General features: G+C 61.2%; 46 protein-coding genes, 1 tRNA gene and 2 pseudogenes. 33 read left to right on the top strand and 16 right to left on the bottom strand.

Going from position 1 to position 49,350, the window contains the following annotated elements; genetic code table 11:
- Positions 1-130 (top strand): annotated as a pseudogene (locus tag BLV27_RS16955) (IS3 family transposase); the annotation flags it as partial.
- Positions 131-293: 163 nt separating this feature from the next.
- On the opposite strand, the gene BLV27_RS16960 reads toward BLV27_RS16955, so the two are convergent.
- Complete coding sequence (locus tag BLV27_RS16960; RefSeq protein WP_092647690.1) at positions 294-917, bottom strand: TetR/AcrR family transcriptional regulator; 624 nt, start codon at positions 915-917, stop codon at positions 294-296.
- Positions 918-1,000: 83 nt separating this feature from the next.
- Here BLV27_RS16960 and BLV27_RS16965 point away from each other — a divergent pair, with 83 nt between their 5' ends.
- Both BLV27_RS16965 and BLV27_RS16970 read left to right on the top strand, forming a co-directional pair.
- A complete protein-coding gene (locus BLV27_RS16965; RefSeq protein WP_170831498.1) occupies positions 1,001-2,188 on the top strand; it encodes an efflux RND transporter periplasmic adaptor subunit in 1,188 nt (395 codons plus the stop codon).
- Positions 2,176-5,313, top strand: coding sequence for an efflux RND transporter permease subunit (locus tag BLV27_RS16970; RefSeq protein ID WP_092647692.1), 3,138 nt, complete (start codon positions 2,176-2,178; stop codon positions 5,311-5,313). The genes BLV27_RS16965 and BLV27_RS16970 overlap by 13 nt, the downstream gene beginning before the upstream one ends.
- A 139-nt stretch (positions 5,314-5,452) precedes the next feature.
- Here BLV27_RS16970 and BLV27_RS19870 read toward each other — a convergent pair whose 3' ends face one another.
- Positions 5,453-5,779, bottom strand: a complete 327-nt coding sequence (locus BLV27_RS19870; protein ID WP_244504727.1) for an alpha/beta fold hydrolase — start codon at positions 5,777-5,779, stop codon at positions 5,453-5,455.
- Positions 5,776-6,261, bottom strand: coding sequence for an alpha/beta fold hydrolase (locus tag BLV27_RS19875; RefSeq protein WP_244504728.1), 486 nt, complete (start codon positions 6,259-6,261; stop codon positions 5,776-5,778). The genes BLV27_RS19870 and BLV27_RS19875 overlap by 4 nt, the downstream gene beginning before the upstream one ends.
- 93 nt (positions 6,262-6,354) lie before the next feature.
- On the opposite strand from BLV27_RS19875, the gene BLV27_RS16980 reads away from it, so the two are divergent.
- From BLV27_RS16980 to BLV27_RS17050, 15 genes are all read left to right on the top strand, one after another.
- Positions 6,355-6,648 (top strand): ArsR/SmtB family transcription factor, encoded by a 294-nt coding sequence (locus BLV27_RS16980; protein WP_244504729.1) that lies wholly within the window; start codon positions 6,355-6,357, stop codon positions 6,646-6,648.
- 430 nt (positions 6,649-7,078) lie between these two features.
- A complete protein-coding gene (locus tag BLV27_RS16985; RefSeq protein ID WP_244504735.1) occupies positions 7,079-7,558 on the top strand; it encodes a histidine phosphatase family protein in 480 nt (159 codons plus the stop codon).
- A gap of 177 nt (positions 7,559-7,735) precedes the next feature.
- On the top strand, positions 7,736-8,530 hold the full coding sequence (locus tag BLV27_RS16990; RefSeq protein ID WP_244504730.1) for a DeoR/GlpR family DNA-binding transcription regulator: 795 nt from the start codon (positions 7,736-7,738) through the stop codon (positions 8,528-8,530).
- The gene (locus BLV27_RS16995) at positions 8,527-9,591 is read left to right on the top strand and encodes an ABC transporter ATP-binding protein (protein ID WP_092647695.1); all 1,065 of its coding nucleotides are present in this window, start codon (positions 8,527-8,529) and stop codon (positions 9,589-9,591) included. Before BLV27_RS16990 ends, BLV27_RS16995 begins: the two co-directional genes overlap by 4 nt.
- Before the next feature lie 49 nt (positions 9,592-9,640).
- Positions 9,641-10,927 carry an ABC transporter substrate-binding protein gene (locus tag BLV27_RS17000; RefSeq protein WP_092647696.1) on the top strand — a complete coding sequence of 429 codons (1,287 nt, stop codon included), beginning with the start codon at positions 9,641-9,643 and terminating at the stop codon, positions 10,925-10,927.
- Positions 10,928-11,024: 97 nt separating this feature from the next.
- Positions 11,025-11,900 (top strand): carbohydrate ABC transporter permease, encoded by an 876-nt coding sequence (locus tag BLV27_RS17005; RefSeq protein WP_092647697.1) that lies wholly within the window; start codon positions 11,025-11,027, stop codon positions 11,898-11,900.
- Positions 11,897-12,709 carry a carbohydrate ABC transporter permease gene (locus BLV27_RS17010; protein ID WP_092647698.1) on the top strand — a complete coding sequence of 271 codons (813 nt, stop codon included), beginning with the start codon at positions 11,897-11,899 and terminating at the stop codon, positions 12,707-12,709. The genes BLV27_RS17005 and BLV27_RS17010 overlap by 4 nt, the downstream gene beginning before the upstream one ends.
- Positions 12,710-12,754: 45 nt before the next feature.
- Entirely contained in the window at positions 12,755-13,558 is an 804-nt protein-coding gene (locus tag BLV27_RS17015; RefSeq protein WP_092647699.1) for a metallophosphoesterase family protein, read from the top strand.
- Complete coding sequence (locus BLV27_RS17020; RefSeq protein WP_092647700.1) at positions 13,555-14,385, top strand: inositol monophosphatase family protein; 831 nt, start codon at positions 13,555-13,557, stop codon at positions 14,383-14,385. The genes BLV27_RS17015 and BLV27_RS17020 overlap by 4 nt, the downstream gene beginning before the upstream one ends.
- A gap of 107 nt (positions 14,386-14,492) precedes the next feature.
- Positions 14,493-16,151, top strand: a complete 1,659-nt coding sequence (locus tag BLV27_RS17025; protein ID WP_092647701.1) for a Na/Pi cotransporter family protein — start codon at positions 14,493-14,495, stop codon at positions 16,149-16,151.
- Between the two features lie 63 nt (positions 16,152-16,214).
- The gene (locus BLV27_RS17030) at positions 16,215-17,276 is read left to right on the top strand and encodes a UDP-glucose--hexose-1-phosphate uridylyltransferase (protein ID WP_092647702.1); all 1,062 of its coding nucleotides are present in this window, start codon (positions 16,215-16,217) and stop codon (positions 17,274-17,276) included.
- A gap of 350 nt (positions 17,277-17,626) precedes the next feature.
- Positions 17,627-18,607, top strand: coding sequence for a sialic acid TRAP transporter substrate-binding protein SiaP (locus BLV27_RS17035; protein ID WP_092647703.1), 981 nt, complete (start codon positions 17,627-17,629; stop codon positions 18,605-18,607).
- Between the two features lie 89 nt (positions 18,608-18,696).
- The gene (locus BLV27_RS17040) at positions 18,697-19,236 is read left to right on the top strand and encodes a TRAP transporter small permease (protein ID WP_244504731.1); all 540 of its coding nucleotides are present in this window, start codon (positions 18,697-18,699) and stop codon (positions 19,234-19,236) included.
- Between the two features lie 10 nt (positions 19,237-19,246).
- Positions 19,247-20,527, top strand: a complete 1,281-nt coding sequence (locus BLV27_RS17045; RefSeq protein ID WP_139176721.1) for a TRAP transporter large permease — start codon at positions 19,247-19,249, stop codon at positions 20,525-20,527.
- Between the two features lie 24 nt (positions 20,528-20,551).
- Positions 20,552-21,598, top strand: coding sequence for an Ldh family oxidoreductase (locus tag BLV27_RS17050; protein WP_092647705.1), 1,047 nt, complete (start codon positions 20,552-20,554; stop codon positions 21,596-21,598).
- 249 nt (positions 21,599-21,847) lie between these two features.
- Here the strand turns inward: BLV27_RS17050 and BLV27_RS17055 are convergent, their stop codons facing one another.
- Complete coding sequence (locus BLV27_RS17055; RefSeq protein ID WP_092647706.1) at positions 21,848-22,717, bottom strand: LysR family transcriptional regulator; 870 nt, start codon at positions 22,715-22,717, stop codon at positions 21,848-21,850.
- Between the two features lie 90 nt (positions 22,718-22,807).
- Between BLV27_RS17055 and BLV27_RS17060 the strand changes: the two genes are divergently transcribed.
- Positions 22,808-23,191, top strand: a complete 384-nt coding sequence (locus BLV27_RS17060) for a DUF1330 domain-containing protein (RefSeq protein WP_092647707.1) — start codon at positions 22,808-22,810, stop codon at positions 23,189-23,191.
- Between the two features lie 87 nt (positions 23,192-23,278).
- On the top strand, positions 23,279-23,746 hold the full coding sequence (locus BLV27_RS17065) for an SRPBCC family protein (protein WP_092647708.1): 468 nt from the start codon (positions 23,279-23,281) through the stop codon (positions 23,744-23,746).
- A gap of 149 nt (positions 23,747-23,895) precedes the next feature.
- Here BLV27_RS17065 and BLV27_RS17070 read toward each other — a convergent pair whose 3' ends face one another.
- The 4 genes from BLV27_RS17070 to BLV27_RS17085 form a co-directional block, all read right to left on the bottom strand.
- Positions 23,896-24,537 (bottom strand): LysE family translocator, encoded by a 642-nt coding sequence (locus BLV27_RS17070; RefSeq protein ID WP_092647709.1) that lies wholly within the window; start codon positions 24,535-24,537, stop codon positions 23,896-23,898.
- A 3-nt stretch (positions 24,538-24,540) separates the two neighbouring features.
- Complete coding sequence (locus BLV27_RS17075) at positions 24,541-25,575, bottom strand: isopenicillin N synthase family dioxygenase (protein WP_092647710.1); 1,035 nt, start codon at positions 25,573-25,575, stop codon at positions 24,541-24,543.
- Between the two features lie 63 nt (positions 25,576-25,638).
- Positions 25,639-26,991, bottom strand: a complete 1,353-nt coding sequence (locus tag BLV27_RS17080; protein ID WP_092647711.1) for an ATP-binding protein — start codon at positions 26,989-26,991, stop codon at positions 25,639-25,641.
- A gap of 387 nt (positions 26,992-27,378) precedes the next feature.
- A complete protein-coding gene (locus tag BLV27_RS17085; RefSeq protein ID WP_092647712.1) occupies positions 27,379-28,011 on the bottom strand; it encodes a TetR/AcrR family transcriptional regulator in 633 nt (210 codons plus the stop codon).
- A 71-nt stretch (positions 28,012-28,082) separates the two neighbouring features.
- Here BLV27_RS17085 and BLV27_RS17090 point away from each other — a divergent pair, with 71 nt between their 5' ends.
- The 3 genes from BLV27_RS17090 (at position 28,083) to BLV27_RS19885 (ending at position 30,184) form a co-directional block, all read left to right on the top strand.
- Complete coding sequence (locus BLV27_RS17090) at positions 28,083-28,649, top strand: carboxymuconolactone decarboxylase family protein (RefSeq protein WP_092647713.1); 567 nt, start codon at positions 28,083-28,085, stop codon at positions 28,647-28,649.
- A 427-nt stretch (positions 28,650-29,076) separates the two neighbouring features.
- A complete protein-coding gene (locus BLV27_RS19880; RefSeq protein WP_244504732.1) occupies positions 29,077-29,628 on the top strand; it encodes an MFS transporter in 552 nt (183 codons plus the stop codon).
- Positions 29,519-30,184, top strand: a complete 666-nt coding sequence (locus BLV27_RS19885) for an MFS transporter (protein ID WP_244504733.1) — start codon at positions 29,519-29,521, stop codon at positions 30,182-30,184. Before BLV27_RS19880 ends, BLV27_RS19885 begins: the two co-directional genes overlap by 110 nt.
- Positions 30,185-30,335: 151 nt before the next feature.
- Here the strand turns inward: BLV27_RS19885 and BLV27_RS17100 are convergent, their stop codons facing one another.
- From BLV27_RS17100 to BLV27_RS17110, 3 genes are read right to left on the bottom strand one after another with little or no spacing between them, the layout of a single operon-like run.
- Positions 30,336-31,127, bottom strand: coding sequence for an iron chelate uptake ABC transporter family permease subunit (locus tag BLV27_RS17100; RefSeq protein WP_092647714.1), 792 nt, complete (start codon positions 31,125-31,127; stop codon positions 30,336-30,338).
- Positions 31,124-31,858 carry an ATP-binding cassette domain-containing protein gene (locus BLV27_RS17105; RefSeq protein WP_092647715.1) on the bottom strand — a complete coding sequence of 245 codons (735 nt, stop codon included), beginning with the start codon at positions 31,856-31,858 and terminating at the stop codon, positions 31,124-31,126. Before BLV27_RS17105 ends, BLV27_RS17100 begins: the two co-directional genes overlap by 4 nt.
- Entirely contained in the window at positions 31,855-32,331 is a 477-nt protein-coding gene (locus tag BLV27_RS17110) for a transcriptional repressor (RefSeq protein ID WP_092647716.1), read from the bottom strand. The genes BLV27_RS17105 and BLV27_RS17110 overlap by 4 nt, the downstream gene beginning before the upstream one ends.
- Positions 32,332-32,389: 58 nt before the next feature.
- Here BLV27_RS17110 and BLV27_RS17115 point away from each other — a divergent pair, with 58 nt between their 5' ends.
- The 4 genes from BLV27_RS17115 to BLV27_RS17125 all read left to right on the top strand — a co-directional run bounded on the left by BLV27_RS17115 (position 32,390) and on the right by BLV27_RS17125 (position 39,020).
- Positions 32,390-33,382 carry a zinc ABC transporter substrate-binding protein gene (locus tag BLV27_RS17115; RefSeq protein WP_092647717.1) on the top strand — a complete coding sequence of 331 codons (993 nt, stop codon included), beginning with the start codon at positions 32,390-32,392 and terminating at the stop codon, positions 33,380-33,382.
- Between the two features lie 92 nt (positions 33,383-33,474).
- Positions 33,475-34,164, top strand: a complete 690-nt coding sequence (locus BLV27_RS19175; RefSeq protein WP_139176724.1) for an ImuA family protein — start codon at positions 33,475-33,477, stop codon at positions 34,162-34,164.
- Positions 34,049-35,644 carry a Y-family DNA polymerase gene (locus BLV27_RS17120; protein ID WP_092647718.1) on the top strand — a complete coding sequence of 532 codons (1,596 nt, stop codon included), beginning with the start codon at positions 34,049-34,051 and terminating at the stop codon, positions 35,642-35,644. Before BLV27_RS19175 ends, BLV27_RS17120 begins: the two co-directional genes overlap by 116 nt.
- A 73-nt stretch (positions 35,645-35,717) precedes the next feature.
- Positions 35,718-39,020: an error-prone DNA polymerase gene (locus tag BLV27_RS17125; RefSeq protein ID WP_092647719.1), complete on the top strand. Its 3,303-nt coding sequence runs from the start codon at positions 35,718-35,720 to the stop codon at positions 39,018-39,020.
- Positions 39,021-39,327: 307 nt separating this feature from the next.
- Here BLV27_RS17125 and pncB read toward each other — a convergent pair whose 3' ends face one another.
- The 4 genes from pncB to pncA form a co-directional block, all read right to left on the bottom strand.
- Positions 39,328-40,620 carry a nicotinate phosphoribosyltransferase gene (gene pncB / locus BLV27_RS17130; protein WP_092647720.1) on the bottom strand — a complete coding sequence of 431 codons (1,293 nt, stop codon included), beginning with the start codon at positions 40,618-40,620 and terminating at the stop codon, positions 39,328-39,330.
- A 340-nt stretch (positions 40,621-40,960) separates the two neighbouring features.
- Positions 40,961-41,725, bottom strand: coding sequence for a YkgJ family cysteine cluster protein (locus tag BLV27_RS17135; protein WP_170831500.1), 765 nt, complete (start codon positions 41,723-41,725; stop codon positions 40,961-40,963).
- 109 nt (positions 41,726-41,834) lie between these two features.
- Positions 41,835-43,544 carry a BCCT family transporter gene (locus tag BLV27_RS17140; protein ID WP_092647722.1) on the bottom strand — a complete coding sequence of 570 codons (1,710 nt, stop codon included), beginning with the start codon at positions 43,542-43,544 and terminating at the stop codon, positions 41,835-41,837.
- A 226-nt stretch (positions 43,545-43,770) separates the two neighbouring features.
- On the bottom strand, positions 43,771-44,367 hold the full coding sequence (pncA, locus tag BLV27_RS17145; RefSeq protein ID WP_092647723.1) for a bifunctional nicotinamidase/pyrazinamidase: 597 nt from the start codon (positions 44,365-44,367) through the stop codon (positions 43,771-43,773).
- A gap of 67 nt (positions 44,368-44,434) precedes the next feature.
- On the opposite strand from pncA, the gene trhO reads away from it, so the two are divergent.
- The 3 genes from trhO to BLV27_RS17160 all read left to right on the top strand — a co-directional run bounded on the left by trhO (position 44,435) and on the right by BLV27_RS17160 (position 46,724).
- Complete coding sequence (gene trhO / locus BLV27_RS17150) at positions 44,435-45,334, top strand: oxygen-dependent tRNA uridine(34) hydroxylase TrhO (protein WP_092647724.1); 900 nt, start codon at positions 44,435-44,437, stop codon at positions 45,332-45,334.
- A 246-nt stretch (positions 45,335-45,580) separates the two neighbouring features.
- Complete coding sequence (locus BLV27_RS17155) at positions 45,581-46,285, top strand: alpha/beta fold hydrolase (RefSeq protein ID WP_092647725.1); 705 nt, start codon at positions 45,581-45,583, stop codon at positions 46,283-46,285.
- Positions 46,286-46,340: 55 nt separating this feature from the next.
- Entirely contained in the window at positions 46,341-46,724 is a 384-nt protein-coding gene (locus BLV27_RS17160; protein ID WP_244504734.1) for a DMT family transporter, read from the top strand.
- A gap of 6 nt (positions 46,725-46,730) precedes the next feature.
- Here the strand turns inward: BLV27_RS17160 and BLV27_RS17165 are convergent, their stop codons facing one another.
- Positions 46,731-48,137 (bottom strand): FAD-binding oxidoreductase, encoded by a 1,407-nt coding sequence (locus BLV27_RS17165; RefSeq protein WP_092647726.1) that lies wholly within the window; start codon positions 48,135-48,137, stop codon positions 46,731-46,733.
- A 102-nt stretch (positions 48,138-48,239) separates the two neighbouring features.
- Between BLV27_RS17165 and BLV27_RS17170 the strand changes: the two genes are divergently transcribed.
- The 3 genes and pseudogenes from BLV27_RS17170 to BLV27_RS17180 form a co-directional block, all read left to right on the top strand.
- Positions 48,240-48,316 (top strand) — tRNA-Met (locus tag BLV27_RS17170).
- A 477-nt stretch (positions 48,317-48,793) separates the two neighbouring features.
- Positions 48,794-48,979 carry an Arm DNA-binding domain-containing protein gene (locus BLV27_RS20250; RefSeq protein WP_092647727.1) on the top strand — a complete coding sequence of 62 codons (186 nt, stop codon included), beginning with the start codon at positions 48,794-48,796 and terminating at the stop codon, positions 48,977-48,979.
- Between the two features lie 173 nt (positions 48,980-49,152).
- Positions 49,153-49,350, top strand: a pseudogene (locus BLV27_RS17180) (transposase); the annotation flags it as partial.

Below are 49,350 nucleotides of genomic sequence, written 5' to 3' on the forward strand. Positions count from 1 at the left end.
ATATGGCTACCGTCGGGTTGCTGCCCTGCTGAGAGACGCAGGCTGGCAGGTGAATGACAAACGTGTCGAAAGGCTATGGCGACGTGAGGGGCTTAAAGTGCTGATGAAACAACCCAGGAAGGGCACTCTGACGGACTGGCAGAAGGCGCGTCTAGCCGGGCTACATAAGTTCGCCACGGATGTCCCCTACGGTCGGGTCGAGGGTATTGGCATCGATAGCTCAGATGCCGGTTTCAATCTGGCGTAGGGTGCATCTCAGTGCAGCTGGAGAACGTTGGTGCCCCCTGCAGGGATCATCCTTCTATCGCCGGCAGCATCGCGTCGCCGACTAGCCGCAAAAGCGCAGTCTCCTCGATCTTGGACATCTCGCCCGGAAGCTTGGAGTCGAGACATAGAAAGCTGTGCCCGTGGACGAAGCACCATAGCGCGTAGGCGCGAAGCTTGACCTGCGGATCGCCTTGGCGGGCGTCCAAGTGCTCGGCGACGACGCGCTCAACCAAGACGGTGGTGTCGTCGCCGGCCCGGGCGAGATCTGGGTCTCTGGCATGGCCTTCTGTCAGACCGAACATCATGCGGAAAATGCCGGGCTCCGCACGGGCGAAGTCCACGTAGGACTGACCGAACGCGACGATGCGGCGAGGGTCCTTGGCGAGATAGGCATCGGCAGCGGCCTGCATGGTTTCACGCAGACGCGTCATCGCCAGAAGCGCAACGCCGCGCAGGATGTCGTGACGATCCTTGAAGTGCTTGTAGGGCGCAGCGGTGCTTACCCCGGCCAGGCGACAGGCCTCGGCCATAGAGAACGCGTCCGCCCCGTGAGCCTCGACAAGCTGGCGGACAGCCTCGAGGAGCTGCTCGCGCAGATGGCCGTGATGGTAGTTCTTCCGGTCCGCGCGTGGCGTGGTGGCGGTCGTCATCGATCTCGGCTCCAACAAATTCTCCTTGCCTTGGTTAGCGGCGCTCACATATGTAAGCAATGCTAACTTGGAGAGGAGCGATCATGCCATTCCCCACGGGCAAGACGGTCCATCTGATCTGCCGCCGATTTGTCGCTACCACTGGACGGCTCGCACTAACTGCCGCGATCACGGTCTTCGCTGGCGGCATGGTCGTAGGCGGGCGCAGCATCCTTGCTGATCGGGCGCAATCCGCCCCGATCTCCATGCCCGCGCCTGCCAGCCCGGTAACGGTCGCACGTATCGCGATGCAGGGTCATCACGTCGCGCAGCGCCGCTTCTCAGGGCAATTCGAGGCACGGCAGCGGATCGGCATGGCGTTCGAGCGGGCTGGAACACTCGAGGCAGTGCTGGTGCGCGAGGGTGACGTAGTGGCCGAGGGAGAGGTCGTCGCCCGCCTAGACATGCGGCTCCTTCGAGCGGAGCGCGCCCGGCTCGGGGCGGCCCGTGCTGGCATGATGGCGGAGGCGGAGCTGGCGCGACGGACCAATGCGCGTCAGGCAGAGCTGCGCGACCGGGGCTTCGCGACCGAGCAGAGGCTCGACGATACCTCGCTCTCCCTGGCTCGGTTCGAGGCGGCGATCGCCGGGATCGACGCCGCTCGGGATGCCGTCGATATCGAGATGTCGAAGGCTGCTCTGATCGCGCCTTTCGCGGGCACCGTCGAGGACCGGGTTCTGGACGTCGGCGCGATCGCCGCCGCCGGATCGCCGGTCGTCGACCTGATTGAGGCCGCGCCGCCGCGTTTCCGGGTATCGCTCGACCCGCGCCTCGCCGAGGCGCTGCATGAAGACGTGGACGCGGTGATCGAGGTCGGCGGCCTGCGCCTGCCGGGCCGCCTGTCGCGTTTGGCACCGTCGCTTGATCCGGCCACGCGGGGGCGGACCGCTTGGTTCGATGTGGTGACCGACCTTACGCTGCCGGATCTCACCACCGGCGAGATCGCCTTCGCACAGTGGATTGAGGGTGCCGGGGCCTGGGTCCCCCTTTCTGCCCTGAGCGCGGGGCCGCAGGCGACGTGGACACTGCTGACGGTTGAGGACGGCGTTGTGGGCGTCGAGGCGGCCGAAGTCCTGTACATTGAGGGGGACCGCGCCTTCGTCCGCGGCACGTTTCGGGACGGGGACGCCTACCTTCCTAGCGGCACGCACCGCGTCGTTCCGGGCCAAACGGTCGACCCCGCGCCCGCCACGGTCGCCGACCAGCCGGAGACGATCGTATGGGAACGCTGACCTTCCGTCAGCCGCGGCTCGTCGCCCTCATACTCCTCGTGGTGATCGCAGCCGGGGCATCCGCCCTGCTTGCCATCGGCCGGCAGGAAGACCCGACGATCACCAGCACCTTCGCCTCCGTAACGACCGCTTATCCGGGGGCCGAACCTGCCCGCGTCGAGAGCCTCGTCACTGCGCGCGTCGAGGAGGCGCTTCGCGAAGTTCCCGAGGTGGACGTGCTGCAATCGGTCAGCGCGACCGGCATCTCCATCGTGCAGGTCGAACTGGACGAGACCATCAATCCTGCGCGGATTGAAGGTGTCTGGTCAGAGCTGCGCGACAAGCTCTCGGACGCCGAGGCCGCGTTCCCCGCCGGCGTTTCACCACCCGAGCTTGATGCCGCCGGGATCAACGCCTACGGCGCGATCGTGGCGCTTACGGCGGCGCACGACGGCGTACCGATGACGCTGGCCGCCCGCTATGGTGAAGCGTTGGCCGATCGGTTGCGCGGCGTGTCCGGCACCAAGCAGGTCGAGATCTTCGGCGCGCCCGACGAGGAGGTCACGGTTACGTTGGATGTCGCGCGCGTCGCTGGGCTGGGCCTGACGGCAGACGCCGTCGCTGCGGCCATCGCAGCCGCCGATGCCAAGGTGCGGGCAGGTCGGATCACCGGTGCGGGAGATGACCTCGTGCTTGAGGTGTCGGGAGAGATCGAGACGCTGGACCGACTGCGCGGCATCGTCCTGCGCGACGGGATGGGCGGCGCGATCCTGCGACTCGATGATGTGGCAAGCGTTGACCGTGGCCCGCGCCTGCCGGTGGCAGAGGCCGCGCTCTACGACGGTCGCCCCGCGGTCCTAGTCGCCGCCGCGCTGGAAGACGGGTTGCAGGTGGACGTCTGGGCGGCGTTCGTGCGCGAAGAGTTGGCCGATTTCGCGCCCGGCGTTCCGGGCGGCCTCGGCATGGAGCTGATCTTCGACCAGTCGACCTACTCCGCCGACCGGCTGGCCGAGGTGGGGGCGAACATGGCGATCGGCGTCGGCCTCGTTCTGGTTGTGCTGCTGGTGACTCTCGGCCTGCGCGCGGCGCTGATCGTGGCGACGGTCCTGCCGTTGGTCTCATTGGCGACGCTGTTCACCATGAACGTCATTGGCCTGCCGATCCACCAGATGTCGGTGACTGGCCTGATCGTGGCGCTCGGCCTGCTGGTGGACGCGGGCATCGTGATGACCGACGAGGTCGGTCGCCGGCTGCGCGCGGGGGGCGCGCGGATCGACGCCGTGGCGGCCTCCGTCTCGCGACTAGCAATGCCACTCTTCGCCTCGACCGCGACCACTGCGCTCAGCTTCACGCCGATGATCCTGTTGCCGGGAGCGGCTGGCGACTTCGTGGGCTCCATCGCGCTGGCCGTTGTCATTATGCTGCTCTGGTCCTTCGCCGTGGCCGTCACTGTGACTCCCGCGCTGGCTGGCTGGATCATGCCCGCGCGTTCGGTCGGCGGTTGGCTGGCGAACGGCGTGCCGGCCGGGCCGCTCGGGCGTGCTTTCGCCGCGAGCCTGCGCCTGTCGGCGCTTAATCCGGTCCGCTCGGTTGCGCTGGCCCTCGTGTTGCCCGTCCTCGGGTTCCTGTCGCTACCGCTGCTGACCGCGCAGTTCTTCCCCGGTGTCGACCGCGACCAGTTCCACGTCGAGGTCGACATGCCGCCGGGCACCGGCATCGACCGCACGACGGCGACGGTCGCCAAGCTCGACGCGGCCCTACGTGGCACAGATGGAATCGAGTCGGTCGCCTGGACGATCGGCCGCTCTGCCCCGGCGTTCTACTACAACATCACCGGCGGCCGGGACGCGGCCTCGGGCTACGCGCAGGCACTCGTCCGCACAGCCGCGGCCGACGCCACCGAGGCTGTCTTACCGGTGCTCCAGCGCGACCTTCCGGCCGTGGCACCCGAAGCGCAGGTGATGGTACGCGGCCTCGTACAAGGCCCGCCCGTCGGTGCGCCCGTCGAGCTGCGCCTCGTCGGCGACGATCTGGAGGTGTTGCGCACCACGGGGGAGGACCTGCGCCGCATCATAGACGCGGCTCCCATGGTCACGCTGACCCGCGCCTCCATCACGGCAGGCGCCCCCAAGCTCGGTGTGCGGGTGGACGAGGCCCGCGCGCGCCTCGTCGGCCTGAGCCCCGGCGACGTCGCGCGCCAGCTCGAAACGGCGCTGACCGGGGCCGTGGGCGGCAGCCTGATCGAGGGCGAGGAGGAACTCGCCGTTCGCGTCCGACTCGGAGATGCGCTTCGCGCCGATCCAGCCGCGATCCGGGACATGCCCCTAATCCTGTCCGGCATCGCGCCGGACGGTGTTCGGGCGACGCCGCTCTCGGCCGTGGCCGACCTCACGCTGGTTCCTGGGGAGGGCTCGATCACGCGGCGCAAAGGCGAACGGGCCAACACCGTGCAGGCCTTCGTGCAGCACGGCGTCCTGCCCGAGGAGGCGCTTATGGACGTTCGCGCCCGAATTGCCGCAGCCGGGTTCGCACTGCCCGAAGGCGTGCGGCTGGAGGTCGGCGGCGACGCCGATGCGCGCGCCTCGACGTTGAACAACCTGATCGCGTCGCTCGGCCTGATCGTGACGCTTTCCATCGCCGTGATCGTACTAACGTTCCGCAGCTTCCGCCTCGCCGGTGTGGCCCTCGTCGTCTCGGGGCTGTCGGCGGGTTTGTCGATACTTGCGCTTGCGGTATTCGCCTACCCGTTCGGGATCAATGCGATCATCGGACTGATCGGATCGATCGGCGTCTCGGTCAATGCCTCCCTCGTCATCATGACCGCCTTGCAGGAGGACGAGGCGGCGGCTTGGGGCGACCCGGTCGCGACGACCGATGTGGTCATGGCCTCTTCGCGGCACATCGTCTCCACCACGGTTACCACGGTCGGTGGCTTCCTCCCGCTGATCCTCGCCGGCGGGGGGTTCTGGCCCCCATTCGCCATGGCCATCGCAGGCGGCGTGGCGTTCTCCACGATCGTCAGCTTCTATTTCGTCCCTCCCGCGTTCCGGCTGGTCTATGCCGGGCGGATGAGAGGACGGGCTGAGGCGTTGAAGGAGGATGGGACGCAGGCCAGCCTTCCGCGTCTCGCCACGGCTGCAGAGTGACAGGAGATAAGTATGGACGCCGCGCCGACGTCTGATCCGTGATGCACAGGTATCGGCGTTTCACTCAGAAACGGCGCTAGGCCAGCTCGGGATCGCCGATCATCTGTTTGTCCTTCGCCAAACATCAACTCGATCCTGATCAGCTGGGTGTGCTGGTTTGAATTTGGTTCAGAATGGCTGCCACAATCGCCTCGGGCCGATCTTCTTGGACCAGATGACCCGCGCACTGAATATGAGTGCAGGAAGTGTTCGAGATCAGCGCGGCCAATGCGTCACCCTTTGCGGCAGGAATCCAATTGTCTTCCTGGCCCCACAGCACACGAACCGGGCAATCCAAGGGACGATACAAAGGTTCGACTTCATCCGTGTACATTTGGTCCATCTGAGCGATTTGCCGATAGAATGCGGGCTGCCCCGTGGTGCCGAGCCAAGGCGCGCTGTAAATCTCAATCGTCTCCGGGATCATTGTGTTGTGAGCGGCAGTCTGGAGATACGCGGCCAAAAGGGCGCGGTGCATATAATCCGGCATGCCTGCGAATGCAGCCTCGTGTTGGCGGACATGTTGCACGAATGGCGACCCCACGGGGCGAGGGCCACAGCATCAAAGATGGTTAAAGATGCAAACCGTAACCTCTCCAGAAAGTAGGCGCGTAGTGCAGTTGCGCCGCCAAAGTCGTGCGCCACGACATCTGGCCGATCCAAGCGCCACTCTTTGAACAAAGCGGCGAGCAAACGGTTTTGGACGCCAAGCGATACGTCTTGCTCAACTCTCTTCTCGGACTCTCCATAACCCAAAAGGTCGTAGAAATAGATGGACCGGTACTCTGTGAGGTGAGGCAAAACCCTGCGCCAGACCTGGGAGGGAAACGGCGTACCGTGAATGAGAACAAGCGGTGGACCAGCCCCAAGCTGACCCCACTTGATAGCGTGTCCTTCGAAGTCGAACATGTTTGGCAGGTCAAGCATATTGAGAATCAAATTGTCATTTAGCTATTTACCGATGTGATTGAAGGCATGGAGAGACCAATACAAATATAGGCGTTGGCCAGTGAGGTTCGCATGCAAGTTCTCCGGCTTCTGGCCGAGCCGGAAAGGCACTTTGGTCATCAATGGTCTGCTGACGCCGTTGAATTTGGGGTGTGTATGACAATGATCACGGAAGAGCTTGGCGTCGCGCAACCAACCGCAAGCAAGCACTTGGATATTCTTAAGCAGGCTGGCTTCATCACCGTTCGAAGGCATCAGAAGCGGTCTTATTGCAAACGCGATGAACAAGCGATCACCAACTATCTCAACTGGCTTCAACAAGAGCTTTCGCTTCAAAGCGAAAGTTGAGCTGAAACTAAGAACACATATTGTACCGCCCGCAGCATCTGGAACGGTGGGCACCAAGGTGTCGTTCGCTGCGGCACCCACCAACTTCCGCTGGGGCCGTTCACTGCAACCTAGGATCAGGCAGCACAGCCATACCCGACCACATCAGGCCCTCAACACGCGGCCACCGGTACTAAGACCTCTCATCAGAAATGGTACTGAAGTTACGGGCTAGACGCTGTCTCATGGCGGCACGGGGTACCGCCGCACCGGGAGGGAAGGCCGTCGCAGGACGCACGGCCCGCGAGGTTACGTCTAGGTGGCGTTTCGTGCGGCGATTTGAAATCATTCAAAGATGGCAAACCTGATTTTCATTACCCATCCGGAAGTCTCGGTGGTTCCGGGTACCGATGTCCGACAATGGCGGCTGACTCACGCAGGGATGGCGCGCATGGCCGTGTTTGCCAATCACCAGGTTGTCGCAGGAGTGACCTCGGTTTGGTCGAGCCGCGAGGTAAAGGCAATTGACGCCGCCGCGATTCTTACCGCTCGCCTTGTAGTGGGACATCAACACGAAATCGATCTTGGCGAGAACGACCGAAGCGCGACGGGATATCTCCCTCCCGATGAATTCGAGAGGACGGCCGATCGCTTTTTTTCCGAGCCAGAGTGCAGCGTTCGTGGATGGGAGCGTGCAGTTGACGCGCAGCGGCGCGTTCGGGACGCAGTCGACCGGATTCTTGCCGACCATAAGGGCGGAGATGTCGCCATCGTGTCGCATGGTGCCGTGGGCAGTCTATTACTCTGTTGTTACTTGGAAAACCCGATCAGCAGGGCGGCTGATCAGCCGTTTCAGGGGCACTACTGGCAGGCATCCCTGCCTGCCAAGAGGGTGCTGCATGGCTGGAGGTCGATTGCGCCGACCGGATAGTGCAGAAATCACGTTGTCGGAAATTGTCCCTACCGTTTATGGCACCTAGTTGCCCCCGCTCACTCCGAGAAGCGATCATATAAGATCACAATTGACCGGTTGTTGGTGATCATATATGATCATTTTTGAGCGCAATGGGGAGATTGTCGTTTTGACCGGGAAATTTCGATCAAATTCATGCGGATACGATCAGTGAACGACAGCATTGATCTTGCTGGTGTCCGCCGGCGCAAGATCGCGAAGATCGTCGAGGACCGTGGCTCAATAGGTGTTCGGGACCTCTCCGAGGAATTCGGAGTGTCCGACGTCACCATTCGGCGCGATCTGAGGGAGCTGGGCAAGCTGGGTGTCGTCACGCGGACGCATGGCGGCGTAATGATCAATTCAAGCATCCTGTCCGACTTGTCCAACGAGGAGCGAAAGTCGGTCGGCTCCGAGGAAAAAAGCCGGATCGGACAGGTGGCCATCGAAATGCTGTCTGACGAGGAGGTCGTGTTCCTCGACGCAGGAACAACGGCGCTCGCCGTCGCATCCTACGCCCATCGCAGGCCGCAATGTCACTACGTCACCACCTGCCTCGGCGTGGCCAGTCAGCTGATGGGGCAGGATATCAAGAGCTTCTATATCATCGGCGGGGCTTATCGCGGAACAAATGACTCGTTCACCGGAACGCTGGCCGTCTCAGCGCTTCGATCGCTGTCTTTCGATGTCTCGTTCCTGTGCTGTTCAGCAATTGACATCGAGCGGCGATCGATCTCGATCAGCGACGAAATCTACAGCCAAGTGCAAAAAGAGGCGATCGCCTCGTCGCGCCGAAATATCGTCGTCGCCCACCATGATAAGGTCTCCACCAAAGGCTTCGTGCACACGGCGGGTTTCGATCAATTGGACCGTATCATCACCGATTCCGGTCTTGATGAGGAAAGCCGTGCCCAAATGCAGCGCGCAAATATCGAGGTAATTTTGGCATGAGCGAGAGCGGCGTATCAATCGAGGTCCAAGGCCTGCGCAAAAGCTGGGGCGCGGTCGAAGTCCTCAAGGCTGTCGATTTCGGCATCGAGGCTGGGGGTTTCCTGACGCTACTCGGTCCTTCGGGGTGTGGTAAAAGTACGCTTCTGCGGCTGATCTGCGGGTTGGATGAAGTGAGCGGCGGACAGATCCTGATCGATGGAAAGGACGTCACCGGAAAGGCCGCGGCCGAGCGAAACCTGGGGATGGTTTTTCAGAACTATGCGCTGTTTCCGCATATGACGATTGAAGAGAATATTTCCTACGGGCTGAAAATCCGCAAGGTTCCGGCGGCTGAGAAGAAGAAGCAACTCGACCGGGTGGCCGAGCTGATGGCCCTTGGCTCCCTGCTGGACCGCAGGCCGGGACAGTTGTCCGGGGGGCAACAGCAGCGGGTCGCCCTTGCGCGGGTTCTGGTTTCGGGTCGTCCGCTGGTGCTGATGGATGAACCGCTGTCCAACCTCGACGCCAAGCTGCGGGTCGAGATCCGCAGCGAGATCAGGTCACTCAACAAGAAGCTCGGGATTACGATCGTCTATGTGACCCACGACCAGAGCGAAGCCTTGTCGATGTCCGATCGCGTGGTCCTGATGAGCGCCGGCGAGGTGGCTCAGGTTGGTACACCCAAAGAGCTATACGAACATCCCGCCAACACGTTTTCAGCGACCTTTATCGGAACGCCACCGACGAACATCCTGGATTCGTCCGAGGTCGAATTTCCCGCGGATCTTGGGGTCGCGGGCGGGCACAAGGTGACAGACTGCCAATTCGGGATCCGCCCCGAGAACCTGGGCTTCCCGGCTGAGGATCATGAATTTCGGGTCAAGGCGCGGGTTCAGAGCGTTGAATACGAGGGCAAGGTGTTTCTGATCCACCTGGTGACCGCCGCCGGTACGACGATGGTGCTGTCCTATTCGGGCGCTTCGGTGCCGCAGGAAGGCGAGGAAATCACGGTCGGTTGGGGGCGGGAGCAAACGCATCTGTTCTTGAAAAAGGACGGCAACGCGATCGCGATCGAACGATGACCCAACGGGATCTGGAGGATCCCAAAAAGTTAACACGGAGGAGGAATACATGACTTACAAAATTAATTCGGCGATGCCCTTGGTGGCAGGGGCCCTTTTGGGTGCCAGCGCAACCGGTCTGCACGCTGCTGACCTGGAGTTCTATTTTCCGGTCGGCGTTAACGCACCTGCGGTAGCGACGATCGAGGAGCTAACCAGCGAATGGGCAGCACAGAACCCCCAGCACAACGTGGAGGCGGTGTACGCGGGCAACTACGAAGAGACGACGACCAAGGCGCTGACCGCGGCTCAGGCCGGGGATCCGCCACAAGTGGCGGTTCTTCTGTCCATCGATCTGTTCACCCTGGTCGAAGAGGACGTCATTCTTCCGATCTCGGACATTGCTACCTCGGCCGAAGATCAGGCCTGGATGGATGGTTTCTATCCGGCTTTCATGTCGGATGCGAAATTCGAGGGCAAAACCTACAGCATTCCGTTCCAGCGCTCGACGCCGGTGCTGTATTATAACAAGGATGCCTTCCGCGCTGCCGGCCTTGATCCGGAAACGCCCCCCAAGACCTGGGACGAGATGATCGAGATGGGCAAACAGCTGGTTGTAAAGGATGACAACGGCAATGTGACGCAATGGGGCACGCGAATTCCCACGCTTGGTCTTGGCGGTGCGTGGTTGTTCGGCGGTCTGGTCGTGTCCAAAGGCGACGTGCTGACGACCGAAACGGGAACCGAAGCCAGGATGAATACGCCGGCCACGGTCGCGTCTCTCGAATTTCTTCAGCAGCTGTCCGACGAAGGTGTGATGCAGCCGGGCGGCATATCCTGGGGCGACACACCGAAAGCGTTCCTCGAGGGCCAGACGGCTTCGATGTGGACTTCGACCGGTAACCTTGCCTTTGTAAAGGATAACGCGGAATTCGACTGGGGCGTCGGCTTCCTGCCCGGCGGCGACGGTCCCGGCGCTCCGCTTGGCGGCGGCAACTTCTATATCTTCAGCGAAACCACGGACGAAGAACGCGCCGCAGCCTTGGACTTCATCAAGTTCATGACCGCGCCGGAAAACGCCGCACGCTGGAGCATCGCAACCGGCTATGTCGCGCCGCGTCCGGATGCTTGGGAAACGCCCGAGATGAAGGCCTACGCCGAAGAGCTCCCCCAGGCGCTCGTGGCGCTTGATCAGTTGCCATATGCCCACCGCGAATTCGCTACCTTCCAGCGGGCAAAAGTCACGCAATACCTGGTTGATGCGATCGAAAGTGTGGTGACAGGCAACAACACTGCCGAGGCAGCGCTCGCCGAAGCGCAGGAGCAGGCTGACGAAGTGCTGAGTGAATACAAGTAGGGTCGTACCCGTCTTGTGAAGACCTCTGCTGAGCTCCGCGCGCCAACCCATTCCGGCGCGCGGAGAGAACACCACCCGTGAAGAGGAACGGAAAGCCATGAATAAGCGACTTCCCCTTGGCCTTGGGTTTGTTCTACTGGTCTTGCCGTGTTCGCTGCTCGTTGCGTTCACGCATTATCCCGCAGTCCGCGCATTCATAAACTCGCTCTGGAACAATGCCAGCTCGCGCCGACCGTCCCGTTTCGTAGGGTTCGAAAATTACGAGGCGATGATCGCAGACGACAAGCTGATGCAGGTCCTTACAAACAGCGGTCTTTACGCGCTTGGCACCATTCCGCTAGCCATCTTCCTGTCGATCAGCATGGCCTTGTTGGTGAACTCCAAGTTCCCGGCCACGGGCCTGATGCGCCTGTCCTTCTTCTTGCCGACGATGCTGCCGCTGGTGGCGGTCGCGAATATCTGGCTGTTCTTTTATGCGCCGGGCATCGGTCTCGCATCCCAGATGATGAACGCCATCGGCCTTCCGACGGTCAACTTCCTCGGCAGCACCGAAACATCGCTCGTGTCGATGATGGTGGTTGCGGTCTGGAAAGAGGCTGGGCTGTTCATGATCTTCTACCTTGCTGCCCTTCAGGCGGTTCCCGAGAACCTGAAGGATGCGGCGCGCCTTGAAGGGGCGGGGCCGGTACGAGTGTTCTTTGACGTGATCTTCCCGCTGTTGCGCCCGACGACAATATTCGTTGCGGTTAACGCGCTGATCAACGCGTTCCGTCTGGTCGACCACATCATCGTCATGACCAGAGGTGGCCCTGATAATTCCAGCGCGCTGCTGCTTTTCTATATCTACGAAGTCACCTTCCGACAGAGAGACTTTGCCTATGGCGCGACGCTCACTGTTCTGATGGTCGCGATCCTGGGGGTTCTTGCAGCCTTCCAGTTCTGGGTTCTGGACAGAAAGACGCATTACCAATGACCAAGGGCTTGAACAGAATATTGATGACCACCCTGGCCTTTGTTCTGGCCGGTCTGTGGGGGCTTCCCTTCCTCTATTCGGTGTGGACCGCGTTCCACGAGGAGAAATATTCCGCCAATTTCAAATGGAACGCTCCGTTGACGTTGGAGAATTTCGTCGAGGCCTGGAATGCCGCGCCTTTTGCGCTGTATTTCGTGAACACGTTCATCCTGATCACGATCGTGATCGTCGCGAATTTCATTTTGTGCACTTTGGTGGCATATGCCTTCGTGCGATATCGGTTCAGATGGGCGGGTTTTGCCTTCGCTCTGGTGATGGTGCAGCTTCTGATCTCGCCCGAAATCCTGATCGTCGAGAACTACCTGACGCTGTCAAGCATCGGCCTGACCGACACGATTATCGGAATCGCGCTGCCATATCTGAATTCGGCCTTCGGAATCTTCCTATTGCGCCAAACCTTCATGAGTGTGCCCAAATCGCTTGACGAGGCGGCGCAGCTTGAAGGGGCCGGGGCGTGGCGGGTGTTGTGGAACGTATATGTTCCGCTCGCAAAGCCGGTCTATCTGGCCTACGGGCTGGTCTCGATCAGCTTCCACTGGAACAACTTCCTGTGGCCCCTCATCGTCACCAATTCCCCCGAGGTGCGTCCTGTGACCGTCGGTCTGAGCGTTTTCGCCACTGTGGAAAGCGGGGTCGAATGGTCCCTCGTTAACGCGGCGACGCTGATGACGACTGCGCCGCTGATTATCGCCTTCCTTATCTTCCAACGCCAGTTCGTCGCGAACTTCATGCGGGCCGGGATCAAGTAGACCAAAGTATTTGCGTCAGCCTCGCTGTCCGCAGTGGAGAAACCCATGCGATTTGCCCATCTGAGCGACCTACATATCGGCCAGACCCCGGTTCCCGGGGTTTTGGACGACGCGGTCACAATCGTCGAGCAGATCGTGCGGGATGTCAGGCGGATCAGCGAAGTCCTGGATTTCATCGTGGTCTCGGGCGACATGACGGAAGATGCTGAATTGGCTTCGTTCCGACAGTTTGAGGATCTGTTCGCGACGATTGGGTTGCCCGTCTACACAGTGCCCGGCAATCATGACGGTCCTGCCGGATACTACCGGTGCCTTGATCGATCCGAAACGCTGTCGAATTGGGACATCACTAGTCAGGTCGTCGAATTGCAGGATCTGCGGCTGATCGGGATCGACACCTGTATCGAAGGTGAAACGACTGGCCGGGTTGACTCCAAGGCGATGACCCTGATCGAACGCCAGGTCGCGCGTCGCGACGCCCCGCCGCTGATCATCGTGATGCACCATCCGCCGATCATGCCGGGCCTGCGGGATTTTGATGCCGTGGCGCGCCTCGATGGTGCGGCCGAGTTGCATGAAATCCTGCGGCGGGCGGGCACACCGCAGACAATCCTTTCGGGCCATGTGCATCGCCCCTATCAGGCCCGGAGCAATAATGCGGCCTGCTTCGTCGCAGGAAGTCCGACTAGCGCCTTTACCTCGGATCTGCCTTTCGGTGCGTCGCCGATCCGACTGAAAGGTCTTCAGGATTTCTACTTCGTTCACGAGGTTGACCAAGGCGGTCGCCACGTCGTCACGCCGCAACACTATTCTTATGGGAACGCGACGCAGGTCGGGGCCTCGTCATGACGCTGACCACCCGGCAGACCGACGACCTGATCGAGGCCGTGCGCGACACCGGACGAAAAGAGATCATGCCGCATTTCCGGAACCTTGCCCCCTTGAGCGTCGGGACCAAGGCAGATGCGAAGGATCTGGTCACCGAAGCTGACCGGGCGGCGGAGATTGCGATCGCGACCGCGGTGGCGAATATCCTGCCGCAGGCGTCGATCGTTGGGGAAGAAGCTGTGGCCGAGCATCCGGCGACCCTCGATGCGATTGGAACCTCCGGCACCTGCGTTGTCATTGACCCGATCGATGGCACCGGGAATTTTGTCGAGGGCCTTGCCGTGTTCGGAACGATCCTGGCGGTGGTCCATAATGGCGAGACGATATTTGGGCTGCTCTATGATCCGGTGCTTGATGACTGGATTTGCGCGACCCGTGGTGAAGGTGCGTTTTACGCCAATGATACCAAGGCCCCGACCTCCGTTGCACCACGGCCCGCGCGACCGCTCGGAACCGCCAAGGGTTTTTTGTCGCTCGACAATTATCCGGCAACGGACCGGGCAGATATCCTGCGCAAGTTCGACCCTGTTTATCAGATTCGGGATATCCGGTGCTCCTGCCATGAATACCGGCTTGTTGCGTCGGGGCAGGCTGATTTCCTCAGGTCATGTTCATTGAATCCTTGGGATCACGCCGCAGGGCTCCTCATCCTACAGGAGGCCGGCGGATGGGCCAGAGTCGGGGGGGACCGGCGCTACGTGCCAACCCTGCGCGAAGGCCATGTTATCGCGGCAAGTTGTGAACAGGTTGCCAATGGGGTCAGGGAGCTGTCCGTTGGGTTGCCGTGACGAAACACGGAAGGGTGCAAGTGCCTTCTCAGGTTAAGGTGAATTTTGCGCGACCTGGGCGAGCGAGGCGCTGTGTCAGGATTTCGCCGCCGCACATTGAGGACTGAATGTTAGAAAACTCGCTCTACGTCCTGCTCAACCTGGCAAGTGCCGCGGCGCTGCTGATCTGGTCCGTCCGACTTGTGCGAACCGGATTCGAACGCGCGTTCGGGGGCCAGTTGCGCCATTGGCTGCGCTTGTCCACGTCCGGCCGCCTCAGCGCTGCGGGGTGCGGTGCCGGGGCGGCCATCCTGCTGCAAAGCTCGACTGCGGTGGCGGTTCTCATGGCGGGGTTCGTGTCGGCAGGCACGATCGGTGCCGTTGCAGGCCTTGCCATCCTGCTGGGGGCCGATCTTGGATCGGCTATCGTCACGCAGCTTTTGAATTCTTCGCTGTCGTTGGTTGCGCCGGTTCTGCTGTTGGGCGGTGTGGTGATTTTCCTGCGAAGCAGCAGTCGGCGACTGCGCCAGATCGGGCGCATCCTGATCGGGCTGGCACTTTTGTTCATGTCGCTGGACCTGATCCGCGCAGCAAGCCATCCACTGATCGAAAGCGCGCAGAGCCAGACAATCATCCTCTATCTCGCCGATGAAACGGCTGCGGCCTTCCTGGTGGCCGCGATCTTCGCATGGCTGGTGCATTCCAGCGTTGCTGCCGTCCTTCTGTTCGTGACGATGGCGGGGCAGGGGATCATGCCGGTCGAGGCGACTTTCGCGATGGTGCTTGGTGCCAACCTGGGCGGCTCCTTCATCGCCTTGGTGCTGACGCTTAAATCGAATGTCATGGTTCGGCGGGCGGTCACGGCCAATCTTGTATTGCGCGGGGGCGGTGCAGCAGGCCTTCTATACGTCCTTTCGGTCTTTCCGAACCTGTCATCCTTTCTGGGGTCGGAGCCGGCCCAGCAATCCTTGAACCTGCATCTTGCGTTCAACGGGCTGTTGCTGATCCTGTGTCTCCCGCTAATCGGACCAATTTTTCGCGTTGCCTCTTTCATTATTCGGGACAGTGAAACCGATACCGAGATCGGTGCGAAAAGCAGCGCCCTTGATCCTGCCGCTCTCTCGCAACCCAAGCGCGCGTTTTCCTGCGCGGTCAGGGAATTGGTGCATATCGGGGGGCGCGTGGAAGCCATGCACCGGAATGTTCTGCCGCTGTTTGAACACTTCGATGAAATGGCGGCGCGGACAATCCGGAGCGAAAACGAAGATGTTGCGCAGCGTTCGCTCAAGCTACGGATCTATCTGGCAAGCATTCGTGGCAAGAATGCCGAAGACGAGATCGGGACACGGGCCATCGAACTTGCCGGTATCGCGGCCAACCTGGAATCCGCAGCTGACATGATTTCCCGTAAGATGGTCATGCACGCCGAAACGATGAACCTCGAAAGCCTCAAGTTCTCGAAGGACGGCTGGGGGGATTTGACGATGTTCCATGACACCGTATACCGCAACGTTCAGCTGTCGATCTCGGTCCTGATGGCCGAAGATCCATCGCTGGCACGCTCCTTGGTCGAGCAGAAAGAGACCGTGCGCGAAATCGCGCAACGGCTTGAAAAACAGCACCTCTACCGACTGAAGCAGGGCCTTTCCGAGTCGATCGAGACAAGCAGCATTCACCTGGACCTGCTGCGGGCACTCAAGTCCGTGAATACGAACTTCGCCATGATCGCGTATCCCCTCCTGCGCGACAGCGGGGAGTTGCTTGGTAGCAGGTTGGCGGTGAACTGAGCGGTGCATTGAAATGGATGGAACCGACGACGGAAGACGACCGAAACAAAAGGGCCGCAGGACATGAACGACACCGCACTCGCGGATCAACCTCACCGCCGCTTCAACCCGCTGAAAGGTGAATGGGTTCTGGTATCGCCGCACCGCAGTAACAGGCCATGGCAGGGTCAGGCAGAAAGCCCGACATCCAAGGACAAGCCGGCGCATGATCCAAACTGCTACCTTTGCGCCGGCAACACGCGGGTGACGGGCGCGACGAACCCGGATTACGCGGGGCCATACGTGTTTCCCAACGATTATCCGGCTCTGCTTGTCGACACATCTTATGTCGATACGGGCAATGATGCCCTGTTCCGGGCCCAGACCGTGCGGGGCACTTCGCGCGTCATTTGTTTTTCGGAGCGCCATGATCTGACCCTGCCCGAACTGTCGGTGCCTGAAATTCGCCGCGTCGTCGATGTCTGGACTGCGCAGTTTGCCGAGCTTGGGAAAACATACGACTGGGTCGCCATCTTCGAGAACAAGGGGGCCGCGATGGGCTGTTCGAACCCCCATCCTCACGGGCAGGTATGGGCGTCGGATTTCCTGCCAAACGAAGTTCAAAAAGAGGATGCGTGCCAAGCCGCGTTCCTGGCCGAGACCGGCGAAAATCTACTCGTCGCCTATTCCCTACGTGAGGCGGACCTGAAAGAGCGGATCGTGGTCGAGAACAGTCACTGGATTGCCGTTGTTCCCTACTGGGCGACATGGCCTTTCGAGACGCTGCTGATGCCCAAACGGCATGTTCCGCAACTTACGGACCTGACGGGCGACGAACGCGATACCCTGGCCGACATCCTGAAGCGGCTCTGCACCCGCTACGACAACCTGTTTACGACCGAGTTTCCGTATTCGATGGGCTGGCACGGCGCGCCATCCAAAGGGGGGGAGAGGGCACATTGGCAGTTGCATGCGCATTTCTATCCGCCCCTACTCCGATCGGCGACAATCCGGAAGTTCATGGTTGGCTATGAGATGCTGGCCGAAGCGCAGCGCGATCTTACGGCAGAAAAAGCAGCTTCCATCCTGCGCGATCAATTGGAAAATCACTGGGCCTGTTCGCGGAATGGGCAGAGCGACCATTGACGCACTGAGGGCTGACTTGTTGGCGTTTGATTTGGGTTCCTGTCCATGGACAGTCGCTGTTTCTGCTGCCCGATCAATGAGCCGGGTGCCGGGCGTTCAGAGCTTTCCAAACTCAAGGTCCGCGGCCAGAAGGTCAGATCGTGATCGCTGGATGGCGTTCCGCGCATAGCAAACAGCTAAGACCCGTTCGCCAAGGGGTCTCCGGGAAACAGGGGGATTTCGCTGAAGGTATCATTTCTTGTTTGACAGCCTCGGCCTGGCCGCTTGCTTAACGTTAGGGAAGGCGTCAAGCTATCAGGTGATTGCGGGCACCTCGTTGGTCAAACCGCAACACCCAAGGGAGGAATAATATGAAAACCAGAAATATGTTTAAGCCCGTTATCTCGACCGCTGCCGTATTGGCGCTTTTGCCCGCCATGGCCGCGGCGGAAACCAAGCTGAAGTGGGCACATGTCTACGAGTCCAGCGAGCCGTACCATACCTGTGCGGTTGCCGCGAACGACCTGTTGATGGACGCGACGGAAGGTCGGTTCGGGATTGAGGTCTTCCCGGCCTCATCGCTCGGCAAGGAAGTTGATATCAACGAAGGCCTGGGCTTCGGCACGGTCGACATCATCTATACCGGGCAGCTGTTTGCCGGTCGATCGTACGGTCCCATCGCGATTGGCGGTGCACCCTTCATGTTCCGCGACTGGGACCATTGGGACAAGTTCCGCAATTCGGATTTGTTCAACGAGATGTCTCAGGGCTATACCGATGCGACGGGCAATCACATCACTGCGATGACGTATTATGGTGCGCGCCATGTCACGTCCAACAAGCCGATCCTGACGCCTGCCGATATGGACGGGCTGAAAATCCGTGTGCCGAACGCGCCGCTTTACATGATGTTCCCCGAGGCAACGGGGGCCAATCCCGCGCCCATCGCCTTCGCCGAGGTCTATCTGGCGCTGCAGCAAGGCACCGTGGACGCGCAGGAAAACCCCCTGCCCACGATCCAGGCCAAAAAGTTCTACGAGGTTCAGACCAACATCAACCTGACCGGCCATATCACCGATGCCTTGCTTACCATCGTTGGCGGCCCGGCGTGGGACGCGATGGACGCCGCCGACCAGGCGGCGCTGACCAAGGTGACCCAGGACACCGCTGTTTGCGCCACCGATGCGATCATCAAGGCCGAGGGTGAACTGGCCGAATGGTTCCGCGGAGAAGGCGTGCAGGTCAACGAGGTGGACCGCGCGCCGTTCATCGAGGCGGTAAAGGCCATGCACAACGGTGAGATGGCGACTTGGGATCAGGCGACGTACGATCGCCTGCAAGCCATCGAGTGAACCTGTCCGCAGGCGGGTTGCGATACCCGCCTGCCCCCCAATGATCCAAAGGATCCGCCATGAGCAGACCAGATTCGTCTGAACAGGACGTGACGGCACCGATCATTCTTGAAGAAGAAAAGATTGACCTGTCAGATCAGCGCTGGAGCGACGGCGTGGTTTTGGTCCTTTTTTGGGTCCTGGCTTTCGTCGTCTTTCTTCAGTTCTTCACGCGATACGTTCTCAACGACTCGATCGCGTGGACGGAAGAAATTGCGCGCTTCTTGTTGATCGGCGTCACCTTTATCGGCTCGATCATGGCGACCCGTAAGCAAAGCCACATCGCGGTCGAGTTTTTTTACCGTTGGATCCCTCGAGCGGGGCGACGGATTGCGCAAACGACGATTGACCTGCTGACCACTGGGTTCTTCATCATGCTGGCTGTGTTCAGCGGGCAAATTGCCGGTCGCACCAGGCAGATGATGGTCTCTCTCGATATACCGAAATCGACGATCTACTGGATCGTCACGGCGGCTTTCGTGTGCATGGCACTTTATTCGGCGTGGAACACCTGGTGCCATTTGCGCAGCGGCACCAGCAAATTGATTGACCCCGAACTGCACGCGGACCAGATCCGCGCGATCGACTAGGAGCCCTTAGGTGGACATTATTTGGCTTTTCGTAATGCTGGCCGCATTGTTGATCTGCGGCATGCCCGTTGCGGTCGCCCTGGCGGGGTCTTCTGCGATTTTCATCATTTTCAATGGCTCGCCCCCGCCCATGGTCGTGGCGCATCGGATGATCAACGGCGTTGACAGCTTTCCGTTGCTGGCGGTGCCGTTTTTCATCCTTGCCGGCAATCTGATGAACACAGCCGGTATCACTGAACGCATCTTCAACTTTGCCCTGGCGATGGTCGGCTGGATGAGAGGCGGACTTGGCCATGTGAATGTGGGGGCCTCGGTCATCTTCGCGGGCATGTCTGGCGCTGCGGTGGCGGATGCCGGCGGCCTTGGCGCAATCGAGATCAAGGCGATGCGAGACGCAAAGTACGACGCCAAATTCGCGGTCGGGATCACCGCTGCATCGTCGACCATCGGTCCGATCATCCCGCCCTCCCTGCCGATGGTGATCTACGGTGTCGTCGCGGGTGCCAGTATCGGACAGCTCTTTGTCGCCGGGTTCATTCCCGGTTTGATGATGGCGGCCTCGCTGATGCTGATGATTGCGATCATGGCCCGGCGGAAGGGCTTCGGACGCGATCAGACGTTTTATTGGTCCGTCCTGTGGTCGACGTTTCAGAGGGCGTTCTTGTCGCTTCTGACCCCGGTCATCATCGTCGGGGGCATTCTGTCGGGTGCCTTCACCCCGACCGAGGCGGCTGTGGCGGCCTGTGCCTGGGCGTTGTTCCTGGGGCTGGTTGTTTATCGCACGCTGACGTTGCCCCGGTTTTTGCGCGTCAGCTTTGACACGATCGAAACGACGGCCGTGGTTCTGCTGGTTGTCGGATCGGCCGCGATCTTTGCCTGGATCCTGACATCTAATCGCGTGCCCGAACAATTCGCTGCCGGATTACTTGCCATTTCCGACCGGCCTTGGGTCATCCTGCTGCTGATGAATCTAATCTTGCTGGCGGTCGGATGCTTCATGGAGACGGTGGCCGCGATCACCATCATGGTGCCTGTGCTGTTGCCGATTGCCGTGACCCTGGGAATCGACCCGGTACATTTTGGCGTGATCATGGTGCTGAACCTGATGCTGGGGCTTTTGACGCCACCGGTGGGCATGGTGCTTTATGTATTGGCGCGGGTTGCGAAAATCCCTTTCGAGGATTGCGTCGTCGGCACCGCGCCGTTCCTGATCCCGCTGGTGATCGTGTTGTTGCTGGTCACCTTCATTCCCGGCATCACGATGTGGCTGCCCACCCTGATTTACCGCTGAGCCCGATCTACAGTTAGGAACCCCATGACCTCACCCGTTCAGGCCGATGATCTGGCGCAATTCTGCCGCACCGTTTTGACCGGTGTCGGCGCAGATCACGAAACGGCCCGCGATTGCACCGCGTCCATGATGCACGGGTCAATTCACGGTGTGGACAGTCACGGCGTGCGCTTGCTGGGCCACTACGCCAAGGCGTTGCAAGGCGGGCGGCTGAACAAGGCTCCGAAGGTGGAGTTCACCCGCACCCGGGCCGGATCGGGCATGGTGAACGGCGACAATGCCCAAGGCGCGCGGGCCACCTATGCGGCGATGGATCATGCCTGTGATCTGGCGGCCGAGGCAGGTGTGGGGGCCGTGGGCATCACGAACTCATCGCATTTCGGGCCAGCCGGTGCCTATGCAATGCGTGCGGCCGAGCGGGGCATGCTGGCCCTTGTCACCTGCAACAGCGACAGTTTCGTCCGCCTGCATGACGGCGCGGAGCGATTTCACGGAACCAATCCGCTCTCCATCACCTGTCCCGCCCCAGGCAACCCATGGCTTTTGGACATGGCCACCAGCGCGGTGCCCTATAACCGGGTTGAGCTTTATCGCTCTACCGGCACGACCTTGCCGGAAGGCGTTGCCTCCGACAGCACGGGGGCCGACACGACAGACCCGCACGTGGCAGAGATGCTGGCCCCCTTGGGGGGCATGTTCGGGTTCAAGGGCGCGGGGCTGGGGGGCGTTGCCGAGGTGTTGTCGGCCGTGCTCACCGGCATGAAACTCTCGCCGGACATCGCCCCCATGGGCGGCCCAGACTTCAGCACGCCCCGGGGAATGGGCGCGTTCGTCATGGCCCTTGACCCTGCCGCGTTTGCCGGTGCCGAGGTCGTGCAGGCAGGGGTTACGCGATATCTGGAACTCCTGCGCGCCTCTCCCGCCCAGCCTGGCAGGGAGGTAATGGCACCGGGCGACCGCGAATGGGCCGTCGCCCAAGGCCGCCGCGAAAACGGAATAACGCTCGACCCGGTAACAGCAGCCAGCTTCGCGGAATTGGCGCACGCTCTCGGGATTGATCCAGTCGGTTAGGTGGCCCGCTTTAGATGCCGATGGTGTCGTTCTGATGAGGGTGGCATGGGTGAAATCGCTCAGTCAGGTGCGGGGGTACGGACTGGCGTTGCCCAGCCCCAATCGAGACGGCTGCGCCTTGGCCACGTGCCTTGATCTTCGCGTTCCAGCCTAAAACGAAGCAGTACTCACACAATTACTGCAAGGTGTTGCGCGGTCGTAAGCGCTGGAGGGCGTCAAAGCCCCCTCTGTTGATTGCGAAATATCCACCTAATCCTTGGCGTTCAAATTACCGAGCGCCTGGCCGATAAGGCCTGACAGGTCTTTCATGACGATCCGAATGCGATGCAGATTTCGCTGCTCGGGCAAACAGCTCATCGTCAGCCGGAAGGTATCCGGGCGGAGTCTACCGGGGCAGGGACTCAAACGCGGATCACAATGGCCTAGGAACTTTGGTAATATTCCAGAACCACCGCCTGCCAGGATCATATCGCGTGTGGCCAACACTCCATCGACGGCTGCGATCGCGGTCTCGCTTGGGGTTGCACCTTCCATCATACTTGAAATGTCGGTCTGACCCGGCAGGGCGAGGAAGGACTGGGCTGCGTCGGTCTGATCGGCGCGCCGATACAATTCAAATGTGACCGCCCCTAGATCAATACTCTGTAGTTTCTCGGGAGGCGCTCTCGCGATGCGCAGGAGGATATCTGCTTCGTACTTGTAGAGGTCGACAAACCTATCGGAAGTCGTGAGTTCAAGAAATACTTGGGGATGATCGTTGATGAACTGAACCAACTGATGAGAGAACCCTGCAAGGACGTGTTCGGATAGCGAAATCCGGACTTTTCCGTATCCAAAACGATGGTCGCCCTGGTCCGCATTCAGCTGGCTCAGCTCTTGCTCGGCCCGTTCGACAGAGGACATGATCTTGCGCCCGTCTTGCGACAGCTCGAGCTGTCCAGACTGCCGTTCGAACAGTTTCGTCCCAAACTGGGTCTCCAGTCGATCAAGTCTTCGCGCAACTGTTGTTCGGTCCACGCCAAGCTCCGCCGCTGCCGCCGAAAATGACCTTCCGCGCGATAACGCAAGCAAGAAGGGGGCATCGGCCCAAGGCAGATCCGGCCGTGCGTTTTTGCCCATATCCGTGCAAAACCTCGCATTGTTTGGCGTGACTGCATCATCTAGCTGACTTCTGAATGAATTGGAAAGACAAATCAGAAGGAACAGCAGATGGTATCTTTCATTACGAAAATTGCCGTGGCCGCAGTCGCCTTTGCGGTAACGGTCGCCCCTGCCGTTGCTGACCCTGTTTACATGATCGCTCAAGTCAAGATTGAAGACCAGGAGAGCTATTTCGACGATTATGGCACTGCAGTTTTTCCAATCGTCATGGGCACAGGTGCCAAGGTTCTTGTCGCGACCCCAACGGTCAAAAAGCTTGAGGGGGAGTGGGACGGCAATTGGACCGTCGTCATCGAATTCCCTTCTGAAAGCGCGGCCATGGATGACTGGTACAACTCCGCTGCTTACGAAAGTGTTCGCGAACTACGATTCGCGACGACGTCCCTCAATAATCTCGTCATTGCGCCAGGCTTCGTTCCCGTGGCCCAGTAGACGTCTGAATTTCGGAACGACAACATCTCTGCAGCGATGTCGTTGATCTGGAAAAATGTACGTTCAATCATCTGAAAGGAGAGCAATATGCCTCAGGTCGTCGTCAAAGAAATCGTGAACGCATCAGTGTCCCAAGTCTGGGCGTCATGGGATGATTTCGGAAATATCGAGCAGTTTAACCCAAACCTTAAACGGTCGTTTCTGATCGCGCAGAGCGCCAGCACTGGCCTCGGTGCAACCCGTCAGTGTGACCTGTCAGATGGAAAGAACTACATTCGGGAGCGGATAATTGAATATATCCCCGGAAAGAAGATGGTAGTGGACATCTACGATGGAACCATCCCACTCAAGTCAGCACGGGCCGAGATCGAATTGCGTGAGGCGGGCAGGGGAAAATCGGAAGTTATCTTCACGATGAATTTCGTTCCGAAAATGGGGCTTCTTGGCCTGATAATGGTGCCGCTCATGAAGCCTGAGTTCCGCAAGCAGATTGGCAAGCTTCTGGATGGAAACCGGGCGTTTGTGGAGCGCAACGGGGTTCCGTTCGCAGCGTAGGCCCAACACCCTGTTCCACTTTGTGCGCCCGTGGTCGAATTATGGCGAGGCATCACCGGGAAAGAGCCCCGAAACGATAAAGCGCCTTTCGGGGCACCGGCCAGCGCGTGTGCGGCAAGCGGTCGTGCAAGTAGGGCGGGCGTAATTCTTCAGATGAACCCCAGGTGCAAATTCGCGGCAATTGCAATGAGCGTCAGTCCCCCGAGCCAAGCGAGTGTTTCCCGGAGCTTTTGTTGATGATTGACAAACTTGGACAGCGTGCCGCCCAGCCACGCTACAACCAGATCGCATGGTATCGCGGTAAGCGGAACGAGAATTCCAAGTATGAGAAGTTGGGTTTGAACACTTCCATTCGCGCCGGAATCGATAAAGGGCGGCAGAAACAACGCGAAAAATAATACGGTCTTTGGATTCAGAAGTTCTACCCAAATGCCTTGCCAAATGATCGAGAAGAAAGACCTGTGGCGAACATGACCAGCACGAATAAGTGTGTGGGATTCTGCACCTGCCTCTTGGATCAGGCCTACGCCAAGCCAGACCAGATATAGAGAACCGAAGATCCGCCACACGGGGACCAGCCAGTCAAAGGCGCTGAAAGCTGCGGCCAGGCCCAAGGCTGTGGCGACGGCAAGTGCTATGCCGCCGAAGGCAAGCCCCAACGCAGACGCAAGGCCAGCGCTGCGGCTTTGGCCAACACTTCGAGACAGTATATAAAGCATCGATGGTCCGGGTAGTATACTTAACAGAAACCCGGCGAGAGCGACGGCAAGAAGAGTATCAAGTTCAGGCATTCTTTAGGGGCCAGTTTTTTTAATTCTGTTTTCAAATGGGTTTTGGGTTGGCGCACCAATCCCGGATGATGCTTTGGCTCGTAAGTACGGGAAATCCCGAACGAGCATTCGCTCCAGGTGATCGCCTGCCCTGAACGGGCTATAACGTGGTGCAGTGTCCGGCTCGACCAATTCGTCGAAGGGCCGGATGACAGTATCATGATTGGCAGCGACGAAATACGGCATCGAGTATCGCTCAGGGCTGAGATTCAGAACACGGTGGGGCGTTGACCGCAAAAATCCGTTGGACCAAGCTTCCAACATGTCGCCAATATTTACGACAAGAACGGCCGGGTCTGCGGGCACGTCTATCCAAACATCATCTTGACCCAGGACCTGCAAACCCGCGTTGCGCGTGTGCAACAAGGTAAGGCATTCATAATCCGTGTGTGCACCCATATTGACAGACTTGTGGTCGATGGTCTCGCTGCCTCGAACGTAATGCAACAGGCGCAATTGCGAGATAGGCTTGGTCATGTGCTGTGTCATCGCGCCCTGGCGAAGACCAAGGTACATTTCGAGAGCCGCGCATACCAGACGGCCAAGTTCGGCAACCTCGTTGTAATAGCTTGTCACGGTGCGACGGAATCCCGAAATTTTCGGCCAGACGTTGGGGCCGAGCATTCGGTTGCCAGCAAGATAGTCACTGTCATCCGCAGGAAGGTCGAGGCCTAGATCGAAAGCTTCGTAGCTTCTGTGAATCTCGTCGGCATAATCGCCCTTCTCCGTGAATGGCACATAGCCGCGATGATTTGAGCTGTTTGCGATGTAGTATTGCTGTTTGGTTGCTTCGGGCTGTCGAAAGAAGTCACGCGCTGCGTCATACGTGGCTTCGATAAGATCAGGATGGATGCCGTGGTCGCAAATCCTGAAGAAACCGAAGTCTCTTGCAGCCTGTCCAATCGCGTATGCGACTTTTCGCTTCCTGACCGGGTCAGCCGATCTGAGGTCTGCCGCGCTTATCAACGGAAGGGACGGCCTGGATTTGCTTTTGTACATCAGTATTGCCGAGGCTCTCTTTGCCGTTCAGATCTATCATCTCTCTGAGATAAACATAGTCAGTTAATTACCGACCAAGCCAGTCTCGTCGACCGTCGCGGGGAAATAGAGTTCAAATGTGGTGCCATGAGGGTTCTCGGTTTGCGCCACGACCGTCCCTTTCGACTGCTGCATGAACCCCATGACCATCGAAAGGCCCAAGCCGGTCCCTTCGCCAATAGGTTTCGTCGTATAGAACGGATCGTAGATGCGCGGCAGAACGTGCGATGCGATGCCGGTCCCTTCGTCGATCACGCGCAATCGAACGTATCGGCCCGGCGCGATCTCCTGCGACGGAGCTTTCGTGTCGCCGATGCCGTAGGTGACGTTGTCAGTCGTGATTCTAATGATTCCTCCGGAAGGCATGGCATCACGCGCATTCAAGATCAGGTTTCCCAACGCAACTTCCGCTGCGATCGGATCGACGCTTACGTCCCAGAGGTCTTGCGCCAACTCCAGGTTGATTTCGTTCGATAGTCTGTGCCCATTCCGATCTCTGGTCCGCGCGACCAGATCGTTCAGGGACAGGCGCTCAGGCACCAGATGCATTCGCTGCGAGAAGGCGAGCATGTCCTTGATGAGTTTGGCCCCTCGCGAGGCCGCGTCCTTGGCATCGCCAAAAAGTTCCTTCAGGACCGCTTCAGACTGCTCCTCCTCGGCAAGATCAAGGTTTCCGGAAATCACGGTTAGCAGGTTATTGAAACTATGCGCGAATCCGCCCGTCAGTCGCCCGATTGCTTCAAGTTTCCGGGCGTTTGCAAGTTCAGCTTCCAAGGACTTTCGATTATTCGTTTCCTGGGTGAGTTGAGCATGCGACTGGACAAGGTCGGTGTATCGCCGGTGTGATCGCTCACTCTCGGCCAAAAGCTCCAGCTTCGCACTTGTCATTGCCGCGACCGTAATCAGAACTTCGAGTTCTGCGGCTCCAAATGCCCCCGGTTCCGGGTGTTCGCTGTCTATTACCCCCACGATGCGATCATCGAAGATCAGCGGGACGCAAATCTCGGAGCGCGCGGGCTGCGTATCGGCGATGTAATTCTTATCCCGAAGAAGATCCTCAATGACGACCGCTTCACGCGTCTGCGCAACCTGGCCGGTTATGCCATGGCCGAAAGGGATTTGCAGAGGGTTCAGGATTGTACGCCCGTAGGGGTTTTTTTCGCCGAGAGCCGCGACTTGAGTAAGCATGGTCTGCTCGGGATTGGCCTGGTAAATGACGCAGTCGATGAATTTCAGCTGGCCCACGACGTTGCGAGCGACATACCAGAAAAGATCGTCAACATTCGGAATCGAAATCAGATCCACTGCGAATGCATTGAGCGTCCGAAGAGTGCTTGCCTCCTCGGGGGCAGCCGGCCTTAACGCTGATTGCATCATCGAACCTCTCCTTCCGGAGCGTTTATCTCATGGGGGCAGAAGAAAGTATTGCCAATTTTTTCGCGCGCAGCAAGGTGCTGAGGCCATTGAAAATAATCAATCCGCTTGTCCCGTAGGCACCACCCGCCTGCAGAATTCCGTCTATTCGTCGCTGGACCCCTATACGTGGCGCGCGCTCCTGCTTTGTCGAGTGTCATGCTCTGTGGCGGTCTGACGTGGCCAAACCGCGATTTCGCCACCGTTGACGGCGCATTCGTCATGGGCGGTTCGAAAGCCGATGGGTGTTCGAAAATGGCACGGGCTCGGTCACGTTGCACAGGGTGACAATTACGTAACGTCATGAGGCCCGGAATCGTGTCGCATGCGTGGCGAAGACGGAATTTGGCATCAACCGGCAGTCGGTTCCGCGTAGCGGGACGCCGCCGATCGGGCGATGCGTGTCAACTCGCTGGCGGTGGCACCGGCGCGTGCGCGTATCATCATACCGGACGCTACCGATACGAGAAGCATCGCCTCGGTCTCGGGTGAGGTCGCGGGGTTAGACTCCCACTGGGCGGTGCGGATGCGCTCTGCCAGCGGCTCCTCCAATTGTGCGCACCGCTGCTCCAGCGAAGCGCGAAATACCGGATTGCTTCCCGCCGCATCAGCCAAGGCACATGTGATCAGGCAGCCTGTTGGCCCGTCTTCGCCCGTCGCAAGGCGGACGACACCGTCAAAGAAACGTTCCAGATCGTCGTGCAACGTGCCCGTGGGTCCAAGCGCCGCGATCAGCGGGCCTATCCTTTGCGTGCCGTAGTGGTCGAGTGTCGCGAGGAACAGACCCTCTTTCGTGCCGAACTGTTGGTAAAGGCTGGCGCGCGGCATACGCATCGCCCGGCAAAGCCGGTCCACCGACGCGCCTTCGAAACCCTGCGCCCAGAACACGCGCATCGCCGCCTCCAGCGCTTCAATCTCGTCAAAGCCGCGGGGGCGCCCCCGCTTGCGCGCGGCGGTTTCCGTGTCACCAATTTTTGAACTCATCGTTCTTAAAATACTTGAAGCTCACGTGGTCGTCAATTTATAGAACGATCGTTCCAAATAAGGAGAACTCCATGTCAAGGTCCGCCCTGATTTCCATTGAGCCCGAAACCATCGAAAGCGCGGCACCGCGTGCGTCCGAACTCTTGCAAGCTACGCAGAAGAACTTCGGCTTCGTTCCCAACATGTATGGCTACATGGCAAAGCTGCCCGGCGTTCTGGCGGGCTACATGTCCACCTACAAAGACTTCCGGTCCGAGTCTGGGTTCACCCCGCCGGAGCAGGAGGTCGTGTTCCTGACGATCAGCCGCGTAAACGGCTGCACCTATTGCACGGCGGCGCATTCGATGGTCGCGGACAAAAGCTCCGGTGTGCCGGCCGATGTGCTCAAGGCGCTTCGCGACGGCGAAACGCTGCCTGATGAAAAACTTCAGGCGCTGTCGAGCTTTGCTGAAGAGATGGTCCTGTCGCGCGGCAATCCGGGCCAGGACGCGGTCGATGCCTTCCTTGCGGCAGGCTATACTGAACAAAACGTGCTTGGTGTCGTTCTCGGCATCGCCTGCAAGACGTTCTCGAATTACGTCAATGGCCTTGCAGGCACACCCGTCGATGATGCCTTCGCCGCCTACAAGGTGGACTGACCGATACATGGCATTGTAGAGTGCCGCGCCCCTTTGAGGGGCGCGGCAAGACGTCTCAACGCAAGTATGGCTGGCACCGCCGGATGTTGATCGCCCGAAGTCGCGTTGGGGCTGATACGCATGACCGGTGATCGCACTGTGCTGGAAGTTATATGCCGAATGAGGCTGCACGGCCCGGATTGGCACAACGACCTCAAGACATTTGCGCCCGCCGGAGCGCGGAGCAGTGTCGTAGCAACCGCAATGGCGCATGACGTCCAGACCCATGCGGTTGGCCCACCTCCGTAGACAAGTCAGCCCGACATCTTGATCCCGACCTATGTTGCGAAATGCTTTGGCGAAAAGATCAACCATGTGAAAAGCATCAGGAACGCCCAGACCCTGTCGAGGTCGACCCTTTCTTCGTCTAAATGCAGTACAAGCGTCAATGACTCGCTGGCACATTCTGGCGATGCTCTTCATGGCGCGGATCGGGTTAGCGTTGCAGTTTCAAACGCTCGGCTCCGTCGGCGATGACCTGATCGTCGCTTTCGGACTCGACTATGCAGGCATCGGTCTTCTCATTGGCCTATTCATGGTGCCGGGGCTTTTTCGGGCACGGCCGGTCGGGTTTGCGGGCCGCTTTGCCTCGGATCGCGTTCTGGCGGCATCAGGGCTGTGCGTGCTGGCTATTGGGGGTCTCATTTCAGGTGCCGGGGCGGAAAGCTGGACAATCGATCTGGGTCGGGTTCTGGCCGGGTGCGCATCAATTTTCAATTCACCAAGGTGGTTGCTGACTGGTTCGGCGAACGCGATGAGCATCCTTGTGATGAGTTGGCCCTTCGGGATCGCGATGGGCCAGGGTGGCCATGCATGGCTTGCGGAAGCCTATGGCTGGTGGGTGCCGTTTCAGGTGGTGCCGCCCTACTGCATCCCGGCGGCCGTCGGCCTTTTCCTTTTTCCACCCACCGGAAGGTTCAGGCTCTTCCGGTTCCGCTAAGGCGACGCGTCTGACGGCGAGAGAATGGCAACTGATCCTCCGCGCCGATGCCGCCTGGGGTTTGTTCAATGCAGGCCATGTCGCGTATCTGTCCTTCGGTCCCACGGTCTTGGAAGCGCGGGACTGCAGCGCCTTGAATGCCGCGTGGATCATCAGCGTCGCAGGCTGGGTCATGATCTTGCCGGGTGCGCTCTGCGGGCAGGTCGCGGACCGGTTTGGCCGGCGGGACACGATCCTTACGGTATGCATGGCCTCTTCCGTGGCGGCCTTGCTGTTGCTTGGCCTGCGGCGCGCCGGTCTTGGGGTAAGCTTGCTGTTCGGCCTCGTCGGTATGGCACCTGCCGGAGTCATAATGGCCTTGGCAGGAGAAGCGCTGCGAGCCGGGCAACGCGCCTTTGGCATGGGTGTCTTCTTCACCGTCTACTACGCGATCATGATCACCAGTCCGTCAAATTGGCGGGGCAATTTTCGGTGCAACGGGAGATTCGACCGGACCCATTCTCTTCGGTATGATCCTTTTCGCAGCCGTCGTGCCTGCCGCGCTCGTCTTTCGTAGGGTCAAATCAGATCAGGCAGCCGCGGCGGTAAGGGGGCTTTGAAATGAGCGGTCAGAAACTGTTCTGACGCTAATGTTTGCCATGTTGGACGAGATGGGACGGCCCCGCGTCTTGGGCTTGACGGACGCTCCCCCCGACCCGATCCGACGCTCAGCCGCGTAGTCGCGCAACCTGCCCTACCAGGAACCCTGCGGTCGCCACGCAAACGATGGTCGGTCCTGCCGGCGTGTCCAGGTGTCGCGCGGCAACAACACCAAGACCGGCCGCGCCTGCGCCGAGACATGCGGCCAGAACTGCCATCCGTTCCGGCGTTCGCGTAAAGGTGCGGGCGGTCGCGGCCGGGATCAACAGCAACGCCCCCACCAGTAACGCGCCCAGAACTTTCAATCCACAGGCGACGACGATCGCCAGGGCCACCGTCAGGATCAGCTGTTCCCGTCGAGGGTTGACGCCTGACGCAAACGCCAAGTCCGGTCCCATCGTCGATATGAGAAGCCGCGACCACCGCCACGCGAGCAGTCCTGCGACAATGATCGCGCCTATCCAGATAAGAACTACGTCCCACCGCGTCACCGTCAGGATGTCGCCGAAAAGATAACCGAACAGGTCGAGACGAACGCCCGGCATCATCGAAACGGCCACCAGGCCGATGGCCAGCGCGGAATAGGACAAAACACCGAGCGTCGTATCTGTCGTTCCGCCTCGTTCTGTCAGGGTGGTCACGGCGAGCGCCATCAGGAAAGCGATGGCAAGCGCACCGCCGAAAATCGGCGCATCGAAGGCCAGTGCCAGCGCCACGCCGAGGATCGACGCATGCGCCGTCGCATCCGAAAAATACGCCATGCGCCGCCAGATGATAAAACATCCCAGGGGGCCGGCGGCCATCGCGATCCCGATCCCCGCCAATGCTGCCCGCACCAGAAAGCTGTCGAGCAGCATCAGGCGCTCTCTCCATGGTCGTGGTGGTGATGGCTATGTTCGTGCCGGTAAAGCGCCAGCGCGCCCCCGGTGCCCGTTCCGAACAAGGCGCGGTATTCCGGGGCGGAGGCCACATGCTCGGGGTGACCTTCGCAGCAGACGTGACCATTGAGGCAGATCACCCTGTCCGACGCGGCCATGACAACGTGCAATTCGTGACTGACCATGAGGACTGCGCAACCGGTGTCGGCGCGAATGGCCTCGATCTGCCGATAGAAGGCTGCGGAGCCGGCCTGGTCCAAGCCTTGCGTCGGTTCGTCCAGCACCAGGATATGCGGATCATTCAGAAGGGCACGCGCCAGAAGTATGCGCTGTCGCTGTCCGCCCGAAAGGCTGCTCAGTTGTGCCTGTCCCGCGTGCGGCAGGCCCGCGCGGGACAGGGCGGCATCCGCGGCGGCGTCATCGACCGGGCGAGGTAGGCTCAGAAACCGACGGACCGTCATCGGCAGATGGGGGTCGACGGGCAATGTCTGCGGGACGTACCCGATCCGCAGGCCGGGGGCTCGCCGAATGCCACCGCTGGCAGGACGGACCGCGCCGATCATCGCCCGGAGCAGGGTGGACTTGCCCGATCCGTTCGGCCCGACGATCGTGACGATCTCTCCGGGTGCAATGGCCAGGTCGATGCTGTGCAGAACGCGCCGCCCGCCATAGGTCACGTCCAGGCGATCCGTGCGGATCAGGGGGGCGGTCACGCTAGGATGCCCTGACAAGTGGGGCAAAGGCCCTCGGCTTCCATGACCGCCCGCTCGACGGCAAAATTTGCGCCGCTGGCGGCCTGACCCAGGGCCGCGGCGCTGTCGGCCTGTGTTTCCGCGACGGCTTGGCAGTTGCGACAGATCAGAAGGACCGGCGCATGGCTTTGTCCGGGCGCGGTACAGGCAACGAACGCATTGAGGCGTTCCACGCGATGCGCAAACCCGTATTTCACGAGGAAATCCAAGGCACGGTAGGCGACAGGTGGTTGGGCATTCATCCCGTCCGCGCGCAGGACATCCAGGATTTCATAGGCCCCCAAGGCGCGATGATGCGCCAACAGGATCGCCAGGACACGATGGCGGATGGGCGTCAGTTGCAGCCCTTCGTCAGCGCAATGCGCTTCGGCCGCCGCAAGGGCGCTGTCGATGCAATCCGAATGATCGTGTATCTCGAAGCCGATGGGTGTCATATCGGGTTGATATGTTATAACATCGCCTCTAACAAGCGTGTGCCAACCGGAGTACGCCATGATCGGTCGCCTTGCGCCATTTTTCGCCTGTCTCGCTTTGCCTGCATTGGCCGAGGTGCCAGTTGTCGTTGCCGATATCGGGCCGGTGCATTCCATGGTGGCGCGCGTGATGGACGGCGTCGGGACACCTGTTCTGATGATTCCCGCGGGGGTGTCGCCACATGGACATGCGATGCGCCCGTCCGAGGCCGCCGCCCTGACGCGTGCGGATCTGGTGGTTTGGGTCGGTGCGGCCCTTGCCCCCTGGATGGAGCGTGTGGTCGAGACGCTTGCGGAGGACGCGCGGTCGCTGGAGTTGCTGGAGGATGTTGGCGTGGCACCTTCGCCCAAGGCATTGCAGGCGGAAAATATGGAGGCAGAACCTGGCGATCATCCGGGGGATGACCACGGACACGCCGAGCATGAAGAACATGCGGAAGCTGATCATTCAGGCGAAGACCATGGACATGCAGACGATCATGGCCATGATCACGGAGGTATCGATCCGCATGCTTGGCTCGACCCGGCCACGGGCAAGCTCTGGCTGGACCGGATCGCGGAAGTCCTGACAGAACTCGATCCGGAAAACGAGATCATCTACGCGGCGAACGCAGACGCCGGGAAGGCGGAACTGGACAGTCTCATGATGGAGATCCGCGCGCGGATGGTGCCTTTGCAGGGACGCGGGTACATCACGTTTCATGACGCTTACAGCGGGTTCGAGGAGCGGTTCGACATACCGTCTCTGGGGGCGATCTCGGTCAGCGATGCCGCCCCCGCCTCGGCCGGGCAAGTGGCTTCCCTGCGGGAGGTTGTCGTTGCGTCACAGGCCGTCTGCGTCTTTGCCGAGCCGCAGTTCGACCCGGGTCTGGTCAAGACCTTGACCGAGGGGACATCTGCGCGATCCGGTGTTCTGGATCCGCTGGGTGCCACGTTGCAGCCGGGGATCGACCTTTACCCGACATTGCTGCGCAACCTGTCAATTTCTTTGGAAGATTGCCTGACGCCGTGATTCCGGCCCGAAGGAGGCAGGAGGGGACTCGACAAATGTGATTCAAAAAGAGAACATAACATGAACATTAATCGATTCTCTGGTGGCCTTCGATGACTGATCCCACGCCGGATTCCGCTTTGCCCGCATTTACAGAGGCCTTCTCGAACACGCGGGATGGTGCGGGGACGGGCCTGGTTCTGGCGCAGATCGACGCCGCCTTGTCGGCGGCGCAGCGGGCAAGGGGGCCTATTTTATGGGTTCAGGATGCCCGCGCTGTGCAGGAAGGGGGCGTGCCCTGCCAACGGGGAATCGCGGAACTTGGGTTGAAAATGCCCATCCTGCGCATCGCGGCACGGTCCGCCGCCGATGCGCTCTGGACGATGGAGGAGGGTTTGGAATGCGCCGCATTGTCCGCTGTCGTGGGCGAGGTCTGGGGGAACCCGAAGGCCTTGGATTTCACGGCGACCAAACGCTTGGCGATGCGGTCGCGCCGGTCGGGCGTGCCGGTCTGGCTGATGCGGCCGGATGGTGTGGCGGACCTGTCGGTCGCGCCCGACCGCTGGCGTGTCGACCCGGCTCCCTCACTCGACAACCCGTGGGACGCGCGTGCGCCGGGGCGGGCGCGGTGGTTGGCCGATTTGTTTCGCACACGACGCGGAGCCCCGACCCGTTGGGTGGCCGAACATGATCCGGCGGCGCATCGTCTCGATCTGGTTGCCGCGTTTTCCGATCGCCCGTTGGGAGAGAGCGCAGGCGATGCAGCCCGCCCAGCCTTCCGTTCCGTGGGAGGAGGTGGCTGACGGCCTCGATCCCGATGCCCCTCTGGTGCTGGCGGCGCAGGGCCCCCATGGCCCGGTTGTCCACGCCGCCAATCCGTCCGCGCAGGCCGAAGGGGCCGCGCGCGGCATGCGTATCACTGATGTTCGCGCGCTGACGCCGATGGTGCAGGTCGTGCCGGCCGATCTGTCCGGCGATGCGGAGGCGCTGCGCCGCCTGATGCTATGGTCCCGGCGCTGGTGTCCCTGGTCGGCGAGCGACGGGGCGGATGGTATCGTGCTGGACACGACCGGGTCCGATCACCTCTGGGGGGGCGAGGCGGCGATGCTGTCGGACATGCAGGCCCGCCTGCGCGATCTGGGACAGGAAGCGCGGCTGGCGGTCGCGCCCACCCACGGCGCGGCCTGGGCCTTGGCCCGTTACGGCGCTGCGCGTGAAATCTGCGGTCCGTCCGCACTCAAGGCCCGGCTGGCGATGCTGCCGGTCGCGGCGCTGCGGCTGGATGGTGCGACGTTGCTGACCCTGCGGCGGCTGGGGCTGAAACATATCGGCGATCTGATGCTGATCCCCCGCGCGACGCTGGAGCGCCGGTTCGGTCGCGACGGTCGCGCGCTGATGACACCGCTCAGACGGTTGGACCAGATGACCGGCGACCTGCCCGAACCCATCGTCAGCCCGCCCCCGCCGCAGCGCTTCCGCGTCGTGCATCGCCTTGCCGAGCCGGTGATGGACCCGCAGCCGCTGTTACCCGAACCGATGCAGATGCTTTGTGCCGAACTGGCCGCCGCGGGGCAGGGACTGCGCGGGCTGCGTCTTGAGTTGTATCGCACCGATGGCACCACCAGCCGGTTCGAAGCGGGCTGTGCCCAGGCCAGCCGAGATCCGGCGCATCTGCAGAACCTGCTGACCTGCCACTTCGAAAGCCTGGACGCGGGCTTTGGCTTCGACACGCTCAGCCTGGAAGCACTGCGCCCGGAACCGCTCGCGGCGGCGCAAGTCCGGCTTGATGGCGGGGTGCAGGCCGATGTGGCCCTGGCCACTTTGGTTGACCGGCTGACCGTGCGGCTGGGGCCTGATGCGGTGCAGCTACCCGACCCGGTTGAAAGTCACTTGCCAGAATGTGCCGACCGCTGGTCGCCCGCGGTGCGCCGCGCTGGTCTTCTGGCTCCCGGTGGCCTGGGCGGCGGCGGCCTGGTCGCGCCGTCGCGGGACCGCCCCGTGCGCCTGTTGCGCTCACCCGAGCGGATCGAAGTGCTCTACGCCGTGCCCGAAGGCCCGCCCGTACGGTTCAAATGGCGGCGCAAGCCCTACCTGATCCGCCGTCATCAGGGGCCTGAACGTATCGCCCCCGAATGGTGGCGCGCGCGTCCCGGCACCCGCCTGCGCGATTACTACAAGGTCGAGGTGGAGGCGGGCGAACGCTACTGGCTCTTCCGGGAGGGGATCATGGGGGACGGGCGCGGCGGCGAACCCGACTGGTTCCTTCATGGCCTTTTCGCCTGATCCCAAATGTTCACTGCCCTTTCTCTGCTTTGGAAATACTCCGGGGTCTGGGGCAGAGCCCCAGCCGTGACCCATGCCTGATCAGCCCCCCACCCCCGACAAACGTACTCTCGACCCGGATCAGACGTTCCGGAAAAACCCCCGCGCGCCCTTTGTGGAGCTGGGCCTGACGACCTGCTTTTCGTTCCTGTACGGCGCATCCGAACCTGTGGATTTGGTGACGACGGCCCATGCCCTCGGCTATCACGCGCTTGGCGTGGCGGATCGCAATTCCATGGCTGGCGTGGTCCGCCTGCATGTCGAGGCGAATACGACGAAAATCAAACCCCTGATCGGGACGCGTATCGTGTTGACCGATGGTACCGCAGTCTTGGCCTTTCCCCGTGACCGGGAGGCTTACGGCCGGCTCTGCGCCCTTATCTCCAAGGGGCGGATGTCGGGGTTGAACGGAGAATGGCAGGCCAAGGGACAATGCGACCTGAGCCTCAATGACCTGGCCGACCATCAGGCAGGCAGCCTGCTGATCGCGCTGCCGCCCGACGACCTGACCGCCTTCGAGGCGCAACTTCCCAGTCTGGTGCGCCGGTTGCCGTCGCTGTCGCATGTCGCGGTGGCGCATCTCTACCGGGGCGACGATCACGCCCGGATCGAACGGCTGGACCGGTTGGCACGCTTTCACGGTCTGCGGATCGTGGCGACGAACGACGTTCATTATCACTCGGCCGCGCGCCGTCCTCTGCAGGACGTGCTGACCTGCATCCGGGAAAAGGTCAGGCTGGCCGAAGCTGGATACCATCTGCACGCCAACAGCGAACGTCATCTGAAATCACCCGAGGAGATGATCCGCCTGTTCGCCCGCTGGCCCCATGCCATCCGTGAAAGCCTGACGATTGCCGATCAGCTTGACTTCAGCCTGACGGAATTGCGCTACGAATACCCCGAGGACGACATCCCGGCTGGCCGCACGCCGGATGAGCATCTGCGTATTCTGACCGAGGCTGGGGCGGCCCGCCGTTATCCGGAGGGCGTCCCGCAGAAGGTCCGCGATGCGATCGAGATGGAGTTGCCCTTCATCCGCCGCAAGCAACTGGCCCGCTACTTCATCACCATTCAGGAGATCGTCGGCCATGCCCGCAGTCAGGGCATCCTGTGCCAAGGGCGCGGCTCGGCTGCCAATTCGGTGGTCTGTTATTGTCTCTGGATCACGTCGGTTGACCCGGCGCAGCACGATGTCCTGTTCGAACGCTTCCTGTCCGACGAACGCGACGAGCCGCCCGACATCGACGTTGATTTCGAGCATGAACGCCGCGAGGAGGTGATCCAGCATATCTATGCCCGCTATGGGCGCGAACATGCCGGGTTGGCGGCGACGGTTATCCACTACCGCCCCCGCATGGCGATCCGCGAGGTGGGCAAGGTGATGGGCCTGTCCGAAGACGTGACCGCCGCGCTGGCAAAGACCGTCTGGGGCAGTTGGGGCCAGTCCGTGGACGACATGCATCTGGAGGAATCCGGCGTGAACATGCGCGATCCTCTTATCCGGCAGGCGATCCGGCTGACCGACATGCTGATCGGGATGCCGCGCCACCTGGGACAGCACGTGGGTGGGTTCATCCTGACCCGTCACCGACTGACCCACACGGTGCCTATCGGTAACGGGGCCATGCCCGACCGCAGTTTCATCGAATGGGACAAGGACGACATCGAGGCGCTTGGCATCTTCAAGGTGGATGTACTGGCGCTTGGGATGCTGACCTGTATTCGCAAATGCTTCGATCTGTTGCGTGATCACTATGCCACCAAGATGGAACTGGCTACGATCAAGGAGGGCGACGCACCGACCTATGACATGCTGTGCCGGGGCGACTCCCTGGGTGTGTTCCAGGTGGAGAGCCGGGCGCAGATGGCGATGTTGCCCAAGCTGAAGCCACGTGTCTTCTATGACCTGGTGATCCAGGTCGCCATCGTGCGGCCCGGCCCCATCCAGGGCGACATGGTGCATCCTTACCTGAAGCGTCGGCGCGGGGCCGAGGTTATATATTATCCCAAGCCGGGTCCGCAGCATGACCCGGACGAGTTGCGCAACATTCTGAGCCGCACGCTGGGCGTGCCCATCTTTCAGGAACAGGCCATGAAGATCGCCATCGTCGCCGCCGAATTTTCAGGGGGCGAGGCGAACCAGCTGCGCAAGGCCATGGCGACGTTCCGGGCCAAGGGCAAAGTGTCGGACCATAAGGCCCGCATGGTCGAGCGGATGGTCGCGCGCGGGTACGAGCCTGACTTCGCCGCTCGCTGTTTCAGCCAGATCGAGGGGTTCGGCGAATACGGCTTTCCCGAAAGCCACGCCGCCAGTTTTGCCCACCTGGTGTACGTCTCCAGCTATCTGAAATGTCATCACCCTGACATCTTTGCCTGTGCGCTTCTTAATTCGCAGCCGATGGGGTTCTACGCGCCTGCGCAGATCGTCGACATGGCGCGCCGCGCGGGCGTGGAGGTGCGGGCCATCGACGTCAATTATTCCGCGTGGGACAATACACTGGAGCCGGTGTCGACGGGTGTCTTCGCGCTGCGGCTGGGCCTGCGGCAACTGTCGGGGTTCAAGGCCGACGATGCGGCGCGGCTGGTCGGTGCCCGTCACGTGCCTTTCACCGGGGTGGAGGATCTGCGCCGTCGCACCCGGATCAGCAAGCGCGGGATCGAGATCCTGGCCGCTGCCGATGCCTTCCGGTCCTGCGGGCAGGATCGGCGCGCCGCGCTCTGGGATGCCAAGGCTATCCGTTCGGGGCCGGAACTTCCGCTGTTCACCCACGGGGATGCGCCAGATGTGGGCGAAGATCCCGCGCATCTGCTGCCGGATATGCTGATGCACGAACAGGTGGTCGCCGATTACCAGACCGCGCGCCTGTCGCTAAGGGGACATCCCCTGCGGTTCATGCGCCGCGCCATGGACAAGGGCGGCTATACCCGCGCCGCCGATCTGCACACGCGGCGGTTCAACGAGAAGGTTTCGGTCGCGGGGCTTGTCCTGATCCGGCAGAAACCCGGTAGTGCGAAGGGTGTCTGCTTCATCACGCTGGAGGACGAGACGGGGGTGGTGAACATTGTTGTCTGGCCGGATCTGTTCAAGACGTTCCGCAAGGCGATCATGGGGGCCCGGCTGATGGCGGTGCATGGGCACGTGCAATACGACGGCGCGGTGCTGCACGTCGTCGCCCACGAAATCGTCGATCGCAACGACGCGCTGGCCCGCCTGTCCGAGGATGAGCTGGGGCCGACCTTGGCGCGTGCCGACGAAGTGGCGCGCCCGGTACCCGAACACACCAGCCGCCATCCCCGCGATGTGCGCGTCATCCCGAAGTCGCGGGATTTCCACTAAGGGGACGGTGCCGGTCCGCGCGCCCGATCCTGGCTACGTGCTGGATGATGATGCCGTGCGTCAGAGGTCGGCGGCCTCATGGTGGTGATTGCCGACATCGCGATCAGGCCCCATGCCTCACGTCAATGGTGAGGCGGGAAGGTCCTGACCTTTCCGGCGCGGGGCCTCAGGCGTTCCAACCATCCTCTGGACCATCCGAAAACGGGACAATCACATATTAGTCGCTGCGCACTTCGGAGGAGCGTCTCGGGGTAACGACTGTTTCAGACAGGTTGGCGGTCAGGTGACCGCCTGTTGTCCAGCCGTATCAAACAACAACCTCCATCGCATCCTGATCGCCGACATCGAAAACCCGCTTATATCGGGCGATCTCGGCCTTCGGTCCCATGGCCTTGCGCGGATTGTCCGAGAGTTTCACGGTGGGGCGACCGTCGGCCTCGACCGCCTTGCACACCAGCGAGAACGGGGCGAGGGCGTCGTCCGCCACCAGCCCCCGGAAGTCGTTGGTCAGCAGGGTGCCCCAACCGAAAGACACGCGGACGCGGCCCTGAAACTGGCGGTGGAGTTCTTCGATCTTGTCGACGTCCAACCCGTCGGAAAAGATGACGAGCTTCTCTGTCGGATTCTCCCCGCGTTCTTTCCACCAGCGGATTGCCGTCTCGGCCCCTGTCGCAGGATCGCCGGAATCGACGCGGATGCCCGTCCAGCCCGCCAGCCAGTCAGGGGCGTTCTCCAAGAAGCCTTCGGTCCCATAAGTGTCAGGCAGGATGATGCGCAGGTTGCCCTCGTGTTCCTCCTGCCAGTCGGCGAGCACGTCGTAGGGGGCCCGCGCCAGCGCCGCGTCGCCATCGGCCAGCGCGGCGTAGATCATGGGCAATTCGTGGGCGTTGGTACCGATCGCCTCAACATCGCGATTCTTGGCGATCAGGCAGTTGGAAGTGCCGGCGAAGTTGTCGCCCAGGCCTTCGCGAAGCGCCTGCACGCACCAGTCCTGCCAGAGGAACGAATGGCGCCGCCGGGTACCGAAGTCGGCGAGGCGGAGGTCTTCGAGGGCGCGCAGCCGTTCCACCTTTTCCCAAACGCGGGTCATCGCGCGGGCATAGAGTACCTGAAGTTCGAACCGCCCCATGTCGCGCAGCACCGCACGGGAGCGCAACTCCATCAAGATGGCGAGCGCCGGAATTTCCCAGAGCATGACCTCGGGCCAGGGCCCTTCAAAAGTAAGCTCGTATTGCTCGCCCACGCGTTCAAGGTGGTATTCGGGAAGGCGCAGGTTCTCGAACCATTCCATGAAATCGGGGCGGAACATCTGGCGTTTGCCATAGAAGGTATTGCCGCGCAGCCAGGTGGATTCGCCACGGGTAAGCGACAGCGTGCGCACGTGGTCGAGCTGTTCGCGCAGTTCCCCCTCGTCGATCAGGTGGGCAAGCGGGACGTGGATGGAGCGGTTGATCAGGCTGAACCGGACCTGCGTCGTCGGATGTTTGCGGAAGACGGACTGACACATGAGAAGCTTGTAGAAATCGGTGTCGATCAAGGATCGGACAATCGGATCGATCTTCCATTTGTGGTTCCAAACGCGCGTGGCGATGTCGTTCATTGCGGACCTCATGTGCGGGGCGCGGTGGATTCGGACGCAGGTTAACCCGGTCAGGACACTGAGAAATAGTCCTTGTCGGTCGATTGGATGACACGGGCATGTCGGGAGCGCCCGGCGGATTGGTGTTTGATCTGCAATCGGCCTCTTGGTTGCCCGGGCGTTTGTTCGGCACGTTACGTGTGCAAACGGCAGCAGACCCGCGTTTGGCGAACGTGTCGACGTGCCATTCCGGAAGCCAGAAAGCACGGCACAAAAAGTGTCCGACCGCCGAGCTTTGGCACATTCAAGCGGCCAGTGGTCAAGCGGCCAGTGTTTGCCGCCGACTGTCAGGCGTCAGGTTTCAGTGGGCCCGGAAAATCCCACGAGACAGCCGCCGACGTTCCGTGTCGAGAGATCCGGGCGGGTGGCGGGAGGATTTGAGGGCGGATTCGACTTCGGCGAGCCCCAGGGCGGCAGTCGCGACTTTCTTGAGCGAATAGGTCGGGACCGTCGTGACCCCCTTGAGCGCCGCCCGGGCGAGCGATTGCACCGCGATATGGATGATTTGCGCCGGCAGCGTGCCAGTGCCGGGCTTGGCGTCGCCCTCGGCAATGGCTTCACATGCGGTCACATCGCGGCTGACGTAGGTTCGGCAAATCATCGGACGCGCGTCATACGCCCGGCAAAGGCGCGTTTCCGGGTCCAGCGCCGGGCAGGCGTGCGTATGCCAGGCGCGTCCGTCCGGCTGACCGGCGAGGGGCGTCAGCACTGCGTGTAGCGCGCGCGCCTCGGCCCCCGTGATCGTGCCGCCGTCATCGCCGGGAAGAATGCAACAGAAGGCACAGCCCGCTTTACAGTCAAGGCCTTCGGGTGCGGGGCTTTGATCGACCATCGCTTGCCCGACCTGTCGCGCGGCGGACCCGGAGGCGAGGTCACGAACGATGCCGGTGAACGGTTCGGTGCGGACGGTGCCCAGCCAGGCCATCAGCAGACCCCGTGCCTGTTCGACGACTTGCGGTGGCGTGCCGGACAGGCGCGCGGAAGAGATGGCGGCGCGCAGGCTCTCGACATCGCGGGGCGGGCCGGAACGTGCGGCGCGGCGGGCGGTGCGGGGGGATTTCGACATCTGGCGGCTCCGGGGCTGGGCCAGTGGGTTAAACCAAACCCGGCTCCGTGCTGCCAGCAGAAAGGGGGCCCGAAGGCCCCCTTTCAAGATCTTGAAAACGACGTTGGGCTTATTCCGCCGGAACGACTGGACCCGGAACATGCGGCTCGGACGCCCCCGGGATTTCGTCGAAGGTGGTCGGAACGCCTACCTTTTCGCGGCGACCGTCGTTGAAGATCGCCTTGATCAACGACAGCGCCATCAGCACCATAACCACCGAGAATGGCAACGCACCGATCACCATGGCCGTCTGGATGGCAGATGTGCCGCCCGAGATCAGTAGGCCCGCAACCACCGTACCCAAGGCAACGCCCCAGAACAGGATGTGTGGGCGCGCTTTGGGGCCCTCGTCACCGGCCGCGTTGATCGTGTTCACGATCAACACCGCCGAGTCTGCCGAGGTGACCAGGAAGGTCATCAGCAGAACGACGATCAGCAACGACATCCCCCAAGACAGAACCGCGGAGATCGGCTCCAGCATGACCGTCGTCATGGCGAAGATCTTGTCCCCGTCGGAGGCACCAAAAATGGCACCATTGGCCACGTTGTTGAGCTCCAGATCGATCGCGGTTCCTCCGGCCCAGGCGAACCAGACGAAGCACATAAGCGCCGGGACGATCATCGCGCCCAGCACGAATTCGCGGATCGTCCGACCGCGCGAAATGCGCGCCAGGAACAGACCCACAAAGGGCGCGAAAGCGATCCACCAAGCCCAGTAGAACACCGTCCAGCTGCCCTGCCAGCCAGCGAGTTGCGACGCGACGGAGCCTTCGACGCCATCACCGCTCCAGACCGTACTCAGCATCGCGGGTGTCGCGATCAAGTAGTCCCAAAGCCCCACTGTCATGGCCTTGAAGCCGAAGAACGTCGCCCCGAAAAGCAGAAAGAATGTGAGCAGGAAGATAGACAGGCCCATGTTGATGTTGGACAGCCACTTGATGCCCTTGCCAACGCCGGACAGTGCCGAAAGCGTCGAGGCCCCCATGATCACCAGAAGTGCGATGATGACGCCTAACGTCGTGACGGCACCCTCTGCATCTGTAAGACCGCCGATGCCGATGCGGGTCAGGCCGGCGGCGAATTGTTCAACGCCGAACCCCAGAGTCTGGGCGACACCAAGGATGGTGGCAATCACTGCGACCACGTCGATCACGTGACCCAGAACGCCCGAAAGGTGCTTGCCGAAAAGCGGGGTGAGCGCGGAGCGGATCGTCAGTGGCAGGCCACGACGGTAGCTGAAGAACGCAAGGCAGAGCCCGGCGATCGCGTAGCAGGCCCAAGCCCCCAAACCCCAATGCAGGTAAGACCACTTGTAGGCGTTCATGACATTGTCCGCCCCGCTTCCGGTGGCCAGCCCCTTGATGACGTCGGGGTTGTTCTGGAAGTGATAGACCGGTTCGGCCACCGCCCAGGTCAGCATGCCGACGCCGATGCCGGCCCCGAACATCATGGAGAACCAAGAGAAGTTCCCGAACTCGGGGCGTTCGTCGTCGAGGCCAAGGCGCATACGCCCGCCCGTGGGCCAGATCGCCAGCCCAAGGCAGACCACCACGAAAAGCGCCACGACCCAGATGTACCAAGCGGCGAAGTTCTGGAGAATGAAGCTGTTGAAGCCGTTGAGGACGGCCCCCGACTGAATCGGCCAGAAGATGGCCCATACGCAAAGAATGCTGATTATGATCTTGGCCGGAACTGCGACTGAAGTGGAGAAGCCATTGTAGAAGCCTCCCTCGGTTGTGCGGATCGGCAGGTCCGTAAGCGGTGGGTCGATATTCGACATTTTTTGGTCCCTGTTTACTTTTTTGCTGCGCCATTCTGCGCGTATCGATCCATGCGTTGTATGCGGAATCCTACAGAATTCTAGAGAAAACGACATAATGATGTCGTTTTAGGGCAACTGGGCGGAGGCTGGAGGCGGAATCATGCGCAATCGCGAGAACCGTGTGGCGGCGGAGCGGTAGCACTTGAGCGGCTTTATTCCGGCACTGCGGCGAGGAATTTGAAGGTCAGGCTAGCGTGACGCCGGCGCTTGTCATCCCGACCCGTGCAGCCGCATGGCTGCCGTCAAGGTCGATTGCCCGACACAGCGCGGTATCCACCGTTACGACAAAGCCCAGTTGCGTGGCATCAACGGCAGAGAAGTTGACACAGAAGTCCGTGGCAAGGCCTACCATCGTCAGGTCGGTAACGCCCAGCGTGCGCAAAAGCCCCTCCAGCCCCGTGGGCGTCTCGTGGTCGTTTTCAAAAAATGCTGAGTAGCTGTCGATGGCGGGGTTCATGCCCTTGCGAATGATAGCGCGAGCCCGGTTGGTGTTGAGCCCCGGATGGAAGGCCGCGTCCTCGGTGCCCTGGATGCAATGATCAGGCCAGAGGACCTGCGCGCCGTACGCCATGTCGATCACATCATAGGGAGACTTGCCCGCGTGGCTGCTGGCAAAGCTGGAGTGACCAGCCGGATGCCAATCCTGCGTAAGGATCACATGGGGAAAGCCGGCCATGCGGGCGTTGATGCCGGCTACGATCTCGTCACCGCCAGGCACCGCCAAGTTGCCGCCGGGGCAGAACCCTTTCTGCACGTCGATCACAATCAGGGCTTTGGTCATGGCGGGCCTCCTTTCTCGTAATCCTAAAGCTTGAGGCGCGCGGGGCAAAGGCTTATGGCCGTGCCGCATGATCACCGTTGCCGCGCTGTACCAATTCACGTCGTTCTCGGACCCTGCTGCCCTGCGCGGCCCGTTGCTAGACGTTTGCCTGGCGAACGGGGTGGCGGGCACGCTGCTGCTGGCCCCCGAAGGCATCAATGGCACCATCGCGGGGCCGCAGGCCGGGATAGACGCGGTCCTTGCTCACATCCGCTCCCTGCCGGGTTGCCGGGCGGTGAGACCGAAGTACGCGACAACACCAACGATGCCCTTCGGCAAGATGAAAGTCCGCGTGAAGCGCGAGATCGTGACGATGGGGCAACCCGATGTGGACCCGCGCGCGGGTACCGGACGCTATGTCACGCCGCAGGATTGGAACGCGGTGATCGCGGATCCGGAGACCGTCGTCGTCGATACGCGCAACGACTACGAAGTGGCCATCGGTACGTTCAGGGGCGCGATTGACCCGCAAACGCAGGCTTTCGGCGACTTCCCCGACTGGTGGGCGGCAAACGCCGAGGCACTGGCGGGCAAGCGCATTGCGATGTTCTGCACAGGTGGTATCCGCTGCGAGAAATCAACTGCGTTTCTGCGTCAACAGGGTGTCGAAGACGTCGTGCATCTTCAGGGCGGAATCCTGAAATACCTTGAAGATGTGCCCGCGAGCGACAGTCTGTGGCAGGGCGCGTGCTTTGTCTTCGATGATCGGGTCAGCGTCGGGCACGGGTTGGCACCTGGCGGCCACGTCCTCTGTCATGCCTGTCGTCGCCCGCTGGAGGCTGAGGACACGGGCCGCCCTGAATACGAGGCGGGCGTGCAATGTCATCGCTGCGTGGATCAATTCGACGAAAACGACCGCGCGCGTTTCCGCGAACGGATGAAACAGATCCGGCTGGCCCGCGACCGGGGCCAAAGGCATCTGGGGTGATCAGGCATCCGTGTCAGGGTGTTCGTCGCTGTCTTCCAACCGGGCCCAGTGGTGCGTCAGAACGCGAAAGCCGACCACGGCCAGAAACACCCCGGCGGCGAGCATGAAGAAATCGGTCATTCGTTCCTCCCGAAACCGATAATGACTTTCGAATCGTAGCACAGGTCCGCGATGCTATAAATCCAGTCGTTGCGAAGCGTGCGCGGGGGCGTCACAATCCAAGCAAGGTTGCTTCCGGAGGACGCGATGACCACACCCCTGCTGCTGCTTCCGGGCATGATGTGCGATGCGCGGCTTTTCGCCCCCCAGTTGGCCGCGATCCATGATCGCGCAATCATGGTCAGTCCTATCGCCGCCGCGGACACCACTGCCGCGTTGGCCCGCATCGTTCTGGATGCAGCGCCGCCGCGCTTTGCGTTGGCGGGTCTGAGCATGGGCGCGATCGTCGCGATGGAGGTGATGGCGCAGGCCCCTGAACAAATCGCGGGTCTTTGCCTGATGGACAGCAACCCCAAGGCTGAACACCCTGAGGTCGCCGCCGCGCGCGAGCCGCAGATCCAGCGCGTGCGCGATGGGAGTTTGCGCGCGGTGATGCGTGACGAAATGCGGCCGGGCTATCTGGCGGACGGGCCAAACCAGGGTGCGATCCTGGACACCTGCATGGCGATGGCTGAAACGATGGGACCGGTCACTTTTGTACGCCAGTCGCGGGCGCTGCAAACGCGGGCGGACCGGCGTGAGACCCTGTCAGGAGTCAAGGTACCCGCGCTGATCCTGTGCGGTCGGGAAGACATGCTCTGCCCCCCGCGGCGGCACGAGATGATGCACGAACTGATCGAAAACTCCGAACTTGTCGTTGTTGAGGGGGCGGGTCACCTGCCGACCCTGGAGCAGCCGCACGTGACCACACGCGCGATCTGCCATTGGCTGGAGAAGGTCGATCACCAATGACGCCACACGCGGTGATCATACTCGCGGCGGGGTTTATATCCCGGTTCTGTCAGCGTTGAACGCGCGTCCGGGGGCCAATATCAGCGGCTTGGCGGCGACAGCACGGGTTCTGTTCACAGTGGCGCTGGCCTGCGCGGGGGGTGCCACGCTGATGAAGGGACCCCGCGCGCAGGCCCGCTTGTCCGGCCAACCGCTGCACCTGTTCGGGGCGGGGGTGCTCACTGCGTTTTACGTACTATCGGTAACCTGGATCGCGCCGGTCTTCGGGGTGGGCAACGCTGTATTCTTCGTTTTGATGGGTCAGCTTGGGTCAGCGGCACTCATTGATCAGTTTGGCCTGTTCGGGGCACGGCAACTGGCGCTTTCGCCTGTGCGTTTTGGCGGACTGGCCCTGATGGCCGCAGGCCTCGCAATGACGCAGCTCGGCCCTCGGGAATGAGGCGCATCACGCGTCAGGGATGACCTTTCCCGGATTCATGCGGTTGTTCGGGTCCATCGCCTGTTTGATCGCACGCATCACATCAAGGGCGACCGGATCTTTTCGGCGGGTCATCGTCCTGAGTTTGCTCAGCCCGATACCGTGCTCGGCGCTGATGGACCCACCGAGGTCGACGGTCACGCCCTCGATCATCTCACGGATCGCATCCAGATGCGCGGGGTCGTCGCGTGTGGGGTAGACGGTCAGATGGACGTTGCCGTCGCCCAGGTGCGCCACGATCAGGTCATCGGCCCCTTCGTCAATCTTCTTCAAATGCGCCCGCATCCGGTCAATGAAGGGCCCCACCCCGTCCAGTGGCAGCGCCACATCGTTGTCCACGATAGGCAGACGGGTGAAGGTGATTTCGGCGGCGGCCTCGCGCATTTCCCAGATGAAGGCGCGCTGCGCTTCGTTCTGCGCGATCATCGCGTCCAGCACCTCGCCTGCCTCAACCGATTGTTCCAGAACGGTTTCCATCACGTCGTCCAGCGGGCGGGACAAACCACCCATGTCGATCATCACCGCGTGGTCGTGAATGTCGAAGGGCTGGCGCAGATCGGGCCGATATTTGGCAAGCTCTCTCATGTAGTTGCGCGGCATGTACTCGAAAGCCTCAACCGCGCCATCGCTGGCCGTTTGCAGGCGGCGCAGCAGGACCAATGATGCCGGCAGGTCGCGCACGGCGACGAAGGCCGTGGCGTGATACCGGGGCTTTGGTGTCAGGCGCAGGACCGCAGCGGTGATAATACCCAGCGTGCCCTCCGCTCCGATGAAGAGGTCGCGCAGATCCAAGCCGGAGTTGTCCTTGCGCAGCTCGCTCATCAGGTCCAGCACGCGGCCATCCGCCAGCACCACTTCCAGCCCAAGCACCAGGCCCCGCGTCGGGCCGTGCCGGACAACGTTCGATCCGCCCGCATTCGTTGACAGAAAGCCGCCGACGCGGGCCGATCCCCGGGCACCGAACGTCAGTGGAAAGATCATGTCGTGCCGTTCCACGGCGGTATGGATGTCGGATAGGATGGCCCCCGCCTCGACCACGGCCAGGCCGGCTTGGGGCCTTACGTCACGGATCGCGGTCATCCGTTCCAGCGATACCATCAGCGCGCCTGTGTTTGCCGTGCCGCCTACCAGCCCGGTGTTGCCGCCCACCGGTACGACCGACAGGTCATGACGCGCGGCCAGCTTCACCACCTGAGAGACCTGGCCCGTGTCGGCAGGGCGCACCACAGCCATTGGGTCGGCACGCCATTTGCCCGTCCAGTCGCGGGCGAAGCGGTCTGTGTCAGCTCCGATAAGGACATGGGCGTCGCCCAGAAGCGCGCGCAAATCGGACAGGGCGGCGGCGTTTGCCGTGGGTTCGGACTGGGCAGTCATAGCGGCTCCTCCGACAGGGAAGGTGTCACGGGGCGGGTGCGAAGAAAAGGCAAGACGATGGTCTTGACGCCCCAGCGTCCGCGCCGTATCCCGCCCGACGTTGGCGGTGTAGCTCAGTTGGTTAGAGCAGCGGAATCATAATCCGCGTGTCCGGGGTTCAAGTCCCTGCACCGCCACCATCTCCAACCCCTTGCAAAGCAATGGGTTGTGACGCCAATATCCCGATATACACAAGATCAAAAGAGGGTCGAAAGATCCGCCAGTGTTCGTGTTTGACCGTCCGTATCCACCTCGTATGCGGAACGAACGAGGAATGTCGTGGTGAAGGGTGTCGCGAAACCCTAGTTCTAGCGGACGGAAGCGCTGCAACGCTCCGGCCAAGCCAGAGCTGAAGAAGTCGAAAGAAGATAGCCCTTATCAAGGCAGCAACCACACCAAAAGAACAAGCAGTCCAACACCTTCAAGCGGGGCTTGGTACGGGCGTCCGAGGCATCAAAAGCGAAGGCATCAAAGCCCTCCTCGCCTAATCTTCTGTCACCTTTGGACAGCCACGCACGGACCTCGAGTATCGCAAACTTGCCCACGGTGCCAAGTTGCGGTGTCCAGCGCACCCCGGCCTACCGTTGCGCCACTGAAAACGCACGGGCAGGGTCTGGATTTTCCAGTATCGGGACCAGACCACAGGGAAGGAACGCGAGCACCAGTTCGGGCACTATCCGGAGATGTCCCTGTCAGACGCTCGTGATAGGTGTGCGGAACTGCGAGCTCGGCACAAGGCCGCTCAGCCTTTGATAAATGAACCGCAAACCACGTTGACCATTGCGGATATCATAGACGCCTAGCTAAGGAGACACCTGTTCTTTCAAAACCGATTGTGACCCCGGGAGCCAATGCATAAAAGCGTCCGGGATTTATGGAACGTGCATGTGATGGATGCACCTTCCATACGGGGGTCTCTGTTGCACAAATTCTGTGAGGGGTTCATCTGGCGAAACCAAGGTGGTCGCTGGACGACATGAGCAGACCTACGCCCCCAACCTACAAGACCAGGAACTGGCCGGCCTACAATGAAGCGCTCAAGCGCCGTGGCCCGCTGAGAATCTAGTTTGACCCAGAGATGATCTGGGATGCTGCGCCGACCGGCAAACGCGGCCGACAGCAAACCTACAGCGATACCGCCATCCAGACATGCCTGACGATGAAGGTGCTGTTC

It is taken from the genome of Jannaschia faecimaris, from assembly GCF_900107415.1.
Taxonomy (GTDB): domain Bacteria; phylum Pseudomonadota; class Alphaproteobacteria; order Rhodobacterales; family Rhodobacteraceae; genus Jannaschia; species Jannaschia faecimaris.

Bases quoted from the DNA above. Each gene is read 5' to 3' on its own strand.
- BLV27_RS17055 (WP_092647706.1), bottom strand. From the start codon at position 22,717: ATGGGCAAAAACGCACGGCCGGATCTGCCTTGGGCCGATGCCCCCTTC.
- BLV27_RS16960 (WP_092647690.1), bottom strand. From the start codon at position 917: ATGACGACCGCCACCACGCCACGCGCGGACCGGAAGAACTACCATCAC.
- BLV27_RS19880 (WP_244504732.1), top strand. From the start codon at position 29,077: ATGACTCGCTGGCACATTCTGGCGATGCTCTTCATGGCGCGGATCGGG.
- pncA (WP_092647723.1), bottom strand. From the start codon at position 44,367: ATGACCAAAGCCCTGATTGTGATCGACGTGCAGAAAGGGTTCTGCCCC.
- BLV27_RS17090 (WP_092647713.1), top strand. From the start codon at position 28,083: ATGTCAAGGTCCGCCCTGATTTCCATTGAGCCCGAAACCATCGAAAGC.
- BLV27_RS17120 (WP_092647718.1), top strand. From the start codon at position 34,049: ATGATCCGGCGGCGCATCGTCTCGATCTGGTTGCCGCGTTTTCCGATC.
- BLV27_RS17025 (WP_092647701.1), top strand. From the start codon at position 14,493: ATGTTAGAAAACTCGCTCTACGTCCTGCTCAACCTGGCAAGTGCCGCG.
- BLV27_RS17115 (WP_092647717.1), top strand. From the start codon at position 32,390: ATGATCGGTCGCCTTGCGCCATTTTTCGCCTGTCTCGCTTTGCCTGCA.
- BLV27_RS16995 (WP_092647695.1), top strand. From the start codon at position 8,527: ATGAGCGAGAGCGGCGTATCAATCGAGGTCCAAGGCCTGCGCAAAAGC.
- BLV27_RS17165 (WP_092647726.1), bottom strand. From the start codon at position 48,137: ATGACTGCCCAGTCCGAACCCACGGCAAACGCCGCCGCCCTGTCCGAT.
- BLV27_RS17075 (WP_092647710.1), bottom strand. From the start codon at position 25,575: ATGTACAAAAGCAAATCCAGGCCGTCCCTTCCGTTGATAAGCGCGGCA.
- BLV27_RS16970 (WP_092647692.1), top strand. From the start codon at position 2,176: ATGGGAACGCTGACCTTCCGTCAGCCGCGGCTCGTCGCCCTCATACTC.
- trhO (WP_092647724.1), top strand. From the start codon at position 44,435: ATGATCACCGTTGCCGCGCTGTACCAATTCACGTCGTTCTCGGACCCT.
- BLV27_RS16965 (WP_170831498.1), top strand. From the start codon at position 1,001: ATGCCATTCCCCACGGGCAAGACGGTCCATCTGATCTGCCGCCGATTT.
- BLV27_RS19175 (WP_139176724.1), top strand. From the start codon at position 33,475: ATGACTGATCCCACGCCGGATTCCGCTTTGCCCGCATTTACAGAGGCC.
- BLV27_RS17085 (WP_092647712.1), bottom strand. From the start codon at position 28,011: ATGAGTTCAAAAATTGGTGACACGGAAACCGCCGCGCGCAAGCGGGGG.
- BLV27_RS17050 (WP_092647705.1), top strand. From the start codon at position 20,552: ATGACCTCACCCGTTCAGGCCGATGATCTGGCGCAATTCTGCCGCACC.
- BLV27_RS17065 (WP_092647708.1), top strand. From the start codon at position 23,279: ATGCCTCAGGTCGTCGTCAAAGAAATCGTGAACGCATCAGTGTCCCAA.
- BLV27_RS17140 (WP_092647722.1), bottom strand. From the start codon at position 43,544: ATGTCGAATATCGACCCACCGCTTACGGACCTGCCGATCCGCACAACC.
- BLV27_RS17155 (WP_092647725.1), top strand. From the start codon at position 45,581: ATGACCACACCCCTGCTGCTGCTTCCGGGCATGATGTGCGATGCGCGG.
- BLV27_RS16990 (WP_244504730.1), top strand. From the start codon at position 7,736: ATGCGGATACGATCAGTGAACGACAGCATTGATCTTGCTGGTGTCCGC.
- BLV27_RS19875 (WP_244504728.1), bottom strand. From the start codon at position 6,261: ATGTTCGACTTCGAAGGACACGCTATCAAGTGGGGTCAGCTTGGGGCT.
- BLV27_RS17035 (WP_092647703.1), top strand. From the start codon at position 17,627: ATGAAAACCAGAAATATGTTTAAGCCCGTTATCTCGACCGCTGCCGTA.
- pncB (WP_092647720.1), bottom strand. From the start codon at position 40,620: ATGAACGACATCGCCACGCGCGTTTGGAACCACAAATGGAAGATCGAT.
- BLV27_RS17070 (WP_092647709.1), bottom strand. From the start codon at position 24,537: ATGCCTGAACTTGATACTCTTCTTGCCGTCGCTCTCGCCGGGTTTCTG.
- BLV27_RS17015 (WP_092647699.1), top strand. From the start codon at position 12,755: ATGCGATTTGCCCATCTGAGCGACCTACATATCGGCCAGACCCCGGTT.
- BLV27_RS17005 (WP_092647697.1), top strand. From the start codon at position 11,025: ATGAATAAGCGACTTCCCCTTGGCCTTGGGTTTGTTCTACTGGTCTTG.
- BLV27_RS17000 (WP_092647696.1), top strand. From the start codon at position 9,641: ATGACTTACAAAATTAATTCGGCGATGCCCTTGGTGGCAGGGGCCCTT.
- BLV27_RS17080 (WP_092647711.1), bottom strand. From the start codon at position 26,991: ATGATGCAATCAGCGTTAAGGCCGGCTGCCCCCGAGGAGGCAAGCACT.
- BLV27_RS17135 (WP_170831500.1), bottom strand. From the start codon at position 41,725: ATGTCGAAATCCCCCCGCACCGCCCGCCGCGCCGCACGTTCCGGCCCG.
- BLV27_RS16985 (WP_244504735.1), top strand. From the start codon at position 7,079: ATGGCCGTGTTTGCCAATCACCAGGTTGTCGCAGGAGTGACCTCGGTT.
- BLV27_RS19870 (WP_244504727.1), bottom strand. From the start codon at position 5,779: ATGATCCCGGAGACGATTGAGATTTACAGCGCGCCTTGGCTCGGCACC.
- BLV27_RS17060 (WP_092647707.1), top strand. From the start codon at position 22,808: ATGGTATCTTTCATTACGAAAATTGCCGTGGCCGCAGTCGCCTTTGCG.
- BLV27_RS17010 (WP_092647698.1), top strand. From the start codon at position 11,897: ATGACCAAGGGCTTGAACAGAATATTGATGACCACCCTGGCCTTTGTT.
- BLV27_RS19885 (WP_244504733.1), top strand. From the start codon at position 29,519: ATGGCTGGTGGGTGCCGTTTCAGGTGGTGCCGCCCTACTGCATCCCGG.
- BLV27_RS17110 (WP_092647716.1), bottom strand. From the start codon at position 32,331: ATGACACCCATCGGCTTCGAGATACACGATCATTCGGATTGCATCGAC.
- BLV27_RS17030 (WP_092647702.1), top strand. From the start codon at position 16,215: ATGAACGACACCGCACTCGCGGATCAACCTCACCGCCGCTTCAACCCG.
- BLV27_RS17125 (WP_092647719.1), top strand. From the start codon at position 35,718: ATGCCTGATCAGCCCCCCACCCCCGACAAACGTACTCTCGACCCGGAT.
- BLV27_RS17020 (WP_092647700.1), top strand. From the start codon at position 13,555: ATGACGCTGACCACCCGGCAGACCGACGACCTGATCGAGGCCGTGCGC.